A 57,671-nucleotide genomic window follows, 5' to 3' on the forward strand; every position below is an offset into this window, starting at 1 on the left:
AAGATGATGTTCGGGTTCTTGCCGCCGAGCTCAAGCGCAACCTTCTTCACGGACTTGGCTGCTTCACCAGCAATAATCTTGCCAGTGACAAGACCGCCAGTGAAGGAGACCATGTCCACCTTCGGATGCGAGGACAACGGTGCGCCCGCTTCGGCGCCAGCGCCGGTAATGAGGTTGGCAACGCCTGCCGGAACGCCCAGGTCATCGATAACGTGCATGAGCAGGATAGCCGTGTGCGGAGTCAGCTCCGCCGGCTTCAACACAAAGGTATTGCCCGTGGCCAGGCACGGTGCGACCTTCCATGCGGTCTGCAGCAGCGGGTAGTTCCACGGCGTAATCAGACCACAGACACCGACGGGTTCACGCACAATGCGCGCAACGACGGTCGGGTCATCAGCATCCACGAGACGACCAGCATCATTGCCCGCCAGCTTTCCGAAGTACTCGAAGCAGGCGATGATGTCATCCATATCGGCTGCTGCCTCAGGCAGGCGCTTGCCGGTATCCATGGCCTCCGCCCAGGCAAATTCGTCCTTGCGCTCCTTGATGGCAGCTCCAATATCGAGTACCAACTTGCTGCGCTCAGCTGTGCTCCAGGATGCCCAGGAACCTTCTCCGGTACGTCGGAAAGCAGCGTCGGCGGCGGCGATGGCTCGCTCGGTGTCGGCGGCATCGGCTTCCGCGACCTCTGCGATGAAAGAACCGTCGGCTGGGCACTCGATGGTGCGAGTGGTGCCAGCGGCCGCAGCGGACCAGGTGCCGTTGATAAACAGCGTGGCCGCGCTTTCGTGCGATTTGGCGGTCTCGGGTGCGAGGGCCTTATCGGTAGTGGAAGGCTTAAAGGTCATTTAGGAATCCTCCTTGGCGTAGTCATCAGACCATTCGCGGACGGGGTCGGCATTATCGGACAGATCTGAGGTGCCCGGGAGATCAGACTGCATGTGCAGGAACTCCAGGTGCCGTTCGTAGAGGTCGAGGACGTCGGAAATCAGCTGCTCTTGGGTGTAGCCATAAATGTCGTAGCCGAGCGAGCCGGTAAGCGTGAAGACCTCGAGACGGTAGTAGTAAATATCGGCATCACTGTCCAGGTGTACCAGGCCGGCAAAGGACGGCGTCAAGTGTTCAACCGGATAGACCTGGTAGCGGAAGCTCATCTCCTCGCCGAAGCCGACCTGCAGGTCAATCTGGTCGATGCCGACTTCTTCAACTGGTTCTCGGTGCAGCGCCACCTCACCGCCACGTTCCTTGATGGCTCCCGCGACCTGCTCGAGCGCGGGCTGCACCACTCGGTCGAGATAGCGCGTGACCGGCTTCTTGCCCGGGAAGGACATGGAGCGGGCAAGGCGCTTCTGCCAATCCCCCTGCTGGCCGTCCACAGCGCGGCCCGACATCGCCCCGTGGAGGGCTCGACGTGTCGAATCCTGTTGCAACAGCTCCAGTCGCAGCGACTTGAACAGGCCATACATCACCAGATAGATGACAAAGGCAAACGGCAGACCCATCACAATTGTTGCCGACTGCAGTGTCGGAATACCGCCGACATAGAGCATCGAGATGGTCAGCACACCGACCACGACAGCCCAGAAAATCCGGGTCCACTTCTTGCCGTCCTGCTGTGTGTCAGTGATCTTCGACGTGAAGTTACTCATCACCAGTGCCGCCGAGTCCGCCGAGGTGATGTAGAGCAACAGGCCAATCAGAGATGCGACTGCAGCCACCATCATCGGCGCCGGGTACTGCTCCAGCAGCAGGTAGAAGGCACGCTCCGGGTAATCCAGTGCCGTCTGGCCAAACTCCGAATCGCCATTGATAACCAGGTCCAGCGCCGAGTTACCGAACACCGACACCCACATCAGGACGAAGAGGAATGGAATGGTCAGCGTGCCGACGACAAACTGGCGCAGGCTACGGCCACGGGAAATACGGGCCAGGAACAAACCGACGAATGGAGCCCAGGCCACCCACCAAGCCCAGAAGAACAGAGTCCAGGCGTTCAGCCATTCCTGTGCGCCCGAGAAGGCGTAGGTATCCATAGTCATGGACGGGAACTTGGAGACGTACTCGCCGACGTTCATCACCAGGGCGTCAAACAGGAACGCCGTGCGACCAGTGACCAGGATGTAGAGCATCAGGCAAATGGCCAGGCCAACGTTGAGTTCCGAGAGACGACGAATTCCCTTGTCAACGCCCGAGACGGCAGATGCGATGGCCACTGATACAGCCACCACGATTAGCGCAATCTGCCAGGACGTACTCTCCTCCACCCCGAACAGCACGCGCAGGCCGTAATTCAGCTGGACGACGCCGATACCCAGCGAAGTTGCGACACCGAAAACGGTACCGAGCATCGCTGCGATTTCGACCGCTTCACCAGCGGGGCCGTGGATGCGCTTGCCAATGATTGGGTAGAGCGCCGAGCGAATGGTCAGTGGCATGTTCAAGCGGTAAGCGAAGTAGCCGAATGCCATGCCCATCAGTGCGTAGAGCGCCCAACCGGTCACGCCGTAGTGGAAGAGCGTAAAGACGACTGCCTGACGCGCGGCTTCGATGGTCTCCGCATCTCCGGTCGGCGGGCCATAGTACTGTGCCACCGGCTCTGCTACCGAGAAGAAGAGCAAGTCAATGCCGATACCTGCGGCAAAGAGCATAGAGGCCCAAGAAAACAGGCCGAACTGAGGTTTGGCGTGATCGGGACCGAGCTTAATCTGCCCCGTTCGCGAGATGGCGATGTAGAGCATGAAGAGCACTGCCACCGTCGCGGTCACGATATAGAACCAACCGAAGTTCTTCGATACCCAGGCGACAATGCCAGCTAGGGTGTCCGCTGCATTGTCCGGGGCAAAAATAGCCCACAGGGCAATGGCGAGAATACCAACGCCTGAAATAATAAATACAGGCCAGTTGACCTCAGGCTCAGAGGTCGCACTCGCTTGCGCTTGTTGTGGAGGGACCGACTGCGATCGCTGCATTTCTTGCGACGATCCAGATTTTTCCTCCGTTACCTTCTCAGTTGGCGGAGTATCAGACATAGGAAAATCCTTCAGATTCGGGAACTAATCCAGCATACCTAGTTTGAATAATCCCTCAAGTCTTAGAATCGATTCAGAAGAATTCCTTAACCCCAATATCAACACCATTACCTGCATCTTTACCTAGTTTTCACGGCGTTGAAAATCATTCCAACTGGAATTGAATGTCAATTGTATGCCATTCTATATCTGTGAAGGGGATTTGAGATACGCCTCCGGCCACTTATTTCAATATCGATATATAGGGCACGCCTTTAAATATCACTTGAGGCTTATCGCAGTCCTTGAAAACCATTCCGATACACATCGGTACACAACCTACGGAGGTACACCAGAACATGGGAGCTTTCCCGGCTGTCTTCAACTTCGGTAAAAAGAATGGCAACACCACAGTCGAACACCGCGACGTCGTCATCGTTGGCGCGGGCTCTGCCGGCTCTGTGCTGGCTAACCGGCTGTCCGCAGACCACACTCAGCAGGTGCTCGTACTCGAAGCCGGCCGCATGGACTCCCTCTGGGATCTCTACATTCACATGCCTTCGGCGTTCTCCTTCCCAATCGGCAACAAGTACTACGACTGGAAGTACGAATCCGAGCCGGAACCGGAGATGAACGGTCGTCGCATCTACCACGCCCGCGGCAAGGTCGTCGGCGGTTCCTCCTCCATCAACGGCCAGATCTACCAGCGCGGCAACCCGATGGACTACGACAAGTGGGGCGACACCAAGGGGCTGGAAAACTGGGGTTGGAACCATGTCCTGCCGTACTTCAAGCGCATGGAAAATGCGCTGGGCTCCGACAAGGACGACCCGCGCCGTGGCCACGACGGCCCGCTGCGTATGAAGCGCGGACCGGCCGATTCTCCGCTGTTCAAGGCTTTCTTTAAGTCTGTACAGCAGGCCGGCTACAACTACACCCCGGACGTCAATGGCTACCGCCAGGAGGGCTTCGGCCCCTTCGACGCGAACATCGACAAGGGCCGTCGTCTCTCCGCAGCTCGCGCATACCTGCACCCAGCCCTGCAGCGCCCGAATCTGGAGCTCCGCACCCGCGCGGAAGCCACCCGCATCCTCTTCGAGGGCACCAAGGCCGTCGGCGTGGAGTACACCTGGAAGGGTCACACGCGCCAGGTGCGAGCAGACAAGGTTATCCTCTGCGGTGGCGCTTTCAACTCTCCCCAGCTGCTCGAGGTCTCCGGCATTGGCGATGAGAAAATCTTGAATGCCGCCGGAGTGAACGTCGTCAAGCACCTGCCTGGCGTCGGCGAGAACCTGCAGGACCACCTGGAGGTCTACATTCAGTACAACGCCACCCAGCCGGTGTCTTCACAGCCGTACCTGGAGAAGTGGCGTTGGCCGTTCATTGGCCTGTGGTGGATGCTCACCCACAAGGGCCCGGTGGCGACGTCGCACTTCGAGGGCGGCGGTTTCGCCCGCTCCAACGACAACGAGCCCTACCCGAACCTGATGTTCCACTTCCTGCCGCTGGCCATGCGTTACGACGGCACAAAGATCGATAGCCCGCACGGTTTCCAGTTCCACGTTGGTCCGATGTACTCGGACGCCCGTGGCCATGTTCACATCACCTCCTCGGACATCAAGGTCAAGCCGTCGATTCTGTTCAACTACCTGTCCACTGATCAGGACCGTCGTGAATGGGTCGAGGCTGTCAAGGTCTCCCGTAAGCTGCTGGACACTCCAGCAATGAAGGAGTACACCGACGGCGAGATTTCTCCGGGCGCAGACGTGCAGACCGACGAGGAAATCCTCGAGTGGGTCCGCAGGGATGCCGAGACCGCACTGCACCCATCCTGCACCTGCAAGATGGGTCCGGCCTCCGACGAGATGGCCGTGGTCGATCCGGAAACCATGCAGGTCCACGGCACCGAGGGCCTCTACGTGGTTGACGCTTCGGTCATGCCGGGCATCACCAACGGCAATATCTACGCACCGACCATGATGATTGCCGAAAAGGCCGCTGACCTCATCGCCGGCAAGACCCCGCTGGCACCGCAGGACATTCCGTTCTACCGCGCCGGCCAGGGCATGCCGCTAGATCCGCCGGAGAACAATAAGTAGTTCTTGAATTCTTGAGGCGGCAGCGGAGCGTCTATTGCGCAACGCCGTTCGTCGGCACCGGCCGGATTCTCCCACACGGGGGAATCCGGCCTTAGTGTTACTCTCGCCCTATGAGCAGCACAACCTCGCAATCACCCGAAAACCTACGACGCTCATCAATCATCTTGGCACCGATGGCTGGAGGACCATCCACGCCAGAACTGGTCGCAGCAGTTTCTAATGCTGGCGGGGTTGGTACCCTTGCCGCTGGATATCTCACTGTCGAAAAGCTCACCGAACAGGCACGGCAGACGTGCGCGCTGCTTGACGACGGCAAAGGTTTCGGCATCAACCTCTTCTGCCCCAACACGGCTGGCGCCCGTGGCGGAACCTCCGAGGGTGAGCTCGCTCAGTGGACCGCTTTTCGTAATCGTCTGGCGCCGGTTGCTGCCCACTTCGAGGCCGATTTGCCCGACACTCCAACCTGGTCAGATGACTATTTCCCGGCAAAAGTCGAGGCAATTCTGGCCGATAATTTTCTGCCCAATCCGAATGCGCTGGAGTTCGTCTCCTTCACCTTTGGCTATCCAGATAAAGAGGTCATTGCTCGGGTAAAGGAATCTGGCCGCAAAGTGATTTTGAATGCGACCTCAATTGAAGGCGTGCGGGCGGCGGCTGCAGCTGGCGCTGATCGCATTGTTCTGCAGGGATTAGCTGCGGGTGGGCACCGCGCATTCGTGAAGGGCAAGGATTCGTCCGATAGCATTGGGGCCTCTGTAGAAGAGCTCGCCCAAGCAGTCACCGAGGCGAGTGCAGTTACCGATGTTCCCATCATCGCCGCTGGTGGGGTGGGTAACCGAGAGGACGTCGTCAAGCTTGTGGGAGCTGGCGCGACGGCTGTGCAAGTTGGCACGCGGTTCCTCACCACCGCGGAGGCGGGTACGAAGGAGACCCACCGACGGGCATTGCGTGAGCTCACGGAGCGCGGTACCGTTTTGACTCACGCCTTTTCCGGTAAGCCCGCGCGTGCAATTGAGAACACGTTTACCCGGGAGCTTTCTGCGGTCGCTCCGGAGCTTTACCCACAACTGCACTACTTGACCACGCCGATTCGCGGCGCAGCGAATAAGACCGGCGATCCTGAATATCTCAACTTATGGGCCGGTATTGCTTTTTCTCAGTGCGAGGATCAATATGCGGGCGATGTCGTTGCGGAGCTTTCCGGCTCAGCCGAGTAATACGAAGCCACCGAAGCTACAAACAACACAATGACCAGCCACGGGCATACATCGTGGCTGGTCATTGGGCTTTATCTGTGACGACGTCTTTTATGACGACGGTGCAGTTGGAGTGTTAAGCGTCTAGCAGCCAGTCGTTCGGGCTGAACAGCTCGAAGTGGACGTTGCTGCGATCGACCCCGCGATCCGCAAGTTGCTTGCGTACTGCCTGTAGGAAGCCGTTTCCTCCGCAGAGGTAGTACTGCGCCCCTTCTGGCAGGTCAACATCGGTCAAATCCATCAAATCCGGCTCGTACCACACCTGCTGGCGGGCATTGGCTAGCGCGGCGACAGCATTGTCACGCTCTGCGCGCAGGGCATCTGCGGCTTCTGCGCGGTCCGCGTGGAGGACGACGACATCACGCTTGGAGTCGGCTGCCACCAGGGCATCCAGCATGCCAATCATGGGTGTGGCGCCAATACCTGCGGAAATAAGTACCACCGGGTCGTCGGATTTCATATCCAGCACCAGGTCGCCTGCAGGCAGAGAAATTTCGATGGCATCGCCCGGCTGCACCTTTTCCCACAGCTGTGTGGAAACTTCGCCAGCCGGCAGGTCCTCGGAGGCATCGACACGACGAACCGCGAAGGTCAGAACACCTTCCTTGCCGCCGACCAGAGAGTATTGACGTAGCTGGCGGGCGCCGTCCGGCATGGTCTGACGCACAGAGATGTACTGTCCCGGGAGGTAGGAAACGGGGGATTCGTAGTCAAGCTTGACGGAGAACACTGCGACATCATCACCGCGCTCTTCACGAGAAACGACATGAGCGGCGCGGAAGACATCACCTGCTTCGACACCGAGGTCGTCATAGAGCCCCTTCTCGAAGTTGATGAGAACACGCTGCATCTCCAGGTAGACAGCATCCCACGCGTCGCGGACAGCTCCCTGAAAGACCTCTGGGGTGAGGATTTCCTCGATGGCATCGAAGAGGTGCTTGTGTACGATTGGGTACTGCTCCGGCTTGATGCCAACGGAGATGTGCTTGTGGCCGATGCGGGAAAGCAGTTCTTCCGGGGCGGGAGCATCTGGGTCGACCAGGGTAGCTGCGAAGGTAGCGACGGATGCCGCCAGCGCCTTCTGCTGAGCACCCTGCTTCTGGTTGCCGCGGTTGAAGGTATCGGCAATGAGCTCGGGGTGAGCAGCGAACATCCGGTTATAGAAATTCGGCGTGATTTTCTCGATGTTGGCACCGACGACGGGCAGGGTTTGGGTGATGACTTCAGCCTGCTCTGGGGTCAGGCCGTTCTTGTTGACATTCAGGTTTGGCATGACTTCACAATAACACTATATTGCGCATTCTGTTTGCGTATTATTGCCCAATGGTGTCCCCAACTACTCTATGCGGTTGAGTTTTACCCGCCTTGAACTGCACAAATGGCAATGTCGAAAACTTCACCAGAAAACTTCGACAGCACCATTTTTAGTTTTTTTAACCCGCGGTCAGGCCTTCAGCTCTGCACCTAAACCGGGCGAATACTGAGCATCGAACCCTTAGGCACGCTATCCCCCTCGGGAGTATCACCATCCGCACCATCAACCGGCTTGACGGGAATGAGATCCGCAATCAACACCGGATCGAGTGCAGCGAAGAACGCCTCCTGTGCAGCCGCTAACTTGCCACGCAACAGGCACGTCGGCAGCAATGGGCAGTCAGTGCCGACGCAATCGACGACCTCGTTGTTTTCCAGAGTGCGCAGCAGCTTGCCGACGGATTTATCCGTAGCCGAATCCCGCAGATAAATGCCACCATTGCGCCCCTTGACCGCGTCCAAGAAGCCGAGCTCCACAAGTCGCGAGACAACCTTGGAAACATGCGCGCGAGACGCATTGAGAGACTCCGCCACCTCGGCAGCGGTGTATTTGCGCCCCGGCTCCCCCATCGCCATCAAAGTGATGACACGAAGGCTCAAATCAGAGAAAAGCGTTAGTTGCATTGCGTGCCACCCTTCATCGTTGTACTGCACAAACCACCCCCTTGCCAGCCACTTCGGGCAACAAGGGGGTGGTTCTAGGTTCTAGCTTTCAGCAAGGCTAGTTAGCAAGATTTTAGTCCTGCAGGCTCTTCTCAATACGAGCCTTAAGAGCCTCGAACTCGTCCCAGACTTCCTGCGGAACGCGGTCACCGAGGAACTTCAGCCACTCCTCGTTGTCCGGCAGGTCACCCTGCCACTTAGCAGCCGGTGCCTTCAGGGATTCCTTGACATCGGCGAAGTCGATGTCCAGACCAGTCAGATCAAGGTCCTCTGCCTTAGCGGTGTGACCGACAACGGTCTCCTTGGCGCCAACACGGCCCTCAATGCGGTCGATGATCCACTTGAGAACACGGGAGTTGTCGCCGAAGCCCGGCCACAGGAAGCGGCCGTCTTCGCCGCGGCGGAACCAGTTGACCAGGAAGACCTCTGGCATCTTGTCGCCGCCCTTGACACCCATGTCAATCCAGTGCTGCAGGTAGTCACCGACGTTGTAGCCAATGAACGGCAGCATTGCCATCGGGTCGTGGCGTAGAGAGCCGACCTTGGCCTCAGCGGAAGCAGCGGTCTGGCCGGAAGCCAGGGTTGCACCGATGAAGGTTGCGTGGTTCCAGGACAGAGCCTGGGTCACCAGCGGCACAGTGTCCGGACGACGGCCACCGAACAGGATGGCGTCAATCGGGACACCCTGCGGGTCGTCATACTCCGGTGCAGCGACCGGGCACTGCGCAATCGGAGTGCAGTAACGGGAGTTCGGGTGCGAAGACAGCTCGTCGGAATCCGGAGTCCAGTCATTGCCCTTCCAGTCAATGAGGTGCTCTGGCTTGCCTTCCATGCCTTCCCACCAGACGTCGCCATCGTCGGTCAGTGCGACGTTGGTGAACAGGGTGTTACCGGCATCCATGGTCTTCATGGCGTTCGGGTTGGAGGAGTAGTTGGTGCCCGGTGCAACACCGAAGAAGCCGTTCTCCGGGTTGACAGCGTACAGGCGGCCGTCCTCACCGAACTTCAGCCATGCGATGTCGTCGCCGACGACCTCGGCCTTCCAGCCCTCGATGGTCGGAGTCAGCATGGCCAGGTTGGTCTTACCACATGCAGACGGGAATGCAGCGGCGATGTGGTAGGCCTTGCCCTCCGGGTTGGTGAGCTTCAGGATGAGCATGTGCTCAGCCATCCAGCCCTCTTCCTTGGCCATGACCGAAGCGATACGCAGTGCGTAGCACTTCTTGGCCAGGATGGCGTTTCCGCCGTAGCCGGAACCGTAAGACCAAATCTCCTTGGTCTCCGGGAACTGGGTGATGTACTTCTCATCGTTGCACGGCCATGCAACGTCCTCCTGGCCTTCCTCCAGCGGAGCGCCAACGGAGTGCAGAGCGTGGACAAAGTCTCCGTCCGGACCAATCTTGTCCAGGGCATCCTGACCCATGCGGGTCATGATTCGCATGGAGAGAACCACGTACTCCGAGTCGGTCAGCTGAACACCCAGCTTCGGCTCCGGGTCGGTGATCGGACCCATGCAGAACGGAACGACGAACATGGTGCGGCCCTTCATGGAACCGCGGTAGTGCTCGGTCATTTCCTTCTTCAGCTCGACCGGATCCGCCCAGTTGTTGGTCGGGCCAGCATCCTCTTCCTTTTCAGAAGCGATGAACGTGCGGGACTCCACACGAGCAACGTCCTTCGGGTTAGAGCGGGCAAGGAAAGAGTTCGGGCGCTTCTCCTCATTCAGCTTGATAAGAGTTCCCTTATCAACCAGGTCCTGGGTAAGGCGGTTCCACTCTTCTTCCGAGCCATCAGCAAAGACAACCTTGTCTGGCTGGGTCAGTTCTACGACCTCAGCAATCCAGCGCAGCAGTTCGGCGTTCTCGGTCGGGGCCTGGCCCTCGAGACCAGGAATAGAAGGTGCGGACATCAGTTCTCCTGACTCATTGATTCGCGTCTTGATTTAAGGCTACCGGGGGATACCGAAAGTTGCCGGGCCCCACATCGACAATCGGCTCGTTCCCGCATTTGCAAGCCGTTACATCACAGCTTTACAACAAATAATTTTCCTCGCCCCCATTCTTGCGACCTGTTAATTTACGGCCATAACCAGCAAATAAGGCCAGCCTCACCACATAAATTTACAACCATTAACCCTTTGGATGCAGTTACCCCCATTTGTAAGCAACCGAGACACGGGTACCCCCACGCGCAGCGGTTCCAAAGTCGTTAGTCCCAGCTGCCCCGCGCAGACTGCTCCCATGAGTACGCATCCCACTTCCCCGCTGCTGATGCCGATTCCACTGCCGCTCCGCCCATTACGTCAGCAGCCCTCACATCATCACTGCTCCAAGACTCCCAGGTGCCGTCAAAACGGACCGTCGTAACGTGATCCACCGTGCCGTCACCGTCCAAATCCGAATAGATTGACAACCCGGAATCGTCGGCAAGCGTAATTGACCCCTCGTCGTCGCCGAGGTCGTAGAGCTGCCCATCGACCTCCACGACCAGACCGGTGCCACCAACGTCCGCCGACTGCCCATCAATCGGCGTCGCCGTCTCCAAACCACACGGCATAGCGGACGTACGCGCCTCCACGCCGCCATCGGACGCGGGTTGATCGGAAAAATACTGCAGTAAAGAAAACTCATCCATCGTGATATCTCCCTATTTCTCCTGGCTGTCACAGCTATCGGGCAGGCGTTCCGGTGTACTCCGCCAGCTGCTCTATTCGCCATCCCTGACCCCGCGCACCAATGGCTTCGCGCACCGTCATCTCCACGGACTGTGTCCATCTTCGCCGCAGGTGGGCAAGGTAATTTGCCCGCCACTGCGCAGTGCGTTGGCGTGCGTTACGACGAATCGTCGCGCCCACCGCCACCACCGCAACGCCGAGGCCTATTGCAAGTGCGACCAGCTGCGCCACAAGCGTCGGCACCCCAACCCACATCAGCAACCCGTGGACGATCCGCGCTGCGCCGACCGCCACGCCAAGCGATGCCACCGCCACCAGCGCGTCCATGGCATAACTGGGACGAGCTGGGCTTTCTGGAGCGGGCACTGAGATCTCCACACGAAGACCCAATTCGCCACAACACCGCTGCTGCAGCCGCGTCGCTGCGACCTCGGCACGGCCCTGAAGTTCCGCTTGGTCACCTGCGGGGCCGTCAGCCACTTCCTGGAGCGCATCCCGCACTGCACTCTCAGCTGCCAACTGCATCTTCCGCTGCAATCGCGCCGCCGCCCCGGCTCCGCGCGATCGCTCCTGCGCCAGCTGAGCTCGCACATTTCGAGCCCGGCGCGCACTCAGTGTTTCCCCCGAGTTTCTGGGCGGGCCTTCTGCCAGCAGAGCCAGGGTTCTGGCCATCCTCTCGTCCAGTGCACCCATCGGGATTGTGCCGTCGATTTCCTGACGCCAGGCCTCCGCATACTCACCATTGCCAATCAGACCAACTGCAACGCGGCCGGTGGCCTGGCTAATTGCTGCAACCGTGCTGACGCACTCCCGCGTGGGCTGCACCTCGCTGTCTGCAACATAGAGGACGACGGCGCTGCGTTTATCCACAAACTCCAGACGACGTGACGGCGTCGCAATGTCAACAATCTGAGAGAAGTCCGCGCGGTCCGCTGCGTCCCCAGCTTTGGTGACAAGAAGCGGTGGCTGCTCCGAAACCTCGGCCGAGACCGGGCGTGGTTCAACTACGTCCGGTGCTGCCATAGCAACTCCTCCAGGCTCTCTCTAGCCGCGGGAAAGGCTGCCGCAATCTCAGTCAACTGCACTACGAGTAGCCCGTCATCATTGCGTGATTCGCCTTCCGCACCGCGGCGTTCAGCAATCTTCCGCAACGCGGAGCTGAACAAAAAGGTGTGTTCAGCTGCATCGTTTGTGGTGATGTCGCAATACTCGTCGGCAAGCGAATGGCGAATCGGTTGTTGCTCGATGACCAGCGCGACGGGTACGGACAGCTTGTCGGCCTGCTCCGCGTGACATTGCGAAAATGCCTCGCGCACAGCGGTTTCGCGCACGCCCCTGCGCAATCGCGCGCAGATTATCGGTGGCCGTTTCTCGCGCTCAAGCGCCTTGGCGACGCACACCTCCGCGCCGCTCGTGTTGGCGATGCCCGAGTGCGCAGCCTGCCGTGATGACAGCCAGTCCACCACAGCGGCGCGCAACGACGACGATGTAGATCCTGTTGACGACTGTGTTGTTTCCGTGACATCAGTTGCGGAAATAAGATCCATCCGACCTAGTCCCCTCCCATAAATCCCCTGCTTGGTTTAGTTAAAACCTGCGTAACCCCCATACGGCCCGTGGGCCAGATTCCGCGCCCTGAAACGCTGCGCTAGGCAGCCCCCAAGCACCGCTTCAACCAACGAATAAGCGCGGCTTCGCGTTCAGCCTACAGCGGACCGCGGATTCGGCAAGTCGACAAAACAACTTGCTCCACCGTGCCGCCAATTCAGGACGACGTGGCATCGCCTACCGGCGTGAAACCGCCAGGACAACAACAAAAATCCTAGGGGCAATGATTGGATAGTTGGCCGATGTCGTGGACAATAGGGAACGTGACTACTTCTGATTTTTCTGAAAATATCGAACAGCCTGCGGTTTCGCGGGAATCTGAACCATTGCCGACACAGGGCGACAAGCAGACGGAACAATCGCATGAGCGCCAGCCGAAGAAGGGCGAATTGCCTGCAGGTCGTCCGGAAAAGACCCAATTCGACGATGGTCTTGACTACCCGCGCATCGGCAATCTGTCCTTCCGCCGAGGCACTTTGACTCCCAACCAGGAAAAGATCTGGGAAGATAACTGGGACACTTACGGCAAGGTCCTCTCCGACGAGGTCATTGACGTGGAGGAATGGTTCGGCCGCAAGGGACCGACCATCGTCGAGATTGGCTGCGGCACCGGCACGTCCACCGTGGCTATGGCTCCGCAAGAACCGGACCACAACATCATCGCCGTTGAGCTCTACCGCCCTGGCCTGGCGAAACTGCTCTCCGCCACCGTGCGCAATGAGGTGTCGAACATCCGCATGGTTCGCGGCGACGGCGTTGAGGTCCTGCAGCGCATGATCGAGCCGGAGTCGCTGGCCGGCGTGCGCCTGTTCTTCCCGGACCCGTGGCCGAAGGCACGCCACCACAAGCGCCGCATTGTGCAGTCCGGCACGTTGCGCCTGATTTCTTCGCGTCTGAAGCCCGGCGGCATTTTCCACGCCGCCACCGACCATGCGGACTACGCAGAGTGGATCGAGGAACTCCGCGAGGTTGAGCCGACGCTCGAGCCCATCGCCTGGCCCCGGCCGGAATCCCCCATGCTTCTCGACCGACCGACGACCAAGTTCGAAGCCCGCGGCCTGAACCTCGACCACGACATCCACGAGTTCATCTGGCGCAAGAAAGAGGCATAGGAACATGAGCACTACCCAGAACACCTCTGCCAGCTACAACACCACCGAGACGCACCCCACCGCACTGCTCGTGTGGGACGCCCCGAACTTGGACATGGGGCTCGGCGCTATCCTTGGATCCCGCCCGACCGCCGCACACCGCCCGCGCTTCGACGCCGTGGGCAAATGGCTTATCGACGAAGCCGAGCGCGTATCCCACAAAATCGGTTCCGATGTCCTCCCCGAGGCCACGGTATTCACCAACGTCAACCCCGGTTCTGCGGAGATTGTCCGCCCCTGGGTCGAGGCTCTGCGCAATGTCGGTTTCGCGGTGTTCGCAAAGCCGAAGATCGAAGAGGACACCGACGTTGACCCGGACATGATTGCGCACATCCAAAGGCGTTACGACGAAGGCGTGTTGCGCAGTGTCGTCGTTGCGTCCGCCGATGGCCAGAATTTCCAGGAGCTGCTGGAAAAGCTCGCATCCGAGGGGATTCGGGTAACCGTCATCGGTTTTCACGAGCACGCTTCCTGGGCACTGGCCTCCGATGCGATTCGCTTTGTTGATCTGGAGGAAATCAAGGGCGTCTTCCGCGAGCCGCTACCGCGTATCGATCTCGACCGCCTGCCAGATGGCGGTGCGTGGCTGCAGCCGTTCCGTCCGCTCACTTCGTTGCTCAAGGAGCGCGACGGCAAGAACGACGACTAGGGAGACCACCGCGGCGCCGAACAGGAAGACGAACAGGCTTCTTATTTATGTCACGACTTAAAAATGTCCTCAAAACCGACAATTCGAGCTGGCTACGATCGATAATTCTCGTAGCCCTCGTGATTGCCGGTATCGTCCTGACGGTAAGAAACTGGGACAGTGTCGTCCAAGGGCTGCAAATCCTTGCGGATGTTGACGCTAAATGGCTGCTCATCTCCATTTTTTCCGTGGCTTTTTCGCTCTACGCGATGGCGGAAGTGATGCGTCTGCTGTTGCGAGCTGGAGGCGTAAAAGCAGCCACTCGCCGTAGCACCAATGCGTTAACCCTCGCATCCAACGCGTGGGCGGTCACCGTTCCCGGTGGTGCTGCATTTTCCACGGCGCTGCAGATTAAGCGCATGATGCAGTGGGGCGCATCCGCGGTCCTTGTCAGCTGGTTCGTGCTTTTTTCGGGTGCGTTGTCGTTTTTAGGTCTGGCATTTCTGGGGCTTGGCAGCCTCTTCTTCGTAGGACAGGGCGGCACGACCGCAGTGCTCATCGCTATGGCAATTGTGGTGTTACTAGCCACCATTTTGCTGTGGCGGATTTCGCAGAACCCAGCTTTCCTCAACAAGGCGGGTGCATGGTGTCTACGTGTCTTTAACAAAATTCGAAAGAAGCCCGCGGACACCGATGTCGACCGACTTGAAGAGTCCATCAAACAGCTGACCAGCGTGAAGTTGCCCGTGCAAACTTTAGCTCTTTCCTTCACCTGGTCCTTTACCAACTGGGTCGCGGAAATTGTCTGTCTCTACGCTGCCATTCGGGCCGTTGGTGTCGATGACATCTCCGCTACGAAGGTGCTGCTGGCCTTCGTAACCGGCAAGCTCGCGGGTTTCATCCAGGCCACACCGGGCGGCATCGGCACTGTCGAGGCCGCTTTGACTGCGGCTCTCATCGCAGGCGGCACCACCGGCGCCGAGGCTTTTGCAGCGGTGCTGGTCTACCGCATCGTTTCCTTCGTCCTGGTGGCAATTGTGGGCTGGATTATCTACGCCCTCGGCTTCGACCACAAGGATCAGCCCGGGCATCAGCCAGTCGCTGACCGCTAATGGCGTCCTCCCCGCTGGTCGCTGGTCACCCACCGATCTGAGGGGTCGCTAGACTAAGAAGCATGAACACACGCGTATCGACGTTCTTGATTGACATCCTCGCCATCTTTATTTTCGCCGTGTTAGCGCGCCTGGCTCACAACACTCCCGAGGATCCTTTTACCTTCATCAATATCCTCGATACCTGGTGGCCGTTCGCATTCGGTGTCCTCCTGGGCACCGCGCTGATTAAGAATGAGCCGAACCCGCGTGCAGTGAGTGCAGGCGCAATTGTATGGCTCGGTACTGTAGTCGTCGGCCTAGCTGTGTGGGCCACCCGCAATTCGGCAGTCCCGCACTGGTCCTTCATTCTGGTCGCCTCAGTCATGAGCGCCTTGCTGCTGCTGGGTTGGCGAGCAGCGTCGAATGCGGTTGCTCGTAAGTCTCTGGACTAACCCTTCGGACCCGTTCCTAACCCTTCGGTTTAGTTCACTGACTAAATCTGGTTTTTAATTTTTGCGCTACGCCTCGATAATTGAAGAATGGACAAATCTTCTGACGAGGCTCTCGGCAATCAACCAACTGCTGAGACCCAACGAAATCATAACCCCGCAGGGTCCAGCGAAGAACGCACGTTCATGGGCCAACCGTGGGGTCTCGCCAACCTCTTCGGCATCGAAATGTGGGAGCGCTTCAGCTTCTACGGCATGCAGGCCATCCTGGCTTTCTACATGTACTACGAGACCACTCAGGGCGGTCTCGGCCTGGACAAGGGTGCTGCTACCTCCATCGTCGGTGCTTACGGCGGTCTTGTCTACATGGCCGCACTCGTTGCTTCTCTGGTTGCCGACCGTATCCTTGGCTCGGAGCGGACACTGTTCTACTCCGCCGTCCTGGTCATGATTGGCCACATCTCCTTGGCATTCATCCCCGGCGTGACTGGCCTGGCCATTGGCCTTGTCTCCATCGCAATCGGCTCCGGCGGCGTGAAGACCAACGCACAGGTCGTGCTGGGTCAGCTCTACGCCAAGGACGACCCGCGTCGTGACGCCGGCTTCTCCATCTTCTACATGGGCGTCAATGTCGGTGCCCTGTTCGGCCCACTGCTCACCGGCTGGATCTGGGGAATGAAGGGCTTCCACTGGGGCTTCGGCCTGGCCGCTATCGGTATGGCTGCCGGTCTGGTTCAGTACATCCTGATGCGCAAGTCCACCATCGCCGAGGCCGGCCATGATATTCCGAACCCGCTGCCAAAGAAGCAGTACCCGGTATGGATTGGCATCGCAGTAGTTATCACTGTTGTCTCGGTTACACTGGTGTCCACCGGAATTGTTCCGGTCACTACTCTTTCCACTGTGGTCACAGTGATTGCACTGATTGCCGCTGTGGTTCTGTGGTGGCAGATGTACTCCTCGCCACTTACGACGAAATCGGAGAAGACTCGCCTGGTCGGCTTCATCCCGATGTTCGTCTCAGGCGTGCTGTTCTTCGGTATCTTCCAGCAGCAGTTCACGGTGCTGGCCATCTACTCGGACATCCGCCTCGACCGCGAGATTTTCGGTTGGGAAATGTCCCCGGCCTGGATTAACTCGATCAACCCGATCTTCATCATCGCCTTCTCGATGGTCTTTGCAGCCGCCTGGTCCAAGCTTGGTGACCGCCAGTGGTCCACCCCAGTGAAGTTCGGCGTCGCCAACATCATCATCGGTATCTCGCTGTTCTTCTTCATTCCATTCTCCGGTGGCGGTGAGAACTCCACTCCGCTGTATGCGATTATCTGGATTCTCTTCCTGTTCACCATGGGTGAGCTCATGCTGAGCCCGGTCGGCAACGCCCTCGCTACCAAGGTCGCTCCGGCGGCCTTCCCATCGCGCATGATGGCCGTCTGGCTGATGGCAGTCGCTATGGGTACTTCGCTGGCAGGCACCCTGGCCGGCTTCTACAACTACGAAGATGCCGCTGCTGAGAACACCTTCTTCATCACCCTGGGTATCGCCTCGATTGTCTTGGGTCTGGTTCTGCTCGCACTGCGCAAGTGGATTGTCAAGGAGTTCGTCGACGTCCGGTAGAGCTGTAGGGCTGGGGCTGTAAAGCTGGGCTGGAAGGCTGTAGAGCTGGGGCAGTATGGCTGGCTCCGTAGGGCCGGAGCCGTAAGGCCGGCCCTCGCTCTGGCACAGCCCACGCCCCCTCCCCTCCTCCCCACTTCACGACACCTATGTCACCTCATGCCGCCTCCACAGATGGCACGAGGTGACATAGGTGTCGTGAAGTGTTTTGGGTGGCCCTGAACATGCTTCGCCACAAACTTGCCACCAGCACAATCGCCATCCACAGATTTCCCCCGCCTCCCCACCGGCTAAAATTGAGGCCATGTTTGCCATCATTACCGTCACCGGCGAGGATCACACCGGCATCATCGCCGCCGTCACCACTGCTCTGGCGGAGCAGGACGTCAACATCGTCGATGTTTCCCAGACCCTCATGGATAAATGGTTCACCATGATTCTGCGGGTGGAGTTCAACGAGAAGACCACCCCTATCAGCACGCTGCAGGGTTACATGGATTCCGTCGGCAAGCGGGAGGGGCTTGTCATTCGAATCCAATCCGAGGCGCTGTTCAACGCCGTCAACGAGATTTAAAGGGCGCGACCAGGATGGATTTCAACTTCGCGCAATCTAAGTTCCTCGACACAATTGACATGATCGAGAAGTACCGTCTGGATATCCGGACGGTCACCATGGGGATTTCCCTGCTCGAGTGCTCTCGCTCTGAAATGGACGCCACCGCACAGGCGGTGTACGACCGCGTAACCAGGCAGGCCGCTCGCCTCGTGGAGGTCTGCGAGGGCATCGAGGCGGAGCTGGGCATTCCGATTGTCAATAAGCGCATCTCCGTCACACCAGTTTCCCTCATCACGGCCGGTTGCGAAGGCGATCCCACCGTGGTGGCCAAGGCGCTCGACCGCGCCGCCCGCGATTCTGGCGTGAACTTCCTCGGCGGCTACTCGGCGCTCGTCGAAAAGGGTGCCACGACCAGCGAGAAGCGGCTCATCGACTCCATTCCCCACGCTCTGAGCGAGACCGAATTGGTGTGCAGCTCGGTCAACGTAGCGTCGTCACGCGCGGGCATCAACATGGATGCAGTGCGTCGCATGGGTGAGGTGGTGAAGGAAGCCGCGGCGCAAACCGCTGACCGCAGCTCGATTGCCTGCGCCAAGCTGGTGGTTTTCGCCAATGCGGTGGGCGACAATCCGTTCATGGCCGGCGCGTTCCACGGCGTCGGGGAGCCCGATTGTGTCGTGTCCGTCGGCGTTTCGGGTCCGGGTGTGGTCGATCGCGCGCTCGGCGATCTGGAGGGCGCCAGCTTCAACGAAGTCGCCGAGGAGATCAAGAAGGCGGCGTTCAAGATCACACGTACGGGTCAGCTGGTCGGCACGATGGCGTCGGAGCGCCTGGGCGTGCCTTTTGGCATCGTGGATCTCTCGCTCGCGCCGACCGCTGAGATGGGTGACTCCGTCGCTCACATCCTTGAGCACATGGGGTTGGAGCAGGTCGGCACGCATGGCACCACTGCCGCGCTGGCGCTGCTTAACGACGCCGTCAAGAAAGGCGGCCTGATGGCTTGTTCCCGCGTCGGTGGACTGTCCGGCTCCTTCATCCCGGTCTCTGAGGACAAGGGCATGATTGATGCTGTCCGGGCGGGATCGATCAGCATGGACAAGCTGGAGGCGATGACCTCTATTTGCTCGGTGGGCTTCGACATGATTGCGATTCCGGGGGACACACCTGCGACCACGATTTCCGGCATGATTGCCGACGAGGCGGCCATCGGTGTGATGAACCACAAGACCACCGCCGCCCGCCTCATTCCAGTGCCGGGCACTAAGCCTGGCGATGAGGTGAACTTCGGTGGCTTGCTCGGCTACGCGCCGGTCATTGATGTCAATGCCAAGGGCAATGCCGAGTTCATTGCCCGCGGCGGCTACATCCCCGCGCCGGTGCACGGCTTCAGGAACTAGCGGCTGGGCCGGCTGCTATGACTGCAGCCGGCGCCCATTTGCGTCATACGCGTAGGAACCGCTACCGACGAGAATCAAAATGAACTCGATAAATGCCCAAATGCTGACGCCAATGATTAGGAAGAATCCGACCAGAAGGATAGCCGTAATCCAGCCGAATACCGTCAGTGCTAGCTGAATAGCACCACGCGAGTTGTGCCCCAGGTAGAAATTGTGAACGCCGAGGGTGCCCAGGAAGAAGGCAAGCAGAGCCGCTGCAATCTTGGACTTATCCGAGACAGGAGCACCGGCGCTCCCATAAGCCCGGTGCGGGTTCGGGCCGCCGAAGCCAGCGGAATACGCCGGCGCCTGCTGGTTTGGGTAACCACTCTGATACGGGTTCGAGTACCCGTTGTGGAAATTGTGCTGGCTCGGGTCCTGATAGCCCTGCCCCATGTTCGGCTGCTGCGGTGGGTACGGATCCGAGTACGGCATACCGGAGCTATAAGCACCCGAGCTGTTAGCGAGCTTTCCCTTGGATCTCGGCATACCGTCTTCGTCGAAATCTCCATATGGGTTTGTCGGATTCGTCATTGCACCCTACCTTTTCGACTAGATTTCCCTACCGCGCAAAGCCCGGCAGTTCGTTGAAGTGGTAAAAGAACTAATGCTCTCAGAACTTTGACTCCAGTTTTGTCCTCAAAAGGGAATGTATTAGTTCTTGCACAAATCCTAACAGCAATCGGCCATTGCGCGGTTGTAACTTTTCTAGTCACCGACTGACACGCCGGCAGCGATTTTTGCCACTGCGCTAATCCGCACCGCTGCAAGGCCATAACTGAAAGGCACTAAGCCAATATGAAAACAGTAAGAGGGCCAATGCAGCCCCAGGAGCTCATTGAGCCTCTTACCAATCGGAAACGCCCCGCGGGAATTCCCAGTTACTAGCTCAGTACTCGCCCCTCAGAGTCGTACTTGTACGAACCGCTGCCAGCAATGAGCATGATGAACTCGACAAATGCCCAGAAACCAACCGCTGCAGAAACCATCACAAAAATGATGGAAAGTGGCGCCAGAATGATGGTGGCTACACAAATCAACGCTGCGAAGGAACTACCGCTCCAGATGAAGAGCTGCGCCAGACCACGACCAGTCCTGCCCAAGTAGAAATTGTGCACTCCTAGGAAGCCCAGGAAAAAGGCCAACAAGATAGCTGCTACCTTGGACTTTGGCGACTCGGTCCGCGCCGGGGCGCCACCATTCACGATGTTGATGGTGGAGTTGTAGCCGGTCGACATTCCAGGCTGGCCGTAGGGCTGCGGCTGCTGGAATCCCTGCTGGAATCCCTGCGGCTGCTGGTAGGCTGGCTGATTCCCCTGCGGGGCACCGTAAGGCTGTGGCGCTGAAGGGGTATCCCAGGGGTTGTTGCCTGGGATAGGCATGCCGTCTTTGTCAAAGTTGCCGTAAGAATTGGTCATCGATTTTATGCCTTCCCGCTTCGAGATGCGTTGGAATCTAATTAGAGCCTGGAGATATTTCATACTCTATACCAAAACAAACCATTACACACCATTCCTACCCAAGACCAGCTGTGATAACAGTATTTACCGCGCCAGCGATTGTTCAATCAGTTCGCGAGTCCAGCCCTCAGTCCAGGCCAGCGGAGTCGTCCCCGGAATTGCGACATCATTGGTGGCGTAGGTTGCGTGCGCACCCGCACCGGCAATCATCTCCTGCGCTCGTGCAATCGCATCGGCCACGCCCGGAGGCACATCACAGAAGGAGTCCGATGGCACGCAGACATTCTGGACCTTGTCATTAAGAGGCCCAAAGCCGTCTCGCGGACCGCGCATCGTTGCGCCCGGCACCACAGCCTGCACAATGCCGCCAAGCGGCTGCAATGACAGCTCGACGCCCACACCAGCCAGCGGAACGCCTTGGTTCACGCCCTGATTGGGGTCACGCCGCGGGTCCCCCAACAGAGCCACGCCCGCAATGCGCTCGGCCGGAACGACACCGCGGCCATTGCCGATGTCAGAGGCCAAATCACCTGCAATAGCGGCCCCCTGGGAGAAGCCCATCAGGACGAAGTCCGTCAGCGGACACTGCCCGTGCAAGTCAGCCATTTCCTTAGCGGTGACATCGCGCCCGACTGCCTGCGAATCATCGTAGGTGAGTTGGTCGGGCAGCTGATGCGTCTTAATCTGTGCCGGGTACGGCGTAGTCCAGACCTTGACATCGCCCTCCGAGTAGGACTCCGAAATCGAGCTCGTCAGGCCAAGCAGCAGCGAATGCGGGTTCGCGGTCGGGGCCATCGGATCATCGTCAGCACGCGATTCCGCGGTCCCGGGCACCGCGATAACTTCTACCGCCGGGCACCACTCGGGTTGTTCGGCCAGAACCCCACCATCGTCGCCGGGGGTCGGTGGGGTTTGACCACCTTGGTCGTCGTTAAGCCATTGCACAACGCCGAACCCAATCGCGGCCACCAGCACGATAACCGCCAGAATTGTCAGCACTTTACGCATGAGTGCTAGCAATACGCTTTTTCAGCGGAGCTTGCAATGATCTTCGCCACTTCCTCGGCGCTGTCCTGTGAGCGATCCTGTGCGACCAGCTGGCCGGCAATCGCCAGCGCGATGACCTGACGCTCCTCCTCCGGCGCGTCCGCGCATGCCGCGCGACCTGTGCCGATGAGCTGATCCTCCACCCCATCAACATCGATTCCCGCTTTTTCCAGCGCTCCGAGGTATGAATCGTCCGCCTCGCTGAGCTTCATTTGTCCATCGGGCGCTTCGTCCACGCGCTTGGCTTGGGGATCTGTAATCTCCGGCGCAGACTTTTCGCTCGACTTCGGAGCAGAAGTCTTCGTGCTTGACGACGTCGTGGAGGTCTTCGTAGTCGTCGACGAGGTGACCTCCGAAGACTCCACTGTGGAACTGCCACAGGCGGCCACTCCGAAGGTCAGCAGCGCAACAGCTGTGGTTGTAGCCAGTGTCCGGAAGGACTTGTTCATGGACATTTGTCTATCCCTTACTCAGTGCCCTGCTTTGGTTGGCTTACTTGTCATCACCGTTCTCGGCGGCTGGGGCCGGTGCTTCTGGCTTATTGCGCTCTTCGACAATCTTGCCGTTGAGCTGACGGATCCAGCCACCCTCGAACTGCTGCTCAAGACCTCCGGCCTTGACTGGCTGCAGTGGGCCGACCGGGTAACCGAACGGGCCATTTTCGTAGCCAGTGCTGCCCCAGTGGTCAGTGATGTCGTTGGAGCGCACCGGCTGGGCACCAGTTTCCGGAGTCCAGTAAATGGCGCCGTGTTCGAAGCGCTGGAAAGCGCCGCGGGCGAGCTTGACCTCGTCGCCGTCGACAGGCAGACCCAAATCAGATTCAGCGCCACCGAGCTCCTTGTAGACACGACCGATTTCACCACGCACGATGCGAGGTTCTTCGCCGCCAATCTTGACGATGGTGCCACCCTGGAAGTCCTGAGCGACACCTCCCGGAATGTCGCGGTGGTTGGCGACTGGGTAGCCCAGCGGACCGGTCTCGAAGCCGGACTTGCCCCAGACGTTCATAATGTCGCCGAGGATTTCGTGGGCACCGCCTTCTGGAGTCCAGTAAATCGAGCCCTTTTCGAAGTGGACGAATCGTCCCGTGCCATCTGGAGTGGCCATTTCATTGGTCAACGGGTAGCCAAGTGGCGAGGACGGGCCTCCGAGCTCGTTGTATCGTGAGCCGATGCGACCCCAGACCACGTGTGCTCCTGAATCTGGGTGCCAGTAGGCAGTACCTCCGGTGAAGTCCTGGGCCACGCCATTCTTGGCAGCGCCGTACTCATCCGACAGGCAAGTGCCGATTCCCGGCAACGACGCGACTGCCTTTTCAATTTCGCCACCTACGCGGCAGACAGCGCCACGATCGGACTCTGGCAACTGCAGTGCATCGGCCAGCGTTGGCCAGGCCTGACTGACCTCGAATTGCCAGTACGGCCAGGTGTGAGTACCCGAGCTCCGGAAGTTCACAACCGGCTCGACGCCCTTTTCGCGAGCATTTCGGATGAAGGTCTCACTGGTCATGCGGGAAAGCACTTCCAATGCGTAACCGGTAGGATTGTCCGGCTTCGTCGGATCGATCTGCGACGGCACGTCCCACTCACCGGTGTTGCCGTTACCCGCCGAGATGTACAGCGACATGCCCTTGAGCTTGTCGATGTTCAGCTTCGGATCATTGTCCTTCCAACGCTGCGAACCGAGCGGGCCCCACATCTTCGTCGCGTCGTAGCCACCGGTGTTCTTCATCGCCAGAGCGATTGCCTGCGGCATGCCCGGCGAAGTCATGTCCAGGTAACCAGAGAGGCTACCGGCAAACTTCCACAGTTCCGGGGAGTGTGCTGCGACGTTGTAAGCACCGGTGGCTCCCATGGAGATACCGATGATGCCGCGTTCATCGTTGCCGCGGAAGCCGTTGGTGATAACCGGCACGAGCTCCTTAGTAATGAAGCTCTCCCACTTGTAGTTCTGACCGTTATCCGGCTGATCCCAGTCAGAGTAGAAGGACGATGTACCGCCGGCGGGCATAACCACCAGGACATTCTTGTCCTCATAGAAGCGTTCGATATTAGTAGCGCGAATCCAACCGGAGTAGTCATCAAACGATGCCATACCGTCAAGGTGGTAGACGCTCGGGAATGTGCGCTCCTTGTCGCGGTACCAATCGCGCGGCAGCAAAATCTCAACCTGAATTGGCTTCTCCGGCATGGCAGCCGAGCGAATGTGCGCAATGACGTGGTGATCTGTGTACCACTCGACCTTTTCTACGCTGACTCCGCTGGGCAGGTTTGCCACTGCGGGAGTATCGACTTTAAATGGCGTGCGTTCCGGCCCCGGCATCGGCTTCGGCATACCCAGGCCAGGTAGTTGCGCACCAGCAGCTTGCGCTGCTTCAGCAGCCTTAGCAAGGTCTCCCAGGTCTCCAGATTGAGCCAACCGCCCCTGAACGGCCTGAAGTTCCTCGTAGCTAGGCAGACCTGGCTGAGCTGGCTCGGGAGCCGCCACTGCAGCAGGGGCACCGAGAGCGAGAGTCAACGGTAGTGCCAAAAGTGCGGTCAACGCCCGCGATGACTTCCGGCTGTTGCCGAGGCCACCACGGAGGAATCTAGCGGTTACGCGCATAAGAGGGCTTCCCTTTACAAAGTCGCTGGTTGAAATTATTTGAGACGTTGAGTGTTGCACCGGCGCCAATTAGGCACCTGCAGATAGCATCACGCGGCGTTAGAGCTATGCATTTACCGTTCGACTTCGCAGAATTACGTGGTGACCAGCAACGTATCCGAAGGTTCCCCTCCTCCGGCGTGCCGCTGCAAGAAGAATCTCACACACGTTCTGCGAAACATACGGTATAGCTACCTGAATAGCTTCACCCTTTACTTTAAGGTTCGACTCTCATGTTTACCCTCTTACGGGTAAAAACCGTGGAGACACACGCAAAAGGAACTGAATTCAAGCTTTGACAGCGCAACTCTTTGCGCCCCTCTCTAAGCCGTTACTCACACCTTCCGCTCAGCATCCAAACCCGGACTCGACACAGAAAAAAGACCAACCCCAACAAAAGGATTGGTCTTTTTTCAAAATTGAGACTTCTTAAGAAGCTAGCCCCTTTAAGAAGTCATCCAGCAACAGAGCTAGGTCAGCGCGCCAGAGCGCCAGCGCGCCCTGAAATAACTACCGACCTAGAGGCCCAGCGCCCCAAGAATGTGCGGGCGAGCAAGCGCGGCATCACGGCCCCACAGCTCCCACGAATGGATACCGTTCGGGCTGTAGACAAACTGCGCATTTAGGCCGGCAGCGCGAGCATCCTGCTCAAAGCGCTGCGTCGAAGCGCGGGAGACAGACTCCATTACGGCACGCCACACAGTGTCAGGCAGCTGCGGTACCGGGCGGTTCAAAACCTCCGGGTCGCTCCACAGGCTCTGGACACCCTGAGCGGAGGAAATATACATCGGCAATCCCTGCAGCTGGTCAAGCAGCATCGACGGGTCATGAGCCTTACGCTCCGGCGAAGCCGGGACCGGCAGTCCCCACATGCCGGTCGGATTTACAACACCAACACCAGCCACCATTGCAGTGGTGCCGGTAGCAACAACTGGGTTGGACATCTGGTAGTAACCCGACAGTGAAGTAACCTGCTTGAACTGATCGCGGTGGCGAGCTGCTAGAGCCACTGCCGCGGCCGCGCCCATGGACAGACCTGCGATTGCGTTGCGGTTCGGGTTAACACCGAACTCACGCTGAAGGTAGACCGGCAGCTCCTGAGTTAGGAAGGTTTCCCACTTCTGAATCTTCAGACCTTCAGTGGTCAGCGCCGGATCATTCCAGTCGGTGTAGAAAGAACCATCGCCAGCAGCTGGAGCGACAAGGGTGATGTTGTCGTTAGCAAAGGTCTGAGCAATATGGCCCGACCAAATCCAACCGGACGCACCCTTATTAAAGCCCCACAGACCATCGAGCATGTACAGGGACGCATCGCCGCCACCAGTAGCCGCCTTAATCTGAACCGGAATATTGCGGTTCATAGCCGGCGAGAAGACCTGGCAGTACTGAACCCACCAGTTGTATGGATCCCACTCACAGCCTGGGCGCAGTCGATCACGGTTTGGATCAGCACTCGCATCCTTCGCGGATGCGAGCATGATGCCACCAAACACCATCGCAACTGCCACGAGGGCAGCTACGACCTTCACAGTGAAGTTACGACTCACTGCAGTAAAGCTCATCGTTCTCCTCTTTACTTTCGGACTTACCTCCGCGCCAGACTTCTCGGAGGCAGTCGCTTACGCGAGCTTTCGCTTTTCTGCTTCCAGTTGTGACGCGACAACTGGAGACTCCTCAAAAGAATCTCGAGTATGTAACGATACTCAATCGTTTCCCTACAGCCAAGTTAAAATCGTAACCATTCCGTAATATTTCTCACATTTTCCGGCAAAACTATCTACCACAAGGAGAAACACTGTTTACCAGGGAGAAATTACAAAATTGTAATTCTGCCCCGGCTGCCGCGTAGGACTGACTGAGAAACCTAAAACACGCCTACAAGAACCCCAAACACAATCTAAGTACTAACGAGGTACAGAAAAGCCCATGCACCCCTCGGTGCATGGGCTTTCAGCTACCAACCGAACCCGCCGCGAAACCGACGAGAAACCGACGGAAACCGCAGTTCGCTTAAAGGGAAAAGAACAGAGAACTACCCCAGAACTGGAACAGCATAGACAGCGATGGCAATGGACAGCAGCCACAGGACGGCCAGTGCCTGCAGCGGACGATCCTTGAGCGCAATCTCATCCGGGCTTCCCGCATCACCACGGTCAACGTCGGCTGCGAAGCGCAGGATAGCAACAGTGAATGGAACCATCGAGATCTCGTACCAAATAGCCGAAGTCGACGAAGTACCCGGCGTACGGCCCATCTCAAAGCCCCACAGCGCGTAGCTCAGTACCACGGCGGTCGCAGCGAGGGTCCACACAAAGCGCAGGTAAGTCGCGGTGTAACCCTGCAACGACTTACGAATCTTCTTACCAGTGCGCTCCGCCAACAGCAGCTCAGCGTAACGCTTACCGGCCGCCATGAACAGCGAACCAAAGGCGGCAACCAGCAAGAACCACTGGGACAGGTTGATGTTGGCAGCAACACCACCGGCCATTGCACGCAGCATGAAACCCGAGGACACCAGCGCAATATCAATCACCGGCTGGTGCTTCAGGCCAAAGCAGTAGCCGAGCTGCAGTGCAATGTATACAGCCACAACAATTGCTAGCCCCGGCCCCTCAGAGGCAAACCAGGACACCGCAATCGAACCAATAATCAGTGCGACCGCCATAATGTACGCCATACTCACCGGCAGTACGCCAGCAGCAATTGGGCGGAAGCGCTTGGTGGGGTGCGCGCGGTCGGCCTCGACATCGCGGGCATCATTAATCAGGTAAATCGACGACGCTGCCATACAGAAGGCCACAAACGCCACCAGGATGTCGACGGTCAGTGTGCCGATCGAACGTCCCGAGTCCATAATCTCGTTGCCGGCTGCCAGTGGAGCCGCAATGACCAGGACATTCTTCACCCACTGCTTCGGGCGAAGCGCCTTGATCATGCCGTCCAGCAGATTCTTCGGCGGATGCCCCTGCGGGTGCGCAGGCTCATCGATACCGGAAGTGTGCGGCTCGGATCCAATCCTTGAATGAGGAGCTGATCGCTGGTTAGCCGACACATTGGCCAAGTTGTCGTTCTCCGCCTGTGTCACAGTGCATTCCTTTCCGCAATGGAGGGCTGTCCACCCTGGTTATGCTGCGCCTTTTTCGGCTCGATGACCTTATCACCTATCTTGTCCACCACAAGAGCAGTGGCTGTACCCAGCGCTGCTCCGAGAGCGACATCGGTTGGGTAATGCACTCCCAGCACCAGGCGGGAGAGCATAATCGCCGGCACCCCCACGGCCGGTGCTGCCGGGTAACCCAACTTTGCTATCCCCACCAACGCCGCTGTCGTCGACGTCGCGTGCGAAGACGGAAAGCTCAGCTTGCTCGGCGTACCAACGCCGATTGCTATACGACGGTCATGGGGACGCGGGCGACGGACAATGCGCTTAAGCACCACCGATGCCGCATGCGAGGTAAAGGCGGCCACACCGACCTTTGCCCAGCCAATGCGTCGCTCCTTATCCACCGCCGCCCCGAGGGCAGCGAGCCCCATCCACCCAAGGGCGTGCTCACCGAAATAGCTCATGGCACGCGCGGTGGGCAGCACCCCCGGGACGTCGTTAAGCGTGTGCTGAATATTAACGAGAACGTCGGACTCGCCGAACGGATCGCCTTTAATTTTCGAAGACATTCGCCCAGGCCTTCCTACTGGTCAGATCGTCATAGGCTGCGCGGTAGCGTGCCTGCATTTGCTCAAACCGCTCCTCAACCTGCTTTTGCAGCTCCCAGGATTCTTCCAGCAGAGCCTTGGCCTTGTCGCGGTCACGCTGGCGATACACCACGCCACGGCCATCAGCGGTGGTGACCGTTGCGCCATCCAGACGCGACAGGGAGAACCAGCGGGCCTCCAGCGGCGCCAGGTTTGCCTGCGGCACCGCATGGTGCTCGGAGTTTTCCGGGCGCACGCTGTGAAGCAAACCCTTGGCCAGCCAACCGACCTTCTTCAGCTTGCCCAGGCGTCCACCGACATCCTTTGTCGGGACCCCCGGAATACCGGAGGGCTTTGGCAAATCACCTGCACTCGGCAGCACAACCGCGTCGGGGAACTTCTTGCGCAGGGCATTGATGCGCGGCAGCGAGGACTCGAGAATGTCGAATAGACGCTCGGGGCCTGCCAGGAAGTCCTTCATGGCTTCGTTCTGGATGGCAACCGTGGAGTACTCCAGGCACAGGAGGTGCTTGAAAGTGGCCTTGCGCATGGAACGCACGATACCGGCAGCATCACCCTCGTGCTGGAGAGCCGCGACAATCAAGCGGTTGCGCAGGTGGAAGTACGCCTGCCAGTCAATGGCATCGTCCTTGTCCGACCAGGCCATATGCCAAATTGCGACGCCCGGCCACGTGGCCGTCGGAAAGCCTGCCTTGCCTGCGCGCAAACCGTATTCGGCATCGTCCCACTTAATAAACAGTGGCAGTGGCTGACCGATCGCCTCGGCAGCGACGCGCGGAATCAGGCACATCCACCAGCCGTTGAACTCAACATCGATGCGACGGTGAAGATCCTTCGAATCAACAACCTCACCGGTTGCGTTAGTGCCGTGCTCCCCGCGATCGCGCAGCGGGTGTGCATAAAAGTCGTGGTCATAGTGGACGTGCGGAGCGGAAGTCCACATGAAGTCATGGCGGCCGATGACTTCACCCATCGAGTGCAAGTGGCTGCGCTCCTGAAGGTTCAGCATCTGACCGCCGACCAGCATCGGGGACTTCGCGAATCGGCCGACAGCGACCGCGCGCAGAATGGAATCCGGTTCGATGGCGATGTCGTCATCCATGTAGAGAATGAACGGGCTATCGGTCGCACGCTTCGAATCCGAATCCGGACCGCCCAGGGCCTCATACATAATGCGGGAGTAACCGCCGGAACCACCGAGATTTCCCTGCGGGAAGATACGCAGGCGATCACCAAAGTGCTCGGCGACAGTATCGAAGCCCGGCTCATCTGCCGGGTGCTTAGTGCCCTGGTCAGGCATCAAAACAGCATCTATGATGGCATCGACTTCAGGATCCGAGGACAGCGCCTCAAGAGCAGCAACTGCGTCGGTCGGACGATTGAACGTCGGGATACCGATAGTGACGCGCCCCTCCGGCGCCGGATGCTCCGTGCCGTCCGGGTACGTTTGGCTCGGCGCCTCGATATCGGAGTACCAACCTGCGGAGTGGATTACCACGTCCGTCTCACAGGTGAGGTCGAACCAAATCCAGCCGCCGTCTTCAAATTGCGTCAGCGGTACTGGGATTTCGCAGACATGCATATCCTTGCCGTCCACCTTGGCTTCTGCACCTTCGGCCGCCGCACCCAGATCACCGACAACTTCGCCGGTCACGGCGATACGCGCACCGTCAATCTTCGAACGGTAAATGTCCACGCGCGCAGTACCAGACAGCTCTAGGCGCAGGACAACATTGTCCAGATTCGTCCACCGGCGCCAGTAGCTGGCCGGAAAAGCATTGAAGTAGGTTTCAAAACTAACTTCATCACCCGCCGGAATGGTGGCTGACGTGCGCGAATGCGCTTGCACGCGACCGGCATTGGTCTCCGGCTCAACCAAGTAGAGCGAGCGGACATCACGGGGCTCACCCAACTTTGGCAGCAAAATCCGCTGCAGGCGTTCAACGGCAAGGCTTGACGACGTTGTCGGGGTATGTGTCCGCTTTTGTTCAGGCTGTGATGCCATGAGACGTATCAACCACTTTCCGAAAGGTCTACCGGGGATGTTGCCGCCGATAAGTTACCGACGTTTCTATCTCATAGCATCCTAGTGCCCGTGGCGGATTGCCTCTTGTTGCCACGCTAGCGACAGCCCAGAATGTGAAAGCCCCTACGCGCTGCAGACTATCTGCTGCGCATAGGGGCTTTTTCGTTCAGGTTCTAGTTTTAAGCTCCGAGGAAACCTTCGATGCGGGCCTTGGAGTTCTGGAGGTTGCGATCCCAGGTCGGCCAATCGTGGATACCGGTCTGCTCGTATTCAAACGTGGCATCCAGACCGGAGGTACGAGCACGCAACTCAAACTCGCGGGTGGACAAGCGGGACAGCGACTCCAGCGCAACACCGCCGACCTTGGGGACGACACGGTAGAGGTTCTTCGGGTCACGAACCTCATCCGGAACACCATTTGCCGAGGTAATAACCAGATCCAGCCCCTTCATCTTCTCGACATTCAGGTACGGATCATTGCGGACACGCTCCGCTGACATAGGCGCACCCCACATGTCGAAAGAGCTGTAACCAGCCGACAGCTGAGCAGCCTCAATTGCAGTGGTCATACCCGGCGCAGTGGTGTGCAGGTAACCGGAGAAGGCAAGAGCCTGACCGAACTGGTCTCGGTGGTTGTATGCCAGCGACAGTGCAGCAGATGCACCCATGGACAGACCTGCAATGGAGTTACCAGTGCGAGAAATGCCGAACTCACGCTCAAGGTAAACCGGCAGTTCCTGGGTCAGGAAAGTCTCCCACATGTTTACAAACGGACCGTGCACACTAACCGACGGACGCTTCCAGTCGGTGTAGAAGCTACCGCCGCCACCACCTGGAATAACCAGGTTGACGTTGGATCCCTCAAAAGTACGTGGGGCGTTACCGTGCTCCACCCAGTCAGAGGCATCAGCCGGGCTACGCAGGCCATCTAGCAGGTAGAGAGCCTTGTTACCGCCATTGGCAGAGGCCACAATCTGAACCGGAATATTACGATCCATGGCCGGCGAATAAACCTGGCACTTCTGGGTGAAGTACTGGTACGAATCCCACTCACAACCCGGGCGCAGCGAGCCTCGGTCACCCGCCGCGCTCGCTGCCGGCGCCATGGTCAATGCAGACGCAGCCACAGCTACTGCGGACGCAACGGCTGCAACCTTTCGGCGCCAACCACGGAAAGTAGAGGTGATTTTCACGTGTGTATTCTCCTCACAATGTGCGACTCCCCACAGCCGGTGGGAATTATCAGGCGTGCTTCCTCTTCAAGGAATTACCTTAAGAAACAGTAAATCTTCGACAAACTTACCCGCATTCACTGTTGTTTTCCAGCAGAACACGTCGAAACTCCACTTTTCGGCGGGTTCTGGTATCCGCATTTTTACTGCGCAAGCTCCCGCAGCTCGCGCGACTCCCGCGCCCCGCGCCAGGTAATAATTGCGCCAGCCACCGCAATCAGCACGATGCCCAGCGCCATAGACCAGGTCACTCTGTCACCGGAAAACGCCCAGCCCAGAATTGCACCGATGACCGGGTCCAGCGCGAAGAGCGTGCCGACGACCGCCGCTGAGACAATCCCCGCAGCGATGGTGTCCATCACGTAGGGAATGACAGCGCCAATGAACCCGGAAATAACGATGGTGGCCCACATCGAACCGTCGACAAGCGGTGCAGCGGGAACAGAAAACGGCGCGAGCACAATTGCTGCGACGACCACTGATAGCGCCAGATCCGGCATGCCGCCGCCTTCGGAACTGCCCATTCGGGCGGAGAAGAGAGTGTAAGCGCCGAAGAAGATTGCGCCGATTGCGGCGTAACCAATGCCGATAATGTCAAGGTCATTGGAGGGCTGGGCGATTAGGGCAACGCCGATGAAAGCGACGATGGCCCACAGGCGGGAGCGCCACATTTTCAGTCCCAGGAAGGACACGACGCAGGGGCCGAGGAAGTCGATGGTGACGGCGACGCCCTGCGGGAGGCGGGCGATGGCGGCGTAAATCATCATGCTCATCATGCCCATGGCGATGCCGTAGACCACGATGTTGATGGCGCGGGCGCGGGTCATCCCGGACAGCTTTGGTCGGAACAGAACCACCATGATGATGGCAGCAGCGGTCATGCGCAGGCCCGATATGCCCGGCGCGCCGACCGTGGAAAGCATCCCAGTGACCAGCACAGCCGCGGCCTGGGTACCAAGAGAACCGATGAGAACCAGAATGACAGGTGCCACCGGCAGGGTGAGAAACTTGTTCACACGCTGCAGCAATGGCCCCTGCTGGGGCACCTGCCCAGCCCCCTGCTGGGGAACTACGGTTTGGATTTTCTCGCGCGACACTCGCGCAATACTAGCGCGGGAGCCGCAAGCGGCAAATTAGTGCCCGCGCTCCTGCTCGATTGCTTCGCCGTCGTTGAAGAACGGAGCAATCTTGTTGTCGAACATCGACAGTGCGGAGCCGATGGCCATGTGCATGTCCAGGTACTGGTACGTACCCAGGCGACCGCCGAAGAGGACCTTGTTCTCCTGCGCTTCTGCTGCAGCGAGCTTGCGGTAGGCCTCCAGCATCTCGCGGTCTTCCGGGGTGTTGATCGGGTAGTAGACCTCGTCGCCATCGTCGGCGAAACGGGAGTACTCCTTAACAATTACCGTCTTGTCCTTGACGTAATCGCGCTCCGGGTGGAAGTGGCGGAACTCGTGGATACGGGTGTACGGCACATCCGCGTCGTTGTAGTTCATCACTGGAGTGCCCTGGAAGTCGCCAGTGTTAAGGACCTCCATCTCGAAGTCCAGGGTGCGCCAACCCAGCTTGCCCTCTGCGTAGTCGAAGTAGCGGTCCAGCGGGCCGGTGTAGACGACCGGAGCATCCGGGGAGGCAGCGCGCAGTTCGTCGCGCACCTCGAACCAGTCGGCATCGACAACGACGTCAATCTTGTCGGAAGTCACCATGTTTTCCAGCCAGGCGGTGTAGCCGTCGACAGGCAGACCTTCGTAGGTGTCGTTGAAGTAGCGGTTATTAAAGGTGTAGCGAACTGGCAGACGGGTGATGTTTCCGGCCGGCAGGTTCTTCGGGTCGGTCTGCCACTGCTTGGCGGTGTAGTGCTTGACAAAGGCCTCGTACAGCGGACGGCCGATCAGGGAGATGGCCTTTTCCTCAAGATTCTTTGCCTCGCTCGGATCCAGTCCGTCAGTCTGGTCCTTAATCAACTGGCGAGCCTCGTCCGGGCTGTAGTACTTGCCGAAGAACTGGTTGATCAGCCCCAGCCCCATCGGGAACTGGTATGCGGTGCCCTTGTACATAGCGAACACGCGGTGCTGGTAGTCGGTGAAGTCAGTGAACTGATTGACGTAGTCCCACACCCTCTTATTAGAAGTATGGAAGAGGTGCGCACCGTACTTGTGCACCTCGATGCCAGTCTCCGGCTCTGCCTCCGAGTAGGCGTTGCCACCGATGTGGTTGCGGCGTTCGACAACGAGCACGCGCTTACCCAGCTCATTGGCGGTCCGCTCAGCAACGGTCAAACCGAAGAAACCCGAGCCGACCACGATGAGGTCGTAGGTGTTGTCCTTGATGTCCTGTAGGGACTTCGGAGCAAATTCATTGGCAGTGGTGTTCTTTTCGCTACTCACGCCTTAAAACCTATTGCATTTCCATCCGGTTTGCGGGTGTACACGCGGGCTTTACGACGTCCACGTGAGCCCAGCCCAACGTTCATTTGGTCACATTATTTGATAATTTTCCCAAAATTAACGGGGAAACACAGATGCCTCACTAGATTTTTTTAGTCACACTGGTAACATCCTCCTCAGAATTTTCTGTTGCTTTGCAATTTTCTTTCCCTTCGACCCCGGGTCGATAACCCTGTACCCCATTTTTTTGGAGCTTTTACCGTGCCAACTCGCCGTCGCATCAATGCCCCGTCGATGGGCCGTCGCACCTTCCTCTATGGACTGGCAGCTACTGCTGCCGCAGCTCCGCTAGCAACATGGGGCATTCGCCAGGCCCCTACCCTGGTTGAAAGCCCTGGCGTAGGCCCCATCGCGGCCAAGATTTCAACATCGCCGCTGGTTGACGCTGTCACGATGATGATTGACGACGCGGCCGTCGGCACGCATGCCATTACCGATGCCCTGCACCCGCTTCGCGGATTCGTGAAGGACATCACCCGCGACGAACCGTTCTCCCAGTTCGCTCTGACCTGGCCGGGCGACGACAATCTGCAGCTCTACGTTCGCGCCGAGCGCGAAGACGGCAGCTTTGGCCCGTGGTTCCACGCTGATTCGCACGGCCCGATGAATAACTCCGGACAGTCGGGTACCGAGCTGCTGTTTGTTGAGCCCACCCGTCGCGTGCAGGTGTCGACTGTCGGCCTGAACCTCCTCGAAGGCCTGGATCCCCGCAACATCATTGGTATCGACAACCTTGACCCCGCCACTATCGGCGGTTCCCTGCAGGACCTCGTCAGCGCTACGGCCGCGTTGTCCCTCAACGCTGTCCAGGCAGTTTTCATCGACGGCGTAGAGCAGGTCGGCGAGGTTATTCAGCCAGTTGCGTACGAGTCGTCGATTGCCGGTGCGCCAAATGTAATTAGCCGTGCAGCATGGGGCGCAGATGAGTCCATCCGCAGCGGTTCGAGCTCCTACAGCACCTTCAAGGGCACGTGCATCCACCACACCGCGGGTTCCAATAACTACTCAGAGTCCCAGGGGCCAGCCATTGTCCGCGGCATTTACGCCTACCACGCAAAGACGCTGGGCTGGGGCGATATTGGCTACAACGCGTTGGTCGATAAGTACGGCAACATCTACGAGGGCCGCTACGGCGGCCTGGACAAGAACATCGAGGGCGCACACGCAGGTGGCTTCAACAACGGCACCTTCGGCATCTCGGTGATGGGCAACCACGATCAGCTGGAGATTCCGGATGCGGCTGTCACTGCACTCGGCGAGATGGTCGGCTGGCGTATGAAGGTCGGCGGCGTCGATCCGATGTCCACCGCCGCGCTGACCAGCGCCGGCTACTCGAAGGCACGCTACAGCTCCGGCCAGACCGTGAACCTCCCGGCTATCTTCGGTCACCGCGACACCGGCTACACCTCGTGCCCGGGCAACTTCGGCTACCAGCAGATGGATGCCATCCGCGCTGCAGCCAAAGCCAAGTTTGATGGTGCCGGTGGAGCAGATATCGCTGGCCGCTCGACGGATCCGAACAACCAGGACGGAGAGGCCGCCAGCATTCCGCCGATTCCGGGCACCGGCGAGTCGGGCGACAACGGCGGTTCCCTCGGAAACGTGGAAACGCCCACGCCAGGCGAGGTTGTTGGTGAGTTTCTAACTGATTCCCTGCCAACCAACCCTGCCGAAGCTACGCAGGCCTGGTTCGCACCCCAGAACTAAGTCCCCCGCTTATCCAATCCAGGCATGACCACATCGCATTTGTGGTGTAGCACCAGATTTTCGTAATCACCCAGGAGTTATTACCGTGTTTAGTCGCCGCCGCATCAATCGCCGCGCAGGTGCCAAGCAATCCTTGGTACTCGCTGCCGTGGCGACCCTTGCCCTGACACCCGTTGCCGTTGTCGGTGCAGGTGCCGCTTATGACCTCATCGAGGAAAACGGCGCCGGTCCCATCGACCCAATCGTCCAGAGCAAGTCGCTTGCAGACAGCGTCTCCGTTCTCGTTGAAGACGCAGCAATCGCAACGCAGTCGCTTGTCGACGAGGCTCACCCCAACCGTGGTGTCGTCAAGGAAATTACCTCCGATACGGAGTTTTCCCAGTTTGCGCTGACGTGGGCCGGTGACCCTGATATCGCCAGCTTCGTCCGCGCCGAGCGCGCCGACGGCTCCTGGTCCGACTGGTTCAGCGTTGACCCGGACTACCCCGCTGAAGGCAATGGCAACGGCCTGAACGGAACGGAGCTCATCTACATCGAGCCAACCAAGCGTGTTCAGGTTTCCACCCACGGACTCAATATCTTCGGCCCGGGTTCCGGCGTGGATCTGAAGGACATCAAGGGCGCTGAGAAGTTGGATCTGTCCAAGCTCAACCTCGACGAGATTAATGCTGAGGGCGCAAAGAAGGCCGTGGAGGATGCAAAGGATTCCGCTACGGATGCGGCCAAGGATGTCGCCGAGGCCGCTTCCGACTACCAACAAACTCCGGATGCAGCTCCTGGGGACGCACTCGATGACCCGACTGCTCCGAGCGCTAACGACGCTGCAAATCTGGACTCGCCGAACCTCCCAGTGAAGTGGACGGACATCGAGCCGGTCGCCGATGAACTGCCGATCGACCAGGTCGATGCGGTGCTAATCGACGGCCAAGCTGCTGCATCCGGCATCGACCCAATTGTGGATGCCAAGAATGTCACGGGCATGCCGAAGGTCATTACCCGTGCCGGCTGGGGCGCCAACGAAAATAACCGCTGTAAGGGCGCAGACTACGACAGCAAGCTTGTCGGTGCCACCGTGCACCACACCGCTGGTTCAAACAACTACACCGAGAGCCAGTCCGCTGGTATCGTCCGCGGCATTTACCAGTACCATGCACAGACTCTGGGCTGGTGCGACATCGGATACAACGCACTTGTCGACAAGTACGGCAACATCTACGAGGGCCGCTACGGTGGGCTGGATAAGAATGTCCAGGGCGCACACGCAGGTGGCTTCAACACCGGTACTTTCGGCATCTCCATGATGGGTAACTACTCTTCGGTTGCTCCCAGTGAGGCTGCGCTGAACTCGGTGGGCAATATGATTGGTTGGCGCCTGAAGGTCGCCGGCATCAAGCCGACCGGCCAGATTCAGATGACTTCGGGTGGCACCAGCTACTCCAAGTATGGATACGGTAAGCAGGTCACTCTGCCGACAATCTTCGCGCACCGCGACGTTGGTAACACCACCTGCCCAGGTGATGCTGGCTACGCCCAGATGAGCAAGATCCGCTCGATTGCCGAGAAGAAGTACAACACCCTCACCAGCGGAAAGATTGATAATGAGGGCCCCGACGGCTTAATCGATCTCCTCGTTCCGCAGGATGAAAAGGACGATAAGACCGCAGAGGACACAGACTCGCAGTCGACCGAATCGACCACGTCGAGCTCTACTACCTCGACCACCTCGGCATCCACGGGCACGTCCACGACCTCGTCCTCCGAGAAGTCCTCGAGCGCATCGAGCACCACTTCGTCGACAACGTCGAGCTCCGACTCGACCACCTCGGGTACTTCGAATACCTCGGAGCCAACCGACGCCACGAACACCAGTGACACTGCTACGGCTGACTCCTCCGCACCGTCGGCAAGCGAGCAGAGCAACTCCTCCTCGCCGAGCGCATCCGACGAGCAGCAGAAGGCACAGGCTCTGGAGACAGTCTCGGGTGCACGTTCGATGCTGGCCTCGGCGCTGGGCATGCTCGGTGCACCGGGCCTGGGACAGACCGCCGATGCGATTCTGGGGGCCGTTGGACGCTCGATTGAAAACGGCCCGTCGATTGCTGACCTGCCGGTCCTGATTGACCAGATCATCACTATCAATGAGCAGAACGACCTGGCTGCCGAATGGCGCCAAGTTTCCGAGGAAATGGGCTCCGTTCTCGGTTACGCAATGTCCGGTATCCAGAGTGGTTCTACCGTGGCGAACAATGCTGGCCAGGCCGATGCCCTGCGCTACGTGAAGTTCTCCAACGGCGTAATCACCGACTCCGACACCACCGGTGCTCACGCTATCTGGGGCAAGATTGCTGATGAGTGGGCCCGCCAGGGCTTCGAGGTCGGCAAGCTGGGTGCTCCGACGAAGACCCAGGTGGTCGATGGAAACATCGAGCGCGCTGAGTTCCAGAACGGTTCAATCACCTTCGACCGCACCACCGGCGAAGTCAAGACCGAGCTGAAGTAAACGCTGCAGTAACCCTGAAGCAGACGCTGTCGAGCGCTGGGTGAGCTAGCTGGCGCGGGGAAAACCTCGAGGCTAGCTAGAACCAGCGCTCCAGCACGCGAGCAACACCGTCATCATCATTGGTGGCGGTGATTTCGTCTGCAATCTCCTTGACGTTGTCAGCCGCATTGCCCATGGCCACACCCGTGCCCGCCCACGACAGCATCTCGATATCGTTCGGCATGTCACCGAAGCAGACCACATCTTTCGCGGTCGCTCCGACCAGTTCAGACACGTATTCCAGCCCGGCGCGCTTAGTCACGCCCGGCGCGGACACCTCCAACAGCCCGTCCGGCATGGAGTAGGTCACGTGCGCCAAGCTCGCGTCAATTGCGGGGGCGACCAGCTCATATAGCTGCGCACTGTCCACATCTGAGTTTCGCAGCAAGAGTTTCGTCGCGGGTTCCGACAACACGGCCTCTTCAGCAAGCTCACCGTGCTCATCCGATTCCCACGCATGGTCATAGGACGGCGCCACCACAAAAAGCTCATCGATGGCATCATTCGCCGACGTCCCAGCGCGCTCTGCCGCAATGCCGATTCCACCGATGGATCGCGCCGCTTCACGCGCATGCTTGACGACGTATCGCAGCGTCTCCGGCTTCAGTGTGTTGGCGGCAACCACTTCATCACGGCCGGAGTCATAGACCACCGCACCATTGGCGCATACACACAGTGGCTGAACCGGCAGCTGCTCGAGCACTGGTTGCAACCACCGAGCCGGCCTTCCCGTAGCCAGCACCAACGGGGTTCCGCGGCGTAGCATTCGCGTGACGGCCTGTCGCAGGCGGGGAGTTACCCGCTCCCGCGAGTCAATGAACGTCCCGTCAATATCCGAAGCTACGAGAAGAGGATGTAGTCTCTCGGTCACGGCGAACTACTTGCCGTCCTCGCTGTTGTCATCTTCACCGTCATCGCAGAACCGGTCGTGCAACAACTGCAGCGTTGCGGCTACTCCCCCATGTTCGACAGTGTCGATTACCCAATCCGCGTTCTTCAGCAGGGACCAGTCCGCATCAGCCATAACTACCGGCATGCCGACACGCTGTGTGGCTTCCTCAAAGTTCGAGCGACCGGCAAAAAGAATCGCAGTTTCTTCCTTGCGAGCCTGCTTGCGCAGCGTGCTTACCACCGCATTTGTGACGTCCAGCTTGCTGGCGCCCTCCGGAAGCTCCACGACCTGCAGGTCAACCGACTCCAAAGCCGATAGATTCGGCTTATCTCCCGGTTCGTGCAGAACAACGATTGTGACTCCGGCATCGCCGAGCTGCTGCAAGGCCTTCATGGTTTCTTCGCTGATATTGCCCGCGTCGTCGGCAAGCGATGCGGGGTAATCGAAGATAAACGTCTCCGGCTGAGCGGTGATGAGCCTGTTCAAGCGCTGTGGAAGCTTGTCGCGAATCATCATCGACTGGCCGATAAGACGGTAAACGGTCTGCTGCGTCTGTTCGACTCCGGAGGCGGAGGCCTTCTCTAGCTGCACGTACGCTTCGCGGAACGTCACGCGCATCGAATCCGTGGCGGTGCGCACGGACTCCTTGCTCTCCTTGGCACCGGCGACAACATCATCAGCCATCTGTTCCACAGACTGACGGAACTGCGCCAACAAGGCGGCCGTCTGTTCCCTTCGGCGAGCAGACTCCGCGCTCATCGTTTGCGAGGCATCGAGGAACTGCTGCCTGGTCTGATCGCCGAATTCACGCGCCGACTCGGCTAGCTTTTCCTTGAATGCTGCCAGATCACCGCGCAAATGACGGATGCGCTGACGCTCTTCTTCGACCTTGAGGTCTTCGGACTGAGCATCTTCGAACGTCGGTGCGCCACCACCGAGCCGAGCCGGTACCCAGTAGGCACCCTTGGGCAGTGGGCCTTCTTCAGCTGCGTACTCGTCCCAGAGCTGACGAACCCCCTGATCCATAATTTCGTGCAGTTTTTCAGTGGCTTCCACCGGATCCCCCTCCGGGTGCCACGGCGGCAAAACCACCATATGAATTGGGGTATTGCTGCGGCCAAGGTGCTTGGGATGCCCCTTGGTCCATACCCGCTGAGATCCCACAATTAACACAGGGATAATCGGTTTTCCGGTGCGCTGTGCCATACGCACTGCGCCAGACTTCAAATTCTTGACCTCGAAGCTGCGCGAGATCGTCGACTCCGGGAAGATACCTACCAGCTCGTCATTTTCCAGCTTCTTGCACGCCTCCTCGAAGGACTTGGAGCCGTCGGTGCGGTCAACCGGAATGTGCCTACAGGCACGCATGATTGGCCCCGCGACTGGATGGTCAAAGACCTCCTTCTTCGCCATAAAGCGCACATAACGGCGGTACTTACGGAATGGAAGACCGACATAGGTGAAGTCCATATATCCGGTGTGGTTAGTAACCAGAACGGCGCCAGACTTCTTTGGCACGTTTTCCCAACCCTTAACGGTGAACTTCAAACCTTGGGCAAAGAAGACGGTGCGCGCCAATCCGATTATGGCGAAATACACAGGATCCTTGAACATGACTTTTACTCTACAATCTTTCGCACCCCTTAGCGGGGCAATAAGCACCGGTATCTGATACTCGGACAAATTGGCCGTTACAGGCCATTAGTCATGTGTAAATCCGAGTATGTCCCTCAATTGCCCGGCAGTGCGCACACCGCTTACCTGGTAAGTGCCTGCTAGCCATTTTTACCACCCCCATTCCGGGGAGTATGGACACCTGATTACTTTTGCCATAAAAGCAGTGAATCGCCATTAAAATAACCTTCTACCTGCAGGAACTTAGACAACATTTTAGTTAGCACCCTCTTGGCTTCTTAGCCCGTTATTTATATCTACGTAACCGTAGGTTGGCGCTTACAAATTGATGCTTTTTTGGTAGCGTGAGCCGTGAGCCGAGAAATTCTCTTCGACGAAAAATCAACACCCTCCACCGGGAAGGATTGGAAATTGTGTCCTCTTCATCTCTCGCCCCATCTGCAGTTCTGAACAAAGAACAGCATGAAAAGACCTGGGAAAAATTCGGTACTGAGCAGTACGACGTCGTAATTATCGGCGGCGGTTCTGTAGGCGCTGGTGCCGCGCTCGATGCTGCTACCCGTGGTTTGAAGACTGCGGTCATTGAAACTCGTGACTTCGCGGGCGGCACCTCCAGCCGCTCCTCCAAGATGTTCCACGGCGGTCTGCGCTACCTGCAGATGTTGGACTTCCGCTTGGTAGCTGAATCCCTGCGCGAGCGCGAACTGTCCATGTCGCATCTGGCACCGCACCTGGTTAAGCCACTGCGCTTCGTCTTCCCTCTGACTCACCGCGTATGGGAGCGCCCATTCATGGCATCGGGCTTCTTCCTTTACGACGTCATGGGTGGCGCCAAGCAGGTTCCGATGCAGAAGCACTACTCCCGCAAGGGAACTCTGAAGCAGGCTCCGGGCCTGAAGGAAGATGCTGTGGTCGGCGGCGTTCGCTACTACGACACTCTGGTTGACGACGCCCGTCACACCATGACTGTCCTGCGCACCGCCGCTCACTTCGGCGCTGACGTCCGCACCTCCACTCAGGTTGTCGACTTCGTGAAGGAAGGCGAGCGCATCGTTGGCGCGAAGCTCCTCGACACCGACACCGGCGCTACCACCACCATCCGCGGCAGCGTTTTCGTCAACGCCACCGGCATTTGGTCCGATGAGATTGAGAAGCTGGCCGGTGTTACGGGCAAGTTCCGCGTCCACACCTCCAAGGGCGTCCACATTGTTATTCCGAAGTCCGCTCTCGAGGGCTCTGTGGCAATGACCTTCGTGACCGAGAAGTCCGTCCTGTTCGTCATCCCGTGGGGTGAGTACTGGATTATCGGCACCACCGACACCGACTGGACCATGAACCTGGCCAACCCGGCAGCTACCCGCGCTGACATCGACTACATCCTCGATCACGTCAACGCCAAGGTTCGCCGTCCAATTACTTACGACGACATCGTCGGTGTCTACTCTGGTCTGCGTCCACTGGTGGAAGGTGATTCCGACTCCACCACTAACCTCTCCCGCAACCACGCTGTCGCCCACGTGGCCCCGGGCATGGTCTCCGTCGCAGGCGGTAAGTACACCACCTACCGAGTCATCGGCGCTGACACGGTTGACGCTGCTGTCCAGGACATCCCGCGCAAGGTACCGGAGTCCGTCACTGCAGATGTTCCGCTGCTCGGTGCTGACGGCTATCACGCACTGAACAACCAGAAGCCAGAGTTGGCCAAGCAGTTCGGCATCACCGAGAAGCAGGTCGATCACCTTCTTAACCGCTATGGCTCCCTCATCTACGAAGTGCTGGCTCCCGCAGCCGAGGATAAGTCTCTGCTCGAGCCACTAGAGGCTGCCGAACAGTACATGCGCGCTGAGGTTCTCTACGCAGTTACCCACGAGGGCGCTATGCACCTTGACGACATTCTGGAGCGTCGCCTGCGTGTCTCCATGGAGTACGCACACCGCGGCGTAGACAGCGCCCGTGCTGCAGCAGAGCTGGTTGCTCCTGCTCTGGGCTGGGACAAGGAAACGATGGAGAAGGAAATCAAGGTCTTCATCGAGCGCGTCGAAGCAACTCTGGCAGCTGAGCATGAGCTGACTGACAAGGCCGCTAACGAGATTGCCTCTCACGCAGTGGAGACTCGCGCGGACGTCGACGTCAGCCTCGACCGCTAACTCATTCCCCATCTCCCCAGGTGGCCATACTAGGTTGTTCTTGAATGGCCACCAGCGCAGTAACTAAGACGTAATTTGTTGCTTCGCGCAAAACGCGGTCTCGCACTTCATGGGGGTTGATGGGCCGAAATAAATAGTGCCGGCGAAATGTCAGTTCTCGCCGGCATTTCTTCTACCCGAAGAATTCGACGTTGCAAGAATCATCGTGACCCGGCACGGTTACGACTCACAGAGAGTTTTACATCTCATGGAGACAATCACAGGATCCCAGGCATTCCTCTGGGAATTTTTCGGAACTGCAATTCTGATCCTTCTAGGTAACGGAGTTTGTGCCGCTATCAACCTGCGGACAACCCGCGCCGCAAATGCAGGTTGGTTAGGCATTGCTTTCGGATGGGGTCTGGCCGTTTTCGCTGGCGCCTCAATCGCTGACGTATCCGGTGGCCACCTAAACCCAGCGGTAACAGTCGCTTTGGCATTCGATGGCACTGTGGGATGGAATCTGGTCCCGTATTACGTCACTGGTCAGCTGCTCGGCGCATTTGTCGGCGCTATCCTCGCATGGGCTGCATTTAAACAGCTTTTCGATGCCAATGGTGTCGATGACAACGGCAATCCGACCAACGCTAATGCTGAAACTGGTGGCAACTTTTTCACTGCACCGCTTCATCCAAACAACTTCTGGAATGCCGTCACCGAGTTCCTTGCGACGTTCGTTCTGCTCTCATTCATCCTGTTCGGCCCCACCGGGGGCGAACTTGGTCCACTGAAGTACTTCGGTGTCTCGTTCATCATTGTGTCGATTGGCCTATCCCTGGGTTCCCCGACCGGATACGCCATCAACCCCGTTCGTGACCTCGGCCCCCGCCTGGCCTACGCTTTCGTCCTTCCGATTAAGGGCAAGGGCGATGCAAACTGGTCTTACGCCTGGGTTCCGATTGTTGCTCCAATGTTGGCTGCCGTTGCCACAGGCGCCCTTGCTCTTGCCATCTGATAACGGGAGCATGAGAGCAAACGCACAATAGAATAGCGCACGACTGAAAACTCACATCTACACACAATTTCGCTAGGAGTATCCCCCATGATGCACAGCAAATACGTCCTCGCCATTGACCAGGGAACTACTTCCACCCGCTGCATCATCTTCAACCATGAAGCAGAAATCGTCACTGTTTCTCAGATGGAGCACAAGCAGATTTTCCCAGAAGAGGGCTGGGTCGAGCACGACGCTCAAGAGATTTGGACGAACACTAGGCGCGTAGTCAGCGAGGCTCTCGCAGACCTCGACCTGCCTTCTGAGGATGTTGAAGCAATTGGCATCACCAACCAGCGCGAAACCACTGTCGTCTGGGATAAGAACACTGGTGAACCCATTTACAATGCCATCGTCTGGCAGGACACCCGCACCAATACAATCTGCAAGGAACTCATGGGAGATGAGGGGCCGGATCGCTGGCGTGAGACCACGGGCCTGCGTATCAACTCTTATCCAGCCGCACCGAAGGTACGTTGGATTCTTGACAACGTAGAAGGTGCCCGCGAAAAGGCCGAAGCTGGTGACCTGCTCTTCGGTACGATTGACACCTGGCTGCTGTGGAACCTTACCGGTGGCGCAGAGGGCGACAACGGCGAAGCTGCAATCCACGCAACCGATGTCACCAACGCTTCTCGCACTCTCTTGATGGATCTCAAGACTCTGGAGTGGGACGAGGACATTTGCCGAGAGATCGGTATTCCGATGTCGATGCTGCCGGAGATTCGACCGTCGGTAGGCGACTTTGGACGCGTCCGTGCCCGCGGTTCCCTTGCTGGGCGGCCGATTACTGGCATCCTCGGCGACCAGCAGGCCGCCATGTTCGGTCAGGGATGCTTCAACGAAGGCGACACCAAGAACACCTACGGCACCGGCCTATTCATGCTTATGAACACCGGCGAGAACCCGAAGTGGTCCGAGCATGGTCTCATCTCCACTGTCTGCTACCAGGTCAAGGATGAGAAGCCTGTCTACGCTCTCGAGGGTTCTGTCTCCATGGGCGGGGCACTTGTCCAGTGGCTTCGTGACGAGCTGCAGATGATTCCAAATGCCGCTTCCATCGAGAACAAGGCAAAGAGCGTCAAGGACAACGGTGGCGTGTACATCGTGCCGGCCTTCTCCGGTCTCTTCGCTCCCCGCTGGCAGCCAGACGCCCGTGGCGTCATCGTCGGTCTGACCCGCTTTGTCAACCGCAACCATATCGCCCGCGCTGTGTTGGAGGCTGCTGCTTACCAGACCCGTGAGGTTCTCGATGCCATGGTTGCAGAATCCGGCACGGACATCACGACGTTGAGCGTTGATGGTGGCATGACCATGAACGAGTTCCTCATGCAGTTCCAGTCTGACATCCTGGACGTAGCAGTCACGCGTCCGAACAATATCGAGACCACAGCGCTTGGCGCCGCCTACGCTGCCGGTCTTGGTGTTGGATTCTGGTCCAGCCTGGATGAGGTTAAGGCCCACATCACAATTGACAAGAAGTGGCGTCCGAAGATGGAGGCCGAAGAGCGCGATCGCCTGTTCCACCAGTGGAACCGTGCCGTTGAACGCACCTACGGCTGGGTCGAGGATACCGATGCTGAGGAGGCGCCGAAGCCTGAATAAGTCCTCGTAAGAGCCTAAAAATGGTTCGGAAAACCTATCCGGTTTTCCGAGCCATTTTTATTATAAATTCAGTGCTTGTTTGTTATAATAAAATTATTATAACTACCATCCACTCCTCAATTGAAAACAGAAAAGAGCAATCATGCGTCGCGCATCGATTTTCACTGCGAGTGTGACCACCGCCCTGACTTTGGCCCTGGCCACCCCGGCAGCATCAGCAGCCCCAACGGATTTCATCAAGAACCCGCTGGAACCAACTCCTGACCCGCAGTCCACTGCAATGGTCGAGCTGCCAACCACCCCAGCACCGACCACCACTGTTGACGGACGCCACGTTACGGTCACCGACGGCTACATGACCTCACAGGATGGTAAGGGCACCCAGATCTACTGGAAGTCCAACACCATCCCGAATGCCAAAGCCACTGTCGTCGTCGTGCATGGCGCTGCAGAACACCTGGGTCGCTACGAGTGGGTAACCGGCAAGCTGCTGAATGCCGGCTACAACGTCTACCGCATTGACCACCGCGGGCACGGCCACTCGGGCCAGGTCGAAGGCACCCCAGTTGCCCGTGGCCATATTGATGATTTCCACTCGCTTGTCGATGACCTGCACATGCTCGTCGAAAAGGCCAAGGCGGAGAACCCGAGCACGAAGACCTTCCTGCTCGGCCACTCCATGGGTGGATTGGCTGTGGACTTCCACGGCATCAAGTACCCAGGCTCTGTCGATGGCATTATCGCCAATGGTGGCGGTGCTCTTTTCAACCCCTACGGCGGCACGGAGAAGGGCGAAACCATCACTCCAGAAGCCATGACCGATGTCCAGCGCGAGGCGCAGCCGACGATTTACCAGCGCCTGCCGTTCCAGGACATGACCACATTCAACGCTCGCATGCTCAAGGAAGTGCCGAACCGCACTGAGATGCGCGTGCCGTCGCTACCCGGCAGCGACTTGATTCAGGTTGGCAACCCGCTGGGCGCGAAGACGTCTTCTTCCCAGACAGTGCGCGACGAGTACGAAACCGATCCGTACAACAACTCCAAGCTCTCGCTCGGCATGGCTCAGCAGATGGCTTTTGCCGCCACCTACAACGGCACCAACTCCGTCGACTTTGTTGAGCCAACTCTGGTCATGATGGGTGGCCAGGATGAGATTGTGCCGCCGTTCTTCTCACGCGACTGGTACAACGGCATCTCGTCCACCGATAAGCAGCTGATTGAGTTCGAAGGCCAGTTCCACGAGACCTTCAACGAGCCAGCACAGCACCAGGCCATTGCGACGGCTATTGCCTGGCTTGATGCGCGCATCTAATTGAACGCTAAATAGGAACAGAACCACTTCCCAGCAGTTACGAGTTCTTCATAGAGCTAACCCGGTGGAATGAGGGGCGATTGTCTTCTGACAATTGCCCCTCTTTTTCTTTGCCCTGTTCTCTACCCACTATATAGACGTGTAGTACTTGGCAATACAAACTACTGCGCGTATAGTTGGCATTACAAGGTACTTGGTATAGGAAATATTCTGCCCGGGCAGATTCCTCCATACCGCCGGAAAGAAAGCACAACGCAATGGCCAAACGTCCACAAACACAACTGAAGAAAGGGGTACTTGAGCTCGCCATTCTCAAGCTGATTTCTCGCGAAGAACTCTATGGCGCGGCACTCGTCGCAAAGCTCAACGCCTACCCCCACCTCAGCGCACCCGCGGGAACCGTCTACCCCCTGCTCTCGCGGCTGACCACCAACGGCTTGATCAGCAATCGCTGGGAGGAATCCCCCAAGGGACCGCCTCGCAAGTACTACTCGCTGACTGATAAAGGAAAGCAAACACTCACGCAGCTACATCAGGACTTCATCGATCTATCCGCCGACATGACCGCACTATTTTCCGAGGAGCCCCAATGAACACCTACCTCACCGCCATTGACCACAAACTGCGCGAAATCGGCATATCGCACGCACAACGCAAGGCGATCATCGCCGAGCAGAAGAGTCTTCTGCAAGAGCTTAACGACGTCCACGCGGACCTGACCGAAGAGCTGGGAACGGCGACCGACTACGCAAATTGCGTAGCCGAACAGGTTGGTGAACCAAGCACCTTGCGCAGGTACCTCTCCAAACCGCTTCGGGTATTTACCAAAAGCGGTCGCGCTTCCCTGTGGAACATGGACGACCCGCGGATCCTCCAACCTCACCTGTTGGGTTTTGGCTGGTCTATCAACTGGGCCGCAGTAGCGACCAAGCTGGGGATTGTCCGACCGGACGATATTGACGGTGAGGTTATCTCTGAAATTCCAGCTCGCGCAATGCAGGCGACCGCTTTCCTCCCCGCGGCCGTGACGGTTGCGCACGGCGTCGCACTGGCTATGTCCTGGAAGCAGTTGCCTGCAGAAGTCCACACAAAATGGAAGCTAAACGGCGAGGCAGTTCAGAAGACAGCACCGAAGGAAACTCTGCTTCTTCCCTTCGTGGTTTCTACGGCCGGGGCTGGACTTTCAGCTGCTTCGCTGCTCAAGGCAGATGACCGCGAAGATACTCTGCGCGTTGCGTCTCTAGGCGCGCTCGCAAGCACAATTACATCATCGCAGCTGATTGGCGTTCTCACGGAGGAAAACTCCAAGCTCAATCCAGCACTTGTGCGAGCTGGCGTTGCCGTGGCATCGGTCGCGGCTTCGGCCGCATGCCTTGTCCTTCCTCTCTTCGCTGGACTGAAGGCTACGTGGAAGAAAGCTGGGGTGGCCTAAATCATGGTGCAGGAGACATCAGCAGGTGAAAGACTCATCAGAAAGATTGTTGTAATCCGAATGTTGTAAACAACCTCTACCACCTCGAGTGAGGCTATCCCCCTGGTTCAGGTGTGTTTTCGGTTGTGTTTTCGGTTGTGTTTCTACACTCAACCTTCCCGGTGTTTTTACCTTCTCAATCCCCCAATTAATTTTTTAGCGCAATTACACGACTCACGCCCGAAAAAGCCACTTCACGACACCTATGTCACCTCGTGCCAGCTGTGGAGGTGGCATGAGGTGACATAGGTGTCGTGAAGTCGCGGATGAGCTGGGGCGGGGCCGCACCTGCTTAACCGGCTCGCTTAACCGGCTCGAGAACTTCCTTGCCCATCATGAACGGACGCAGGGCTTCCGGAATCACCACAGAACCATCGGCCTGCTGGTGGTTTTCCAAAATGGCGACCAGCCAACGCGTCGTGGCCAGCGTGCCATTTAGGGTGGCGCAGTACTGCGACTTGCCGTCGGCATCGCGGTAGCGGGTCTTCAAACGACGAGCCTGGAAAGTCGTGCAGTTAGAAGTCGAGGTCAACTCACGGTAGGTGTTCTGCGTCGGCACCCAAGCCTCAGTATCGAACTTGCGGGCAGCCGATGCACCCAAGTCACCACCAGCGACATCGATGATGCGGTACGGCACCTCGACCGCGGCTAGCATCTCGCGCTCCATGTTCAGCAACTTCTGGTGCTCTGCCTCCGCCTGCTCCGGCGGGCAGTAGGAGAACATCTCCAGCTTGTCGAACTGGTGCACGCGCAGGATACCGCGAGTGTCCTTGCCATAAGAGCCCGCTTCACGACGGAAACAGGAAGACCAACCCGCGTAGCGACGCGGCCCCTCCGACAGGTCAATAATCTCGTTGGAGTGGTAGCCGGCCAGCGCGACTTCCGAGGTACCGACCAGGTATAGGTCATCTTCCTGCAGGTAGTAGATTTCATCGGAGTGCGCGCCAAGGAAGCCAGTACCCGCCATGGTCTCCGGACGAACCAGTACAGGAGGCACCATCAGCTGGAAGCCATTCTGAATTGCCTTCTGAGCAGCCAGGTTCATCATGGCCAGCTGCAGCATGGCACCGTAGCCGGTCAGAAAGTAGAAGCGGGAACCGGAGACCTTGACGCCGCGCTCCATATCAATAAGACCCAGCGACTCACCGAGGTCCAGGTGGTCCTTGGGCTCAAAGTCGAACTGTGGAATCTCACCGATTTCCTCCAGCACGACAAAGTCATCTTCGCCGCCGGCGGGCGCACCCGTAACGATGTTGCCAATCAGGTACTGCAGGCGCTCGACCTCAGCCTCGGCTTCCTTCTGCTCCGCTTCGGCTGCCTTCACGGCGTCGGAAAGCTCCTTGGCCTTCTCCAGCATGGCCGGGCGCTCTTCCTTCGACGCCTGACCAATCTTCTTACCGAAGCCCTTCTGCTCCGAACGCAGCGCGTCGGTGGAGGCAATAACCTCACGGCGCTTAGCGTCAGCTTCCAGCAGCTGATCGACCAATGCCGGGTCCTCACCACGGGTGCGCTGGGACTCGCGGGCTACTTCAGGGTTTTCGCGGAGAAATTTGAGATCAATCACGTCCCCTAGAGTACCTGGTTTACGTCGATAAGCAGGTACGCGCGGGTTAGAGCGCCGCTTCCGCTCCTGAGGCGACCAGCAGCGCGCCGAGGACGAGGAAGATTGCGCCGGCGACAGTGTCAATCCACGGTCCTGCCAGCACCATTCGCTTGACGACGGCATCCGTCGACACCACGATTGCGATAAATAGGAAGAAAGCGATTTGGGAGACGATTAGCACCAACGTACAAAGCACGAGCGTCCCCACAGATGCGCCCGCGGGAATGAACTGTGAAAGCACTGCCGTGAGGAAGAGAACAATCTTCGGGTTCGACATGTTGGTGAAAAAGCCCTGGCGGAACGTCGCCTTCGGCGACCGGAGCGCCTCGCTTCCCAGCGCTGGTGCGGCACCGGCACGCAGTTCACGGAGGGTATTGATGCCTGCCTTGGCCATACTGATGCCCATGTAAATGAGATAACAACCACCGACAAGCTGAATTGCCCCCATCAGCAGGGGATTTGCTGTGATGACAGCTGCGAATCCAAATACTGTAAGCGTGATCCAGATAGCGGCTCCAGTGCTAATACCCGCTACTGCCGCGATGGCGTGCTTACGGGATTTAGTGGCAAGACGCAGAATAAGGAAAAGATCCGGCCCTGGTGAGGCCATTCCTAGAATGTGGACGCCCAGCAGGCTGAGTAGTGCAGTCCAGGTCAAGACTCGTGTCCTCGGGTAGCGAACAAATACCGGACTATTGTAGTGCTTGAAGTTATTGAGCAAACTCGGAGCGCAAACTCGGGCAGAGCGTTACCTTGTCCACAGGCTCATTGGCGGTGCACAATGGGGTCACTATGGCTGATGACAATATGAACCAGGATCGCGAGCACGCTGCCGCCACAAACACTGACTCCGGTGCAGGTACTGGCGCAGATGCCAGCGCTGGTGCATCCTCCGCAGCCAGCAACGATGCCAACGCTTCCCGTAACTCGCGTGGAAGCTGGGGAATGCGTGCTTTGTCGACGGCAATGCTGGTTGGCGCCGCGGGCATGGCATTCGCTCTACAAGCGGGGGTCATCGAGCCACCGAGTGGGCCACTTGGGGGCAAGGACTCGTCGGCAAGCGCGTCATCGTCGACAACGACGACCATCGTCGACAAGGAGACAACGGCGTTCACCAGCGCAACCGCGGGCAACTGTCTGGACTGGAATCTGGCAGAAGATTTGAATGTTTCTGACTTCCGCGTCGTGCCCTGTGAGCAGCCGCACGCTTATGAGGTCGCCAAGAAACTGAACCTCGCCGATTACGAGGAACATCCGGGGCAATACGCAAAAACTGCCAACTACCCGACAGCGGACAATTTGGTGGCTCTGCAAAATGGCGTATGCCGTAACACTGTGACTGAATACCTGGGCGGCCAGTACGATCCAGACGGTCGATTTATCACGGCGCCGATCATTCCTTCGCCTAGCCAGTGGGAAAAGGGTGACCGAACCTTCCTGTGCGGTATCCAGGTTGTCGATGAAGACGGCAACACGGCGCACATGTCCGGCCCTGCGGCCGGGCAGGACCAGTCCCGCGTGTTCGAGGGTGGTCGCTGTGTGACATTGGACGAAAACGGCGCCATCCGCCAGGTGCCGTGCGTGGAGGATCACCTGATGGAGTCGACGGGAATTGTCAATCTCCGCGACCATTTCGGTGACAACATCCCCACTGACCAGGAGCAAAATGATGTGCTCGCGGAACAGTGTGTGACTCTCGCGCAGAATTACCTCGGTGGTGACGACCCGCTGTATAACTCAACGCTGTTGCCATTTTGGACGTCACTGTCGCAGGAGTCGCTCAATGCTGGCTCGCGCAGTGTGAACTGCTGGTTGATTAAGGACAATGGCCAGGGCGGGTTCTCCACTCTCAACGGCCACGCTAACGAGTCCTTCACTATCGACGGCCAGCCGCCCGTGGCTCCGCCACCGCGCAATCCGCTGCGGGAGGAGCAGGGTGACTCTGGCGCTGCCGCTGGCGCTGGCACAGGCGACGTCGGTGAGGTCGGTGCCGACGGTACTGGTGCAGAAGCAGGCGCTGTGGATAACGCAGTCGCTCCCGCAGGACAGTAGAACAACAGGACATTGCAAGGCAGCACCATAAATGGTTGACGTTAGCCCGGATCGGTTCGATGCACTTGTCGATGAGGCCATCGACCGCATCCCCACGCAGTTTCTCGACCAGCTCGATCAGGTCATCATCCAGGTCCACCCGTATAACCTCGACGAGCCCACACTGCTGGGACTCTACGAGGGCATTCCTCTGACCGAGCGTTCTAACAACCACTGGGGTCCGCCTGACCAAATCAGCCTGTATCGCGACATGCTCTGCCGCATCAGCCGCACCGAAGAGGAGCTGGTGGAGCAGATTCGGGTCACTCTCCTGCATGAGATCGGGCATTATTTCGGCCTCGAGGAGGAAGATCTGGACCGTCTCGGCTACGGATAAGTTTGTCCCGCCGTGCACGGTCTCGTTCCTCTCGGCTTCTTCACAGCAGATTTCTTCCCTGTAGCCTTAATAACCATGAGCGACAACTCGAGCGAGAAGCCAGAAATCAGGGTCGGCGATAGGGAGCGCAACGCTGCCATGGAGCGTCTCGGCAATCATTTCGCTGACGGCTACTTGGATATCAATGAGTTTTCCAAGCGCACCGAAGCTGCCGCAGTCGCTAAAACCCGCGCCCAGCTGCAAACACTCTTCGCAGATCTGCCCGCTGAGACATCCCCCGAGAGTTCACAGGGCACCCAGGCTAAACTGCAGCACCAAAGTGTCGATCAAGAGCTGCAGACTCTGATGAAAAAGGGCCGTCAGCTCAACATTGTTGACTCTGCTGCAGGCGTCATCGTTTGTGTCTCTATCGTTCTGATGCTATTCACCGATATCGACAACGCGTGGTTCGGCTTCGTCGCCGCTGCGGCCGTTGCCCTCATTGGACGCGCCGCCTTGAACATCAACAATGACGAAGAAGAACTCCTCAACGAAATCAACGAAGAGGAATCCAAGCGTCGCACGGAACGCCTACGCCTGGCAGCGCAGAAGCGCCGCGAGATTCAGGAAGGCCAGCAATAACGGCCAGCGGTGACAGTCGCCGCCCAGCTGCCTGTCTAAGGCAACTCGCTGTCGCCCCAGCGACGCACATCCCACATTCCCGGCTCAATGCCGGCACACTTGCCGACGGCCGCTGCGTTCGGAACCAGCTCAATTCGCTCGGTATTGGCAATGCGGTGTCGCAGTGCGTATTCCGGATCCACCCCGGTCAGATACTGCCCAATCAGACGAATAGCCGCGCCGTGGCTGACAATGACGACATCCTTGCTGCCGCCCTCCCTGGACTCCCTGGATTCACTACCTGTCGCCCCTACCTGCTCCAGCAGCTGCTGTAGCGTCGACAGGTAACGATTCAGCACGTCAGCACCGGATTCACCGCCGGGAAGTCGGTACTCCAGTTCCCCATTGAGCCACTGGTAGAAGGCGCGCATGTACTCCATGTGCGCATCGCGATCATTGCGCCCCTCGAGGTCGCCGGCCTGAATCTCGTGGAGACCACCCTCATGGCGGATGCGAACGGAAGTCTCTCCCAGGTGGTGCAGACTTGCGACCGCGCCTGCACCAGTTTGGCGCGCACGCAGGGCATGGGATGTGACAATGTCACCGATTCTGTGGACGTCGGGAAGCAAAAGACGTCCCAGACTGCGCGCCTGCCTCACGCCGAGGTCGGTGAGCGGTGCGCCCGGCAATGCGGTATCCAGGCGGCGGTTGATGTTGCCGGTGGTCTGCCCGTGGCGGATGAAAATGATGCGCTGGGAATCAACCGGCATGACAGATTCAGGGCGGTCTGGGCGGTCATCGAGGAAAGGCAGCTGTCCAACTGGATTTTCGGGCGCGGCGGGTGTCATGTTTTACCTTCGTCCTTCCTTGAGCGCGTCGACCCACTCAATTGACTGGGAGATATCCGGAGGCGGGGTCATAATGCTGCGGCGACCGCCCTCAGCGACCGGCCAAGATCCCAGATAGCGCAGATCTTCGGCGTATTCGTGCAGTGCCGCGAGAGCCGCCGCAACCTGTGCATCATCAACGTGACCGTTGCAGTCAATGTAGAAGCGATAGAGGCCGAAGAGCTCTCGAGTCGGCCGCGACTCGATGCGGGTGAGGTTGACCTGTCGCACTGCGAACTCATTCATGGCGCGCATCAGTGTGCCGGGCTGGTTCGGCAGCGTGAAGGAGACCGAGGTGCGGTCGGCACCGGTGCGCGGCGTCGGCACGCCGGGGCGCCCCACCAGCAGGAAACGGGTCCGGGCACCGCGCACGTCGGCGACCTCGGTGGCCAGCGCCTCAAGTCCGAGCAGCTCACCCGCGCGGGCCGGGGCAGCGCAAGCGTCATGGGTACCCTCGGCGACCTGGTGGGCCGCCGCTGCATTGGAGCTGGCCTGATGAACTTCCACGCCCGGAAGGTTGGCGTCCACCCACTGTTTGACCTGCGGATACGCCACGGGATGTGTTGTAAAAGTACGCACCTGTTCCGCCGTCGTACCGGGACGGACCAGGATAGAGAAGACCACCCCGACCTCGGTTTCACGGAAAACCTGCAGCTCCGGCCCAGCAGCGAGGGCATCAAAAGTTGGTGTGACGGGACCGTCCACGCTGCTTTCGATAGCCACGCAGGCAAAGTCCGCTTCCCCTCGGCGCACGGCTCCAAGCGCGGCCGCAGGGCTATCCACCGGCACCGCATTGACCGCGGATTCCCCTGCCGGATCAATCTCGCCAGCACGCGCCATGTCCCACAGCGCCTGCTCGGTGAATGTGCCCGCAGGACCCAAATAAGTAACCGTCGTCATAAGCTCAGACTAGAGGGCTTCTACACTTATTGCATGACCTCTTCTTCCGAGATGCCCGCCCGCGCCCTCACTGAAGCCGTGCGCAGTGGCGCAATCTCGGTATCGGAAATCGTTTCGGAATTCGCCACGCTTGCCGACGACGCCGCGACCAATCCCGCCCGTTTCGGTATTGCCACGTCCTTGGCCGAGCACGCTGTCGACCGCGCACGCAGCCTCACTGCTCAATCAGAGATCTCCCGGCGCGCTAGCCACGGCCTCCCGCGTGACCTCCTGGGACTGCCAGTGGCAATCAAGGATCTATTCACCATCACCGGTGTCAAATGCACGATGGGCTCCGCCAACTTGGCTTTCACCGCCACCGAAACCTCGGAACCCGTGGCGAAACTTCTGGCTCGCGGCGCCATCCTCACGTCGACTACACACACCTCCGAGGTTGGGATGACGGCCTACACCGAGCCGATTGGCTACCCGGCTCCGGAAAACCCCTATTTCGCCGCGCCCAATCAGCTGTCCAATCAGCCGGATACCACGCCACGCACTCCCGGTGGTTCCTCGGGCGGCAGCGCGGTGGCTGTCGCAACTGGTGTCGTTCCCGCAGCTCTGGGCTCTGACGGTGGCGGTTCCATCCGTGTGCCCGCCGCCTGCTGTGGCCTCGTTGGGTTGAAGCCAGCGCATGATATTGCGGGTGGAAATCTCTCCACGCCCGCCTTCCTCACTCGCACAGTCGATGACGCAGCACTGCTGGCCGGGGTGCCACTTTCCGCAACTCCGCATGCTTTCCGACGGTCCCAGCGTCCCCTTCGCATCGGTGTCACTGTCAGCCCTTTTCATGCTGAGGTGGACGTCGATAAGCGATGGGCAAACGGTGCGTGGGCGGCGGCTGACCGTCTTGCCGACGCCGGGTACGACGTGGTGGAAGTGCCCAGCCCCTACGATCCGGCAGGTCCGGACGTGTTCGAGATTTTTCGACGGACCATCACGCGAATGGCCACGAAATTGCCGCGCGCGGACTACTCCGAGATCGTGGAGTGGATTCGCGCCTGTGGCCAGGAGATTTCTACAGCGGAGGCGGCGGCGACGCATCAGCAGCGGATGGCTCTGCCCGGCGCGATTCGGTCGCGTTGGGAAGTCGATGCGGTGATTACGCCAACGCTGGCATTTGATCCGCCGCGTATTGGGCACTTCTCTGCGTTGGCGCCGTGGGAGGACTTTGACGAGCAAACCCGGTGGACACCGTGGTTGTCGCTGTGGAATCTGACTGGGTGGGCAAGCGTGTCCGTGCCAATTGCTGTGCTGGACACTAGCGGCAGTACGCCCAATGCGAAGCTCCCCGCCACCAGTGTCAACATCGGTGCGGTGCGCTGCGGCGAGGCAGAGCTACTGGAGATGGCTAGCGTGCTGGAGGCTTCTAACGCCAGCTAGCGCACGTACTTCGCCGCCATTGCCGCCGCCTGTCCGGCGTATCCGCCACCAAATAGCACCGCGTGCATGAGCACGGCGTAGAGCTGATGGAGTTCGCAGCTCTCGGCGAAATCCGGCAGGGGATGTACGGACTCGTAACCACGCAAGATCTCGTCGAAGTGGGTTGCCCCGAATAGCGCCAGCAGTGCCAAATCCTCCTCGCGGGTTCCGCCGTGCGCCGCGGGGTCAATCAAAATCGCGCCGTCTGCATCCCACATGAGGTTTCCCCACCACAGGTCACCGTGGACACGCGCAGCGTCTGGCTCATTGTCGAAATCTCCAGCCAAGAGCCGGTCAATGAGCTGGTCAAAGATATCTAGCTGACGGTTATTGTAGGAGCTTTCCAACTTTCCCAGCGCGGGCAGTAGACGCCCTTTCGCCCAGTATTCACCGAAGGTCTCCCGTGGAGTCAGGTCCATCTGCAGTGGCTGATCCAGTGGACCGAAGTAGCCGTGCCCTTCCCACCCATCGGGGCCGGCACCCCAGCCAGCAGCGCCCAGATTGTGGGTAATGGCCAACGATTTTCCGAACTCGTACGCCGCCTGTGGATTCGGCGCCGTCGACTCGATTCGACGCAATTCCAGCGCATGCCCGCTCACGCCCAGCACATCCACTACGCGCGCACCGCCGTCAGCTTCGCCCTCGCGCAGCCAACCCAGCCCCGCTGCCTCACAGGCGAAGAAATCCCGCGGGACACCATGTCGGCTCTTGACATAAACATCCGACTCGTTGACTGCACGTTCGTTGTTCTGGTTCATTGCGGACATATTTCCAGCATATTCTTCTTCGTTCCCGACCCCTTTCAGCACGTCGCATGCAGGGTAACGCCAGCGCTACCAAGACTTGTATTGCTGTCTCGGTTCTCTTAGTGCACTGTCGTTGCCTATTCTTTATTGGTATGGAAGGCAACTTCGACGACTCGCGCATTGCCCGCGACCGATACGGTAGGCCGCTTAAAGATCGCTATGGCCGCCCCATCTACCGCCGTGTGGACGAGGCGTCGCCGAAGCATACCCGCCCCCGTGAGGCCGATTCGCGTGGCGCTTCACGACGCCCCATCCCGCCCCGTTCCGACCGCCCATCTAGGGCAGGGGCAGCCCGCCCAGCGCCTATGCCTCCGCGCAGGTCTAGGCCGCAACCGGAACGTCGGCAGGCGCCACTGAACGAAACCCGCATTGAGTCCCGTCCACCGATGAACCGGGTCGGTAGCGGCCGCGCTGGCAGCGATCCGCGGTTTCCTCCACCCGGATATAACCCGGATGCGGATTTCCAATCTTCCTCGCAGGGTTCGTCACAGGACTACTACAGTGCCCCACAAGCAGTGAGTTCTGG

The 57,671-nt window shown here is 58.7% G+C and carries 49 protein-coding genes and 2 pseudogenes (2 of these 51 cut by a window edge); 23 read left to right on the forward strand and 28 right to left on the reverse strand.

Annotated features, from left to right (window positions below; all coding sequences use genetic code 11):
- Both CORAM0001_RS04805 and betT read right to left on the reverse strand, forming a co-directional pair.
- A protein-coding gene (locus CORAM0001_RS04805) for an aldehyde dehydrogenase family protein (RefSeq protein WP_005510437.1) crosses the window boundary here: on the reverse strand, nt 1–848 show its 5' portion. Its footprint begins 721 nt before the window's first position; the window shows 848 of its 1,569 coding nt (coding positions 1–848); the start codon lies at nt 846–848; the stop codon falls past the left edge of the window.
- A complete protein-coding gene (betT, locus tag CORAM0001_RS04810) occupies nt 849–3,029 on the reverse strand; it encodes a choline BCCT transporter BetT (protein WP_005510448.1) in 2,181 nt (726 codons plus the stop codon).
- 338 nt (nt 3,030–3,367) lie between these two features.
- Between betT and betA the strand changes: the two genes are divergently transcribed.
- Together betA and CORAM0001_RS04820 are read left to right on the forward strand one after the other, a co-directional pair.
- Nucleotides 3,368–5,107, forward strand: coding sequence for a choline dehydrogenase (gene betA / locus CORAM0001_RS04815; RefSeq protein ID WP_005510539.1), 1,740 nt, complete (start codon nt 3,368–3,370; stop codon nt 5,105–5,107).
- 110 nt (nt 5,108–5,217) lie between these two features.
- A complete protein-coding gene (locus CORAM0001_RS04820) occupies nt 5,218–6,324 on the forward strand; it encodes an NAD(P)H-dependent flavin oxidoreductase (protein WP_005510517.1) in 1,107 nt (368 codons plus the stop codon).
- Nucleotides 6,325–6,439: 115 nt separating this feature from the next.
- On the opposite strand, the gene CORAM0001_RS11665 is transcribed toward CORAM0001_RS04820, so the two are convergent.
- Entirely contained in the window at nt 6,440–7,198 is a 759-nt protein-coding gene (locus CORAM0001_RS11665; RefSeq protein WP_425265860.1) for an FAD-binding oxidoreductase, read from the reverse strand.
- Here CORAM0001_RS11665 and CORAM0001_RS11670 point away from each other — a divergent pair.
- Nucleotides 7,130–7,294, forward strand: a pseudogene (locus CORAM0001_RS11670) (hypothetical protein); the annotation flags it as partial. The gene CORAM0001_RS11665 and the pseudogene CORAM0001_RS11670 overlap by 69 nt on opposite strands.
- On the opposite strand, the pseudogene CORAM0001_RS11675 reads toward CORAM0001_RS11670, so the two are convergent.
- The 6 genes and pseudogenes from CORAM0001_RS11675 to CORAM0001_RS04850 all read right to left on the reverse strand — a co-directional run.
- A pseudogene (locus tag CORAM0001_RS11675) lies at nt 7,220–7,636 on the reverse strand (globin domain-containing protein); the annotation flags it as partial. The pseudogenes CORAM0001_RS11670 and CORAM0001_RS11675 overlap by 75 nt on opposite strands.
- A gap of 191 nt (nt 7,637–7,827) precedes the next feature.
- Nucleotides 7,828–8,331 (reverse strand): Rrf2 family transcriptional regulator, encoded by a 504-nt coding sequence (locus CORAM0001_RS04830; protein WP_244261995.1) that lies wholly within the window; start codon nt 8,329–8,331, stop codon nt 7,828–7,830.
- 82 nt (nt 8,332–8,413) lie between these two features.
- On the reverse strand, nt 8,414–10,249 hold the full coding sequence (locus CORAM0001_RS04835) for a phosphoenolpyruvate carboxykinase (GTP) (protein ID WP_005510436.1): 1,836 nt from the start codon (nt 10,247–10,249) through the stop codon (nt 8,414–8,416).
- A 299-nt stretch (nt 10,250–10,548) separates the two neighbouring features.
- Nucleotides 10,549–10,974, reverse strand: a complete 426-nt coding sequence (locus CORAM0001_RS04840; protein WP_005510565.1) for a DUF6802 family protein — start codon at nt 10,972–10,974, stop codon at nt 10,549–10,551.
- A 34-nt stretch (nt 10,975–11,008) separates the two neighbouring features.
- Entirely contained in the window at nt 11,009–12,037 is a 1,029-nt protein-coding gene (locus tag CORAM0001_RS04845) for a hypothetical protein (RefSeq protein ID WP_005510524.1), read from the reverse strand.
- Nucleotides 12,019–12,561, reverse strand: a complete 543-nt coding sequence (locus CORAM0001_RS04850; protein ID WP_005510568.1) for a hypothetical protein — start codon at nt 12,559–12,561, stop codon at nt 12,019–12,021. The genes CORAM0001_RS04845 and CORAM0001_RS04850 overlap by 19 nt, the downstream gene beginning before the upstream one ends.
- A 324-nt stretch (nt 12,562–12,885) precedes the next feature.
- Here CORAM0001_RS04850 and trmB point away from each other — a divergent pair, with 324 nt between their 5' ends.
- From trmB to CORAM0001_RS04885, 7 genes are all read left to right on the forward strand, one after another.
- On the forward strand, nt 12,886–13,734 hold the full coding sequence (gene trmB / locus CORAM0001_RS04855; protein WP_005510558.1) for a tRNA (guanosine(46)-N7)-methyltransferase TrmB: 849 nt from the start codon (nt 12,886–12,888) through the stop codon (nt 13,732–13,734).
- Nucleotides 13,735–13,738: 4 nt separating this feature from the next.
- Nucleotides 13,739–14,422 carry an NYN domain-containing protein gene (locus CORAM0001_RS04860; RefSeq protein WP_005510460.1) on the forward strand — a complete coding sequence of 228 codons (684 nt, stop codon included), beginning with the start codon at nt 13,739–13,741 and terminating at the stop codon, nt 14,420–14,422.
- Nucleotides 14,423–14,469: 47 nt separating this feature from the next.
- Nucleotides 14,470–15,513 carry a lysylphosphatidylglycerol synthase transmembrane domain-containing protein gene (locus CORAM0001_RS04865; RefSeq protein ID WP_081451100.1) on the forward strand — a complete coding sequence of 348 codons (1,044 nt, stop codon included), beginning with the start codon at nt 14,470–14,472 and terminating at the stop codon, nt 15,511–15,513.
- A 62-nt stretch (nt 15,514–15,575) separates the two neighbouring features.
- Nucleotides 15,576–15,947, forward strand: a complete 372-nt coding sequence (locus tag CORAM0001_RS04870; RefSeq protein ID WP_005510493.1) for a DUF3054 domain-containing protein — start codon at nt 15,576–15,578, stop codon at nt 15,945–15,947.
- Between the two features lie 87 nt (nt 15,948–16,034).
- Nucleotides 16,035–17,561, forward strand: a complete 1,527-nt coding sequence (locus tag CORAM0001_RS04875; RefSeq protein ID WP_040361221.1) for a peptide MFS transporter — start codon at nt 16,035–16,037, stop codon at nt 17,559–17,561.
- 301 nt (nt 17,562–17,862) lie between these two features.
- Nucleotides 17,863–18,132: an ACT domain-containing protein gene (locus tag CORAM0001_RS04880; protein ID WP_005510457.1), complete on the forward strand. Its 270-nt coding sequence runs from the start codon at nt 17,863–17,865 to the stop codon at nt 18,130–18,132.
- Between the two features lie 14 nt (nt 18,133–18,146).
- Entirely contained in the window at nt 18,147–19,511 is a 1,365-nt protein-coding gene (locus CORAM0001_RS04885) for a PFL family protein (RefSeq protein WP_005510520.1), read from the forward strand.
- Between the two features lie 15 nt (nt 19,512–19,526).
- Here CORAM0001_RS04885 and CORAM0001_RS04890 read toward each other — a convergent pair whose 3' ends face one another.
- From CORAM0001_RS04890 to glf, 12 genes are all read right to left on the reverse strand, one after another.
- On the reverse strand, nt 19,527–20,084 hold the full coding sequence (locus CORAM0001_RS04890; protein WP_005510576.1) for a TM2 domain-containing protein: 558 nt from the start codon (nt 20,082–20,084) through the stop codon (nt 19,527–19,529).
- A gap of 350 nt (nt 20,085–20,434) precedes the next feature.
- Nucleotides 20,435–20,968 (reverse strand): TM2 domain-containing protein, encoded by a 534-nt coding sequence (locus tag CORAM0001_RS11400; protein ID WP_005510486.1) that lies wholly within the window; start codon nt 20,966–20,968, stop codon nt 20,435–20,437.
- A 126-nt stretch (nt 20,969–21,094) separates the two neighbouring features.
- Nucleotides 21,095–22,018, reverse strand: a complete 924-nt coding sequence (locus tag CORAM0001_RS04900) for a cutinase family protein (protein ID WP_005510562.1) — start codon at nt 22,016–22,018, stop codon at nt 21,095–21,097.
- A 5-nt stretch (nt 22,019–22,023) separates the two neighbouring features.
- Nucleotides 22,024–22,506 (reverse strand): DUF732 domain-containing protein, encoded by a 483-nt coding sequence (locus CORAM0001_RS04905; protein ID WP_244261996.1) that lies wholly within the window; start codon nt 22,504–22,506, stop codon nt 22,024–22,026.
- Between the two features lie 43 nt (nt 22,507–22,549).
- Entirely contained in the window at nt 22,550–24,661 is a 2,112-nt protein-coding gene (locus CORAM0001_RS04910) for an alpha/beta hydrolase-fold protein (RefSeq protein WP_005510477.1), read from the reverse strand.
- A gap of 557 nt (nt 24,662–25,218) precedes the next feature.
- Nucleotides 25,219–26,262 (reverse strand): alpha/beta hydrolase, encoded by a 1,044-nt coding sequence (locus tag CORAM0001_RS04915; protein WP_005510476.1) that lies wholly within the window; start codon nt 26,260–26,262, stop codon nt 25,219–25,221.
- Between the two features lie 470 nt (nt 26,263–26,732).
- Nucleotides 26,733–27,752, reverse strand: a complete 1,020-nt coding sequence (locus CORAM0001_RS04920) for a decaprenyl-phosphate phosphoribosyltransferase (RefSeq protein ID WP_050773604.1) — start codon at nt 27,750–27,752, stop codon at nt 26,733–26,735.
- Nucleotides 27,753–27,781: 29 nt separating this feature from the next.
- A complete protein-coding gene (locus CORAM0001_RS04925) occupies nt 27,782–28,372 on the reverse strand; it encodes a phosphatase PAP2 family protein (RefSeq protein ID WP_005510444.1) in 591 nt (196 codons plus the stop codon).
- The gene (locus tag CORAM0001_RS04930) at nt 28,356–30,416 is read right to left on the reverse strand and encodes a glycosyltransferase (RefSeq protein ID WP_005510516.1); all 2,061 of its coding nucleotides are present in this window, start codon (nt 30,414–30,416) and stop codon (nt 28,356–28,358) included. Before CORAM0001_RS04930 ends, CORAM0001_RS04925 begins: the two co-directional genes overlap by 17 nt.
- A gap of 200 nt (nt 30,417–30,616) precedes the next feature.
- A complete protein-coding gene (locus tag CORAM0001_RS04935; protein ID WP_005510570.1) occupies nt 30,617–31,630 on the reverse strand; it encodes an alpha/beta hydrolase in 1,014 nt (337 codons plus the stop codon).
- A gap of 182 nt (nt 31,631–31,812) precedes the next feature.
- Nucleotides 31,813–32,766 carry an EamA family transporter gene (locus CORAM0001_RS04940; protein WP_005510454.1) on the reverse strand — a complete coding sequence of 318 codons (954 nt, stop codon included), beginning with the start codon at nt 32,764–32,766 and terminating at the stop codon, nt 31,813–31,815.
- A gap of 36 nt (nt 32,767–32,802) precedes the next feature.
- Nucleotides 32,803–33,999 (reverse strand): UDP-galactopyranose mutase, encoded by a 1,197-nt coding sequence (gene glf / locus CORAM0001_RS04945; protein ID WP_040361253.1) that lies wholly within the window; start codon nt 33,997–33,999, stop codon nt 32,803–32,805.
- Nucleotides 34,000–34,317: 318 nt separating this feature from the next.
- Here glf and CORAM0001_RS04950 point away from each other — a divergent pair, with 318 nt between their 5' ends.
- Both CORAM0001_RS04950 and CORAM0001_RS04955 read left to right on the forward strand, forming a co-directional pair.
- Nucleotides 34,318–35,823, forward strand: a complete 1,506-nt coding sequence (locus CORAM0001_RS04950; RefSeq protein ID WP_005510426.1) for an N-acetylmuramoyl-L-alanine amidase — start codon at nt 34,318–34,320, stop codon at nt 35,821–35,823.
- A gap of 85 nt (nt 35,824–35,908) precedes the next feature.
- Nucleotides 35,909–38,323: an N-acetylmuramoyl-L-alanine amidase gene (locus CORAM0001_RS04955; RefSeq protein ID WP_005510536.1), complete on the forward strand. Its 2,415-nt coding sequence runs from the start codon at nt 35,909–35,911 to the stop codon at nt 38,321–38,323.
- 76 nt (nt 38,324–38,399) lie between these two features.
- Here CORAM0001_RS04955 and CORAM0001_RS04960 read toward each other — a convergent pair whose 3' ends face one another.
- Nucleotides 38,400–39,233 (reverse strand): Cof-type HAD-IIB family hydrolase, encoded by an 834-nt coding sequence (locus tag CORAM0001_RS04960; protein ID WP_005510528.1) that lies wholly within the window; start codon nt 39,231–39,233, stop codon nt 38,400–38,402.
- 6 nt (nt 39,234–39,239) lie between these two features.
- The gene (locus CORAM0001_RS04965) at nt 39,240–40,868 is read right to left on the reverse strand and encodes a 1-acyl-sn-glycerol-3-phosphate acyltransferase (protein WP_005510553.1); all 1,629 of its coding nucleotides are present in this window, start codon (nt 40,866–40,868) and stop codon (nt 39,240–39,242) included.
- 434 nt (nt 40,869–41,302) lie between these two features.
- Here CORAM0001_RS04965 and CORAM0001_RS04970 point away from each other — a divergent pair, with 434 nt between their 5' ends.
- The 6 genes from CORAM0001_RS04970 (at nt 41,303) to CORAM0001_RS04995 (ending at nt 48,421) form a co-directional block, all read left to right on the forward strand.
- The gene (locus CORAM0001_RS04970; RefSeq protein ID WP_005510571.1) at nt 41,303–43,036 is read left to right on the forward strand and encodes a glycerol-3-phosphate dehydrogenase/oxidase; all 1,734 of its coding nucleotides are present in this window, start codon (nt 41,303–41,305) and stop codon (nt 43,034–43,036) included.
- 247 nt (nt 43,037–43,283) lie between these two features.
- Nucleotides 43,284–44,030: an MIP/aquaporin family protein gene (locus CORAM0001_RS04975; protein WP_005510441.1), complete on the forward strand. Its 747-nt coding sequence runs from the start codon at nt 43,284–43,286 to the stop codon at nt 44,028–44,030.
- Between the two features lie 87 nt (nt 44,031–44,117).
- Complete coding sequence (glpK, locus tag CORAM0001_RS04980; protein ID WP_005510503.1) at nt 44,118–45,674, forward strand: glycerol kinase GlpK; 1,557 nt, start codon at nt 44,118–44,120, stop codon at nt 45,672–45,674.
- A 142-nt stretch (nt 45,675–45,816) separates the two neighbouring features.
- Nucleotides 45,817–46,989, forward strand: coding sequence for an alpha/beta hydrolase (locus CORAM0001_RS04985; RefSeq protein ID WP_005510510.1), 1,173 nt, complete (start codon nt 45,817–45,819; stop codon nt 46,987–46,989).
- Between the two features lie 257 nt (nt 46,990–47,246).
- On the forward strand, nt 47,247–47,582 hold the full coding sequence (locus tag CORAM0001_RS04990; RefSeq protein ID WP_005510519.1) for a PadR family transcriptional regulator: 336 nt from the start codon (nt 47,247–47,249) through the stop codon (nt 47,580–47,582).
- Entirely contained in the window at nt 47,579–48,421 is an 843-nt protein-coding gene (locus CORAM0001_RS04995) for a DUF5808 domain-containing protein (protein ID WP_005510490.1), read from the forward strand. Before CORAM0001_RS04990 ends, CORAM0001_RS04995 begins: the two co-directional genes overlap by 4 nt.
- Before the next feature lie 331 nt (nt 48,422–48,752).
- Here the strand turns inward: CORAM0001_RS04995 and serS are convergent, their stop codons facing one another.
- Nucleotides 48,753–50,024: a serine--tRNA ligase gene (serS, locus tag CORAM0001_RS05000; protein WP_005510481.1), complete on the reverse strand. Its 1,272-nt coding sequence runs from the start codon at nt 50,022–50,024 to the stop codon at nt 48,753–48,755.
- 46 nt (nt 50,025–50,070) lie between these two features.
- A complete protein-coding gene (locus CORAM0001_RS05005; protein WP_005510443.1) occupies nt 50,071–50,721 on the reverse strand; it encodes a LysE family translocator in 651 nt (216 codons plus the stop codon).
- A 134-nt stretch (nt 50,722–50,855) separates the two neighbouring features.
- Between CORAM0001_RS05005 and CORAM0001_RS05010 the strand changes: the two genes are divergently transcribed.
- From CORAM0001_RS05010 to CORAM0001_RS05020, 3 genes are all read left to right on the forward strand, one after another.
- Nucleotides 50,856–52,115, forward strand: a complete 1,260-nt coding sequence (locus CORAM0001_RS05010; protein ID WP_244261997.1) for a septum formation family protein — start codon at nt 50,856–50,858, stop codon at nt 52,113–52,115.
- 31 nt (nt 52,116–52,146) lie between these two features.
- Entirely contained in the window at nt 52,147–52,491 is a 345-nt protein-coding gene (locus CORAM0001_RS05015; protein WP_005510452.1) for a metallopeptidase family protein, read from the forward strand.
- 75 nt (nt 52,492–52,566) lie between these two features.
- Nucleotides 52,567–53,112, forward strand: coding sequence for a DUF1707 SHOCT-like domain-containing protein (locus CORAM0001_RS05020; RefSeq protein WP_040361225.1), 546 nt, complete (start codon nt 52,567–52,569; stop codon nt 53,110–53,112).
- Nucleotides 53,113–53,147: 35 nt separating this feature from the next.
- On the opposite strand, the gene CORAM0001_RS05025 is transcribed toward CORAM0001_RS05020, so the two are convergent.
- Nucleotides 53,148–53,939 carry a histidine phosphatase family protein gene (locus CORAM0001_RS05025; protein WP_005510471.1) on the reverse strand — a complete coding sequence of 264 codons (792 nt, stop codon included), beginning with the start codon at nt 53,937–53,939 and terminating at the stop codon, nt 53,148–53,150.
- Between the two features lie 3 nt (nt 53,940–53,942).
- Nucleotides 53,943–54,878 carry a prephenate dehydratase gene (pheA, locus tag CORAM0001_RS05030; protein ID WP_005510446.1) on the reverse strand — a complete coding sequence of 312 codons (936 nt, stop codon included), beginning with the start codon at nt 54,876–54,878 and terminating at the stop codon, nt 53,943–53,945.
- A 33-nt stretch (nt 54,879–54,911) separates the two neighbouring features.
- Here pheA and CORAM0001_RS05035 point away from each other — a divergent pair, with 33 nt between their 5' ends.
- Nucleotides 54,912–56,300, forward strand: a complete 1,389-nt coding sequence (locus CORAM0001_RS05035; protein WP_005510535.1) for an amidase — start codon at nt 54,912–54,914, stop codon at nt 56,298–56,300.
- Here CORAM0001_RS05035 and CORAM0001_RS05040 read toward each other — a convergent pair.
- The gene (locus CORAM0001_RS05040) at nt 56,297–57,106 is read right to left on the reverse strand and encodes a fructosamine kinase family protein (RefSeq protein ID WP_005510488.1); all 810 of its coding nucleotides are present in this window, start codon (nt 57,104–57,106) and stop codon (nt 56,297–56,299) included. The genes CORAM0001_RS05035 and CORAM0001_RS05040 overlap by 4 nt on opposite strands.
- 131 nt (nt 57,107–57,237) lie before the next feature.
- On the opposite strand from CORAM0001_RS05040, the gene CORAM0001_RS10890 reads away from it, so the two are divergent.
- Nucleotides 57,238–57,671: the beginning of an LCP family protein gene (locus CORAM0001_RS10890; protein ID WP_244261998.1), read on the forward strand. 964 nt of this gene lie beyond the right edge of the window; the window shows 434 of its 1,398 coding nt (coding positions 1–434); its start codon is at nt 57,238–57,240; its stop codon lies off the right edge, out of view.

It is taken from the genome of Corynebacterium amycolatum SK46 (assembly GCF_000173655.1).
In the GTDB taxonomy this organism is placed as follows: Bacteria; Actinomycetota; Actinomycetes; order Mycobacteriales; family Mycobacteriaceae; genus Corynebacterium; species Corynebacterium amycolatum_A.

Excerpts from the sequence above, each read along its gene's own strand:
- CORAM0001_RS04820 (WP_005510517.1), top strand. The coding sequence starts at position 5,218 with ATGAGCAGCACAACCTCGCAATCACCCGAAAACCTACGACGCTCATCA.
- CORAM0001_RS04835 (WP_005510436.1), bottom strand. The coding sequence starts at position 10,249 with ATGTCCGCACCTTCTATTCCTGGTCTCGAGGGCCAGGCCCCGACCGAG.
- CORAM0001_RS04925 (WP_005510444.1), bottom strand. The coding sequence starts at position 28,372 with ATGTCTTCGAAAATTAAAGGCGATCCGTTCGGCGAGTCCGACGTTCTC.
- CORAM0001_RS04845 (WP_005510524.1), bottom strand. The coding sequence starts at position 12,037 with ATGGCAGCACCGGACGTAGTTGAACCACGCCCGGTCTCGGCCGAGGTT.
- CORAM0001_RS04870 (WP_005510493.1), top strand. The coding sequence starts at position 15,576 with ATGAACACACGCGTATCGACGTTCTTGATTGACATCCTCGCCATCTTT.
- CORAM0001_RS05015 (WP_005510452.1), top strand. The coding sequence starts at position 52,147 with ATGGTTGACGTTAGCCCGGATCGGTTCGATGCACTTGTCGATGAGGCC.
- CORAM0001_RS05010 (WP_244261997.1), top strand. The coding sequence starts at position 50,856 with ATGGCTGATGACAATATGAACCAGGATCGCGAGCACGCTGCCGCCACA.
- CORAM0001_RS04995 (WP_005510490.1), top strand. The coding sequence starts at position 47,579 with ATGAACACCTACCTCACCGCCATTGACCACAAACTGCGCGAAATCGGC.
- CORAM0001_RS04965 (WP_005510553.1), bottom strand. The coding sequence starts at position 40,868 with ATGTTCAAGGATCCTGTGTATTTCGCCATAATCGGATTGGCGCGCACC.
- CORAM0001_RS05035 (WP_005510535.1), top strand. The coding sequence starts at position 54,912 with ATGACCTCTTCTTCCGAGATGCCCGCCCGCGCCCTCACTGAAGCCGTG.
- betA (WP_005510539.1), top strand. The coding sequence starts at position 3,368 with ATGGGAGCTTTCCCGGCTGTCTTCAACTTCGGTAAAAAGAATGGCAAC.
- CORAM0001_RS05025 (WP_005510471.1), bottom strand. The coding sequence starts at position 53,939 with ATGACACCCGCCGCGCCCGAAAATCCAGTTGGACAGCTGCCTTTCCTC.
- CORAM0001_RS11400 (WP_005510486.1), bottom strand. The coding sequence starts at position 20,968 with ATGACCAATTCTTACGGCAACTTTGACAAAGACGGCATGCCTATCCCA.
- CORAM0001_RS04875 (WP_040361221.1), top strand. The coding sequence starts at position 16,035 with ATGGACAAATCTTCTGACGAGGCTCTCGGCAATCAACCAACTGCTGAG.
- CORAM0001_RS04850 (WP_005510568.1), bottom strand. The coding sequence starts at position 12,561 with ATGGATCTTATTTCCGCAACTGATGTCACGGAAACAACACAGTCGTCA.
- CORAM0001_RS04990 (WP_005510519.1), top strand. The coding sequence starts at position 47,247 with ATGGCCAAACGTCCACAAACACAACTGAAGAAAGGGGTACTTGAGCTC.
- CORAM0001_RS05020 (WP_040361225.1), top strand. The coding sequence starts at position 52,567 with ATGAGCGACAACTCGAGCGAGAAGCCAGAAATCAGGGTCGGCGATAGG.
- CORAM0001_RS04865 (WP_081451100.1), top strand. The coding sequence starts at position 14,470 with ATGTCACGACTTAAAAATGTCCTCAAAACCGACAATTCGAGCTGGCTA.
- CORAM0001_RS04890 (WP_005510576.1), bottom strand. The coding sequence starts at position 20,084 with ATGACGAATCCGACAAACCCATATGGAGATTTCGACGAAGACGGTATG.
- CORAM0001_RS04905 (WP_244261996.1), bottom strand. The coding sequence starts at position 22,506 with ATGAACAAGTCCTTCCGGACACTGGCTACAACCACAGCTGTTGCGCTG.
- betT (WP_005510448.1), bottom strand. The coding sequence starts at position 3,029 with ATGTCTGATACTCCGCCAACTGAGAAGGTAACGGAGGAAAAATCTGGA.
- CORAM0001_RS05040 (WP_005510488.1), bottom strand. The coding sequence starts at position 57,106 with ATGTCCGCAATGAACCAGAACAACGAACGTGCAGTCAACGAGTCGGAT.
- CORAM0001_RS04840 (WP_005510565.1), bottom strand. The coding sequence starts at position 10,974 with ATGGATGAGTTTTCTTTACTGCAGTATTTTTCCGATCAACCCGCGTCC.
- glpK (WP_005510503.1), top strand. The coding sequence starts at position 44,118 with ATGATGCACAGCAAATACGTCCTCGCCATTGACCAGGGAACTACTTCC.
- pheA (WP_005510446.1), bottom strand. The coding sequence starts at position 54,878 with ATGACGACGGTTACTTATTTGGGTCCTGCGGGCACATTCACCGAGCAG.
- CORAM0001_RS04880 (WP_005510457.1), top strand. The coding sequence starts at position 17,863 with ATGTTTGCCATCATTACCGTCACCGGCGAGGATCACACCGGCATCATC.
- CORAM0001_RS04910 (WP_005510477.1), bottom strand. The coding sequence starts at position 24,661 with ATGCGCGTAACCGCTAGATTCCTCCGTGGTGGCCTCGGCAACAGCCGG.
- CORAM0001_RS04975 (WP_005510441.1), top strand. The coding sequence starts at position 43,284 with ATGGAGACAATCACAGGATCCCAGGCATTCCTCTGGGAATTTTTCGGA.
- CORAM0001_RS04915 (WP_005510476.1), bottom strand. The coding sequence starts at position 26,262 with ATGAGCTTTACTGCAGTGAGTCGTAACTTCACTGTGAAGGTCGTAGCT.
- CORAM0001_RS04860 (WP_005510460.1), top strand. The coding sequence starts at position 13,739 with ATGAGCACTACCCAGAACACCTCTGCCAGCTACAACACCACCGAGACG.
- CORAM0001_RS04885 (WP_005510520.1), top strand. The coding sequence starts at position 18,147 with ATGGATTTCAACTTCGCGCAATCTAAGTTCCTCGACACAATTGACATG.
- CORAM0001_RS04985 (WP_005510510.1), top strand. The coding sequence starts at position 45,817 with ATGCGTCGCGCATCGATTTTCACTGCGAGTGTGACCACCGCCCTGACT.
- CORAM0001_RS04930 (WP_005510516.1), bottom strand. The coding sequence starts at position 30,416 with ATGGCATCACAGCCTGAACAAAAGCGGACACATACCCCGACAACGTCG.
- CORAM0001_RS04900 (WP_005510562.1), bottom strand. The coding sequence starts at position 22,018 with ATGCGTAAAGTGCTGACAATTCTGGCGGTTATCGTGCTGGTGGCCGCG.